Source organism: Bacteroides muris (ex Afrizal et al. 2022) (assembly GCF_004793475.1).
Classification (GTDB): Bacteria; Bacteroidota; Bacteroidia; order Bacteroidales; family Bacteroidaceae; genus Bacteroides; species Bacteroides muris.
Map to the genome: position 1 here is coordinate 1 of NZ_SRYZ01000018.1, position 57,671 is coordinate 57,671.

At 43.0% G+C, this 57,671-nt stretch carries 52 protein-coding genes (1 of these 52 running past the window's edge); 51 read left to right on the plus strand and 1 reads right to left on the minus strand.

Annotated elements, in window-relative coordinates; all coding sequences use genetic code 11:
* Nucleotides 1-57 precede the first annotated feature (57 nt).
* The 35 genes from E5355_RS09420 (at nucleotide 58) to E5355_RS09590 (ending at nucleotide 41,713) form a co-directional block, all read left to right on the plus strand.
* On the plus strand, nucleotides 58-321 hold the full coding sequence (locus E5355_RS09420; RefSeq protein ID WP_370282074.1) for a toprim domain-containing protein: 264 nt from the start codon (nucleotides 58-60) through the stop codon (nucleotides 319-321).
* A gap of 256 nt (nucleotides 322-577) precedes the next feature.
* Nucleotides 578-1,027 (plus strand): hypothetical protein, encoded by a 450-nt coding sequence (locus E5355_RS09425; protein ID WP_136010168.1) that lies wholly within the window; start codon nucleotides 578-580, stop codon nucleotides 1,025-1,027.
* Nucleotides 1,024-1,356, plus strand: coding sequence for a DUF4134 domain-containing protein (locus E5355_RS09430; protein WP_050553478.1), 333 nt, complete (start codon nucleotides 1,024-1,026; stop codon nucleotides 1,354-1,356). The genes E5355_RS09425 and E5355_RS09430 overlap by 4 nt, the downstream gene beginning before the upstream one ends.
* 51 nt (nucleotides 1,357-1,407) lie before the next feature.
* On the plus strand, nucleotides 1,408-1,770 hold the full coding sequence (locus E5355_RS09435) for a DUF4134 domain-containing protein (protein ID WP_027200608.1): 363 nt from the start codon (nucleotides 1,408-1,410) through the stop codon (nucleotides 1,768-1,770).
* A gap of 12 nt (nucleotides 1,771-1,782) precedes the next feature.
* A complete protein-coding gene (locus tag E5355_RS09440) occupies nucleotides 1,783-2,079 on the plus strand; it encodes a DUF4133 domain-containing protein (protein WP_136010169.1) in 297 nt (98 codons plus the stop codon).
* 98 nt (nucleotides 2,080-2,177) lie between these two features.
* On the plus strand, nucleotides 2,178-4,895 hold the full coding sequence (locus E5355_RS09445) for a helicase HerA domain-containing protein (RefSeq protein WP_136010170.1): 2,718 nt from the start codon (nucleotides 2,178-2,180) through the stop codon (nucleotides 4,893-4,895).
* Nucleotides 4,892-7,417: a hypothetical protein gene (locus E5355_RS09450; RefSeq protein ID WP_136010171.1), complete on the plus strand. Its 2,526-nt coding sequence runs from the start codon at nucleotides 4,892-4,894 to the stop codon at nucleotides 7,415-7,417. The genes E5355_RS09445 and E5355_RS09450 overlap by 4 nt, the downstream gene beginning before the upstream one ends.
* Entirely contained in the window at nucleotides 7,414-8,145 is a 732-nt protein-coding gene (locus E5355_RS09455; RefSeq protein ID WP_027200604.1) for a hypothetical protein, read from the plus strand. The genes E5355_RS09450 and E5355_RS09455 overlap by 4 nt, the downstream gene beginning before the upstream one ends.
* 22 nt (nucleotides 8,146-8,167) lie before the next feature.
* Nucleotides 8,168-8,926, plus strand: coding sequence for a DUF5045 domain-containing protein (locus E5355_RS09460; RefSeq protein WP_136010172.1), 759 nt, complete (start codon nucleotides 8,168-8,170; stop codon nucleotides 8,924-8,926).
* 12 nt (nucleotides 8,927-8,938) lie between these two features.
* Complete coding sequence (locus E5355_RS09465; protein ID WP_136010173.1) at nucleotides 8,939-9,340, plus strand: hypothetical protein; 402 nt, start codon at nucleotides 8,939-8,941, stop codon at nucleotides 9,338-9,340.
* Nucleotides 9,340-10,473 carry a hypothetical protein gene (locus E5355_RS09470; protein WP_027200601.1) on the plus strand — a complete coding sequence of 378 codons (1,134 nt, stop codon included), beginning with the start codon at nucleotides 9,340-9,342 and terminating at the stop codon, nucleotides 10,471-10,473. The genes E5355_RS09465 and E5355_RS09470 overlap by 1 nt, the downstream gene beginning before the upstream one ends.
* A 28-nt stretch (nucleotides 10,474-10,501) precedes the next feature.
* Entirely contained in the window at nucleotides 10,502-10,897 is a 396-nt protein-coding gene (locus E5355_RS09475) for a hypothetical protein (protein WP_136010174.1), read from the plus strand.
* A 3-nt stretch (nucleotides 10,898-10,900) separates the two neighbouring features.
* Complete coding sequence (gene traK / locus E5355_RS09480; RefSeq protein WP_027200599.1) at nucleotides 10,901-11,515, plus strand: conjugative transposon protein TraK; 615 nt, start codon at nucleotides 10,901-10,903, stop codon at nucleotides 11,513-11,515.
* An 11-nt stretch (nucleotides 11,516-11,526) separates the two neighbouring features.
* Entirely contained in the window at nucleotides 11,527-11,892 is a 366-nt protein-coding gene (locus E5355_RS09485) for a hypothetical protein (RefSeq protein ID WP_027200598.1), read from the plus strand.
* Nucleotides 11,889-13,031, plus strand: coding sequence for a conjugative transposon protein TraM (traM, locus tag E5355_RS09490; protein ID WP_136010175.1), 1,143 nt, complete (start codon nucleotides 11,889-11,891; stop codon nucleotides 13,029-13,031). Before E5355_RS09485 ends, traM begins: the two co-directional genes overlap by 4 nt.
* A 35-nt stretch (nucleotides 13,032-13,066) precedes the next feature.
* Nucleotides 13,067-13,912 carry a conjugative transposon protein TraN gene (gene traN, locus E5355_RS09495; RefSeq protein ID WP_136010176.1) on the plus strand — a complete coding sequence of 282 codons (846 nt, stop codon included), beginning with the start codon at nucleotides 13,067-13,069 and terminating at the stop codon, nucleotides 13,910-13,912.
* Nucleotides 13,913-13,914: 2 nt separating this feature from the next.
* Nucleotides 13,915-14,421 (plus strand): hypothetical protein, encoded by a 507-nt coding sequence (locus E5355_RS09500; RefSeq protein ID WP_370282079.1) that lies wholly within the window; start codon nucleotides 13,915-13,917, stop codon nucleotides 14,419-14,421.
* Between the two features lie 7 nt (nucleotides 14,422-14,428).
* Complete coding sequence (locus E5355_RS09505; protein WP_136010178.1) at nucleotides 14,429-15,100, plus strand: DUF1566 domain-containing protein; 672 nt, start codon at nucleotides 14,429-14,431, stop codon at nucleotides 15,098-15,100.
* 36 nt (nucleotides 15,101-15,136) lie between these two features.
* On the plus strand, nucleotides 15,137-17,317 hold the full coding sequence (locus E5355_RS09510) for a type IV secretory system conjugative DNA transfer family protein (protein ID WP_136010179.1): 2,181 nt from the start codon (nucleotides 15,137-15,139) through the stop codon (nucleotides 17,315-17,317).
* Between the two features lie 12 nt (nucleotides 17,318-17,329).
* Entirely contained in the window at nucleotides 17,330-18,553 is a 1,224-nt protein-coding gene (locus E5355_RS09515) for a tyrosine-type recombinase/integrase (protein WP_027200592.1), read from the plus strand.
* 324 nt (nucleotides 18,554-18,877) lie between these two features.
* The gene (locus E5355_RS09520; RefSeq protein WP_136010180.1) at nucleotides 18,878-21,907 is read left to right on the plus strand and encodes a virulence factor SrfB; all 3,030 of its coding nucleotides are present in this window, start codon (nucleotides 18,878-18,880) and stop codon (nucleotides 21,905-21,907) included.
* Nucleotides 21,908-21,920: 13 nt separating this feature from the next.
* Nucleotides 21,921-24,734, plus strand: coding sequence for a virulence factor SrfC family protein (locus tag E5355_RS09525; RefSeq protein WP_136010181.1), 2,814 nt, complete (start codon nucleotides 21,921-21,923; stop codon nucleotides 24,732-24,734).
* A 3-nt stretch (nucleotides 24,735-24,737) separates the two neighbouring features.
* On the plus strand, nucleotides 24,738-27,638 hold the full coding sequence (locus E5355_RS09530; protein WP_136010182.1) for a S8 family peptidase: 2,901 nt from the start codon (nucleotides 24,738-24,740) through the stop codon (nucleotides 27,636-27,638).
* Nucleotide 27,639: 1 nt separating this feature from the next.
* Entirely contained in the window at nucleotides 27,640-28,716 is a 1,077-nt protein-coding gene (locus E5355_RS09535; protein ID WP_027200620.1) for a hypothetical protein, read from the plus strand.
* Nucleotides 28,717-28,738: 22 nt separating this feature from the next.
* The gene (locus E5355_RS19865) at nucleotides 28,739-29,419 is read left to right on the plus strand and encodes a DUF805 domain-containing protein (RefSeq protein WP_246866920.1); all 681 of its coding nucleotides are present in this window, start codon (nucleotides 28,739-28,741) and stop codon (nucleotides 29,417-29,419) included.
* Nucleotides 29,420-29,431: 12 nt separating this feature from the next.
* The gene (locus E5355_RS09545; protein ID WP_027200622.1) at nucleotides 29,432-31,048 is read left to right on the plus strand and encodes a hypothetical protein; all 1,617 of its coding nucleotides are present in this window, start codon (nucleotides 29,432-29,434) and stop codon (nucleotides 31,046-31,048) included.
* Between the two features lie 3 nt (nucleotides 31,049-31,051).
* Nucleotides 31,052-32,923, plus strand: a complete 1,872-nt coding sequence (locus E5355_RS09550) for a hypothetical protein (protein WP_136010183.1) — start codon at nucleotides 31,052-31,054, stop codon at nucleotides 32,921-32,923.
* A gap of 12 nt (nucleotides 32,924-32,935) precedes the next feature.
* Nucleotides 32,936-33,802, plus strand: a complete 867-nt coding sequence (locus E5355_RS09555; RefSeq protein ID WP_136010184.1) for a hypothetical protein — start codon at nucleotides 32,936-32,938, stop codon at nucleotides 33,800-33,802.
* 1 nt (nucleotide 33,803) lies between these two features.
* Entirely contained in the window at nucleotides 33,804-34,553 is a 750-nt protein-coding gene (locus E5355_RS09560; protein WP_136010185.1) for a hypothetical protein, read from the plus strand.
* Nucleotides 34,550-35,920, plus strand: a complete 1,371-nt coding sequence (locus E5355_RS09565; RefSeq protein ID WP_136010186.1) for a hypothetical protein — start codon at nucleotides 34,550-34,552, stop codon at nucleotides 35,918-35,920. The genes E5355_RS09560 and E5355_RS09565 overlap by 4 nt, the downstream gene beginning before the upstream one ends.
* A 37-nt stretch (nucleotides 35,921-35,957) precedes the next feature.
* Nucleotides 35,958-38,000 (plus strand): TPR end-of-group domain-containing protein, encoded by a 2,043-nt coding sequence (locus E5355_RS09570; RefSeq protein WP_027200627.1) that lies wholly within the window; start codon nucleotides 35,958-35,960, stop codon nucleotides 37,998-38,000.
* Nucleotides 38,001-38,005: 5 nt separating this feature from the next.
* Complete coding sequence (locus E5355_RS09575; RefSeq protein WP_027200628.1) at nucleotides 38,006-38,212, plus strand: helix-turn-helix transcriptional regulator; 207 nt, start codon at nucleotides 38,006-38,008, stop codon at nucleotides 38,210-38,212.
* Between the two features lie 62 nt (nucleotides 38,213-38,274).
* Nucleotides 38,275-39,603 (plus strand): DUF1810 family protein, encoded by a 1,329-nt coding sequence (locus tag E5355_RS09580; RefSeq protein ID WP_370282122.1) that lies wholly within the window; start codon nucleotides 38,275-38,277, stop codon nucleotides 39,601-39,603.
* 29 nt (nucleotides 39,604-39,632) lie between these two features.
* A complete protein-coding gene (locus E5355_RS09585; protein WP_246866921.1) occupies nucleotides 39,633-40,097 on the plus strand; it encodes a hypothetical protein in 465 nt (154 codons plus the stop codon).
* A 101-nt stretch (nucleotides 40,098-40,198) separates the two neighbouring features.
* Nucleotides 40,199-41,713, plus strand: coding sequence for a hypothetical protein (locus tag E5355_RS09590; RefSeq protein WP_136010188.1), 1,515 nt, complete (start codon nucleotides 40,199-40,201; stop codon nucleotides 41,711-41,713).
* Here the strand turns inward: E5355_RS09590 and E5355_RS09595 are convergent.
* Nucleotides 41,706-42,386 (minus strand): M23 family metallopeptidase, encoded by a 681-nt coding sequence (locus tag E5355_RS09595; RefSeq protein ID WP_136010189.1) that lies wholly within the window; start codon nucleotides 42,384-42,386, stop codon nucleotides 41,706-41,708. The genes E5355_RS09590 and E5355_RS09595 overlap by 8 nt on opposite strands.
* A gap of 220 nt (nucleotides 42,387-42,606) precedes the next feature.
* Here E5355_RS09595 and E5355_RS09600 point away from each other — a divergent pair, with 220 nt between their 5' ends.
* From E5355_RS09600 to E5355_RS09670, 16 genes are all read left to right on the plus strand, one after another.
* The gene (locus E5355_RS09600) at nucleotides 42,607-43,365 is read left to right on the plus strand and encodes a DUF4099 domain-containing protein (protein ID WP_136010190.1); all 759 of its coding nucleotides are present in this window, start codon (nucleotides 42,607-42,609) and stop codon (nucleotides 43,363-43,365) included.
* Nucleotides 43,366-43,383: 18 nt separating this feature from the next.
* A complete protein-coding gene (locus tag E5355_RS09605) occupies nucleotides 43,384-43,608 on the plus strand; it encodes a hypothetical protein (protein WP_136010191.1) in 225 nt (74 codons plus the stop codon).
* 5 nt (nucleotides 43,609-43,613) lie between these two features.
* Entirely contained in the window at nucleotides 43,614-45,230 is a 1,617-nt protein-coding gene (locus E5355_RS09610; protein WP_136010192.1) for a hypothetical protein, read from the plus strand.
* Between the two features lie 16 nt (nucleotides 45,231-45,246).
* A complete protein-coding gene (locus E5355_RS09615) occupies nucleotides 45,247-46,419 on the plus strand; it encodes a toprim domain-containing protein (RefSeq protein ID WP_136010193.1) in 1,173 nt (390 codons plus the stop codon).
* Nucleotides 46,420-46,424: 5 nt separating this feature from the next.
* Entirely contained in the window at nucleotides 46,425-46,913 is a 489-nt protein-coding gene (locus E5355_RS09620) for a PH domain-containing protein (protein ID WP_136010194.1), read from the plus strand.
* A complete protein-coding gene (locus E5355_RS09625; RefSeq protein WP_136010195.1) occupies nucleotides 46,894-47,583 on the plus strand; it encodes a hypothetical protein in 690 nt (229 codons plus the stop codon). The genes E5355_RS09620 and E5355_RS09625 overlap by 20 nt, the downstream gene beginning before the upstream one ends.
* A 16-nt stretch (nucleotides 47,584-47,599) precedes the next feature.
* Nucleotides 47,600-48,280 carry a hypothetical protein gene (locus E5355_RS09630; RefSeq protein ID WP_136010196.1) on the plus strand — a complete coding sequence of 227 codons (681 nt, stop codon included), beginning with the start codon at nucleotides 47,600-47,602 and terminating at the stop codon, nucleotides 48,278-48,280.
* A gap of 23 nt (nucleotides 48,281-48,303) precedes the next feature.
* Nucleotides 48,304-48,975: a hypothetical protein gene (locus E5355_RS09635; RefSeq protein WP_136010197.1), complete on the plus strand. Its 672-nt coding sequence runs from the start codon at nucleotides 48,304-48,306 to the stop codon at nucleotides 48,973-48,975.
* Nucleotides 48,976-49,003: 28 nt separating this feature from the next.
* A complete protein-coding gene (locus E5355_RS09640) occupies nucleotides 49,004-49,834 on the plus strand; it encodes a M23 family metallopeptidase (protein WP_136010198.1) in 831 nt (276 codons plus the stop codon).
* A gap of 23 nt (nucleotides 49,835-49,857) precedes the next feature.
* Complete coding sequence (locus E5355_RS09645) at nucleotides 49,858-50,139, plus strand: hypothetical protein (RefSeq protein ID WP_027200643.1); 282 nt, start codon at nucleotides 49,858-49,860, stop codon at nucleotides 50,137-50,139.
* Nucleotides 50,140-50,142: 3 nt separating this feature from the next.
* The gene (locus E5355_RS09650) at nucleotides 50,143-51,984 is read left to right on the plus strand and encodes a hypothetical protein (RefSeq protein WP_136010199.1); all 1,842 of its coding nucleotides are present in this window, start codon (nucleotides 50,143-50,145) and stop codon (nucleotides 51,982-51,984) included.
* A gap of 13 nt (nucleotides 51,985-51,997) precedes the next feature.
* Entirely contained in the window at nucleotides 51,998-53,998 is a 2,001-nt protein-coding gene (locus E5355_RS09655) for an ArdC family protein (RefSeq protein ID WP_136010200.1), read from the plus strand.
* Between the two features lie 12 nt (nucleotides 53,999-54,010).
* Nucleotides 54,011-55,555, plus strand: a complete 1,545-nt coding sequence (locus E5355_RS09660; protein WP_136010201.1) for a glucosaminidase domain-containing protein — start codon at nucleotides 54,011-54,013, stop codon at nucleotides 55,553-55,555.
* The gene (locus E5355_RS19430) at nucleotides 55,555-55,728 is read left to right on the plus strand and encodes a hypothetical protein (RefSeq protein ID WP_167330661.1); all 174 of its coding nucleotides are present in this window, start codon (nucleotides 55,555-55,557) and stop codon (nucleotides 55,726-55,728) included. Before E5355_RS09660 ends, E5355_RS19430 begins: the two co-directional genes overlap by 1 nt.
* An 80-nt stretch (nucleotides 55,729-55,808) precedes the next feature.
* Nucleotides 55,809-56,417, plus strand: coding sequence for a hypothetical protein (locus E5355_RS09665; protein ID WP_136010202.1), 609 nt, complete (start codon nucleotides 55,809-55,811; stop codon nucleotides 56,415-56,417).
* Nucleotides 56,418-56,422: 5 nt separating this feature from the next.
* Nucleotides 56,423-57,671, plus strand: the 5' portion of a protein-coding gene (locus E5355_RS09670) for a zincin-like metallopeptidase domain-containing protein (RefSeq protein WP_136010203.1). 464 nt of this gene lie beyond the right edge of the window; only the first 1,249 of its 1,713 coding nucleotides appear in the window; the start codon lies at nucleotides 56,423-56,425; the stop codon falls past the right edge of the window.

Sequence of the window (57,671 nt, forward strand, 5' to 3'; positions counted from 1 at the left end):
TGGGCCAAATTTATTTAATGTTTAACTAGTCCCTATTTTTTATGGGACACTAATGTAATGTTGCATAAAAAGAGAGATTACCACGTATGTGTTGACATCCCGACCGATTTTCTTGTGATGAACTCCGTAAGCAACTTGAAAAAGTGTCTTCTGGAACTGGAGCAATATATTTTCATCCATTGTTATCTGGATAACGACCTCGCCGGGCAAAAGACAGTCGAGACCATTGCCGGACTTTACGGGATAAAGGTAATCGACCACTCCAAAAACTATTACAACTACAAAGACCTGAATGACTATCTGAGGGGAAAAAGGCGTTAGTCTTTGTCTTCCCTCTGATAGCATATCACAACCCATAGAAGGCTCTCCCTAACAAGGAGGGCTTTTCGTGTTTATATACACTCGTAAAACGTCTAAAAATTCATTCAAAGTATGATATTTGAGTATGATTTTAGATTTTTGCCCAAAAATGTTTAAGATTCTGCCTGTTTTCTCAGATATTTTTCAGAGTATGAAAATATTGTATTTCCTTTGCAATCATATTTTAATCATATTCTAATTTCAGACTATAAAAAATATGAAAGCATACTTCATTTTCGTCCTTGTGCTGACCGTAGCATACATCGTATATTATGCGGTAATGATAACCAAAGACCTTCACGGAAACGGTGAAAAGAAGAAATCCGAGGAAGAAGAGTTCGACGTGAGCGAATTTGATGCGGAAGAAAGCGTCAGCGTGGTGGAGAACGACAAGGGGTTCAATGTCGGGGACAACGAGTATGAGACACACTACATTGATGAAACGCAGTCTGTGTCAGACGATAAAGAACCGGAGAGCGAAAAGCACAAGCAGGATGTGGTTGAAGCAATCAACCACAGGATTGAGGAAAGAATGGAAGAGACCCATGCCACTTTCTCCAACCCTTACAATTCCGCAGAGCTATACAAATTGATGATGGGAAAAGGTCTTGGCAACTCCCCATCCAACGGAGGTGTAACCATAAAACCGGCAATAGACGAACTATGACAGGATGGAACATCAAAAAAGCAATAACTCCAATCTTCATGCTGCTGCCTTGTGCGGTCTTCGCAAAGAGCGGCAGCGTGAATTACTCCTGGGGCGCAGACGCATTGGCTTCGATGCACGACTTTGTCGTAACGATGATGATGTACGTCCAGTATATCATTTATGCGGTTGCAGGAGGTTTTGCGGTCATAGCCGCATTCCAGATATACATCAAGATGAACACGGGCGAAGACGGAATCACCAAGCATATCCTCACGCTGGTAGGAGCCTGCCTCTTCATTATCGGGGCATCCATCGTATTCCCGGCATTCTTCGGCTACCGAATTTAGAAAATCACGAGTGTAAAACAATAATTAAAGTCCAATTAAAACGAAACAAGCATGTTTGAAAAAGTAAAACGATTCGCAAAGAAGATTGCGACCTCCAAGAAAGCGCAGATGACCTGCCTGATGATGGTGTGTGGTGTAACCGCAATGATGGCACAGACCACCGCAGGAGACTATTCGGCCGGTACAGCGGCATTGACCCAAGTGAGCGAGGAAATCGCCAAGTATGTTCCCATTGTGGTAAAACTGTGCTACGCCATTGCCGGTGTGGTTGCCGTAGTGGGTGCAATCTCGGTTTACATCGCGATGAACAACGAGGAGCAGGATGTCAAGAAGAAGATCATGATGGTGGTCGGAGCCTGTATCTTCCTCATCGCGGCAGCCCAGGCACTTCCTCTGTTCTTCGGCCTCTCTTAAAGCACAGGCGGTATGGACGGCAGAGAGGAACACTATCCCGATTATCCATTGTTCAAGGGGCTTCAACGTCCCCTTGAATTTATGGGTATTCAAGGACGATACATCTATTGGGCGGCAGCTACGATAGGCATTGCCATAGTCGGCTTTATCATTGCCTACTGTCTGGCAGGATTCGTCCTCGCACTGATTGTACTGACAGTTACCGTAACAGGCGGTGCCGGACTGATTCTGTTCAAGCAACGCAAGGGGCTGCACAGCAAACGACAGGAACGAGGAGTGTTCATCTATGCCTATTCCAAGAAAATGTAACAGAAAACCATTTGACCATGAATGGATATATTGAATGTTGAACGTGGGTAGGCTTGTCCTTTGATTAGGTCAGCCTGCCCTTAATTGTAAATAACCGAATGATTACATACATCTTCCTGATTTTTATTGCCATTTGCGCAGGCATGGCCATTTCGGTCTATGCTTTCGGCACGGGAGGCAAACGGAAACGGATATTCCAGGACATCTATTTCTCCGTGGAAGATGCGGACGGTATCGGTGTGATATATACCAAGACAGGCGAATACTCCGCTGTGCTGAAAGTGAAGAATCCGGTGCAGAAGTATTGTGCCAACATCGATGCCTATTACGAGTTCACCCAACTCTTTACCGCCATAGCACAGACATTGGGAGAAGGATACGCCCTACACAAGCAGGACATTTTTGTAAAAAAGAGCTTTGAGGGAATGAACGGTGAGGAACGTGAATTTCTCTCTTCATCCTATTTCCGTTACTTCAACGGCAGACCCTACACCGACAGCGAATGTTATCTGACCATCACTCAGGAATCCAAGAAGAGCAGCCTGTTTTCATACGACAGCAAGAAATGGCGTGATTTCCTCGTGAAGATACGCAAGGTGCATGACCAGTTGCGTGATGCAGGTGTTCAGATAAAGTTCCTGGGCAAACAGGAAGTCAGCGACTATGCAGACCGCTACTTCTCCATGAATTTCAGAGACAAGGTAGTCTCCATGACCAATTTCAAGGTGGATGACGAATGTATCTCCATGGGCGACAAGCGTTGCAAGGTATATAGCCTTGTGGATGTGGATAGCGTAAGCCTGCCTTCCGTCATCCGTCCTTACATGAATGTGGAAGTCAACAACAGCAGTATGCCAATGGATTTGGTATCTGCGGTATCATCCATACCCAACGCCGAAGCCGTGGTGTATAACCAGATGATATTCATTCCCAACCAAAAGAGAGAGCTGGCCTTGCTTGACAAAAAGAAAAACCGCCATGCGAGTATGCCCAATCCCGGCAACCAGATGGCAGTCGAGGACATCAAGCGTGTGCAGGAAGTAGTGGCACGAGAGAGCAAGCAATTGGTATATACCCACTACAACCTTGTGGTAGCCATATCCGCAAAGACCGACATCCACAAATACACGAACCATCTGGAGAACAGTTTTTCGAGGATGGGTATCCACATATCCAAGAGAGCCTATAACCAGTTGGAACTGTTCGTCAATTCTTTTCCCGGCAACTGTTACGGCATGAATCCGGAGTATGACCGTTTCCTCACTTTAGGAGATGCGGCCACCTGTCTGATGTACAAGGAGCGCATCCTGCATAGCGAGAAGACACCTTTGAAAATCTATTATACGGACAGGCAAGGTGTACCTGTGGCTATCGACATCACAGGAAAAGAGGGCGCGGAAAAACTGACCGACAACAGCAATTTTTTCTGTTTGGGACCTTCGGGAAGCGGCAAGAGTTTCCACATGAACAGCGTGGTGCGCCAGCTTCACGAGCAAGGGACTGATGTGGTCATGGTAGATACCGGTAACTCATACGAGGGATTGTGTGAATACGTAGGAGGCAAATACATCTCCTACACGGAGGAACGCCCCATTACCATGAATCCGTTCCGCATCAACCGACAGGAGCTGAACGTGGAGAAGACCGGATTCCTGAAAAACCTTGTCCTGCTGATCTGGAAAGGAAGCCAAGGGACTGTCACCAAGACAGAAGACAGACTGATAGAACAGGTCATCACAGAGTATTATGACACCTACTTCAACAAGTTCAACGGCTTTACACCGCCCCAAAGGGAGGATTTGCGCAAAAGTCTCCTGATTGACGAGCGCAACAAAGGCGGCAACCGTTCCGAAAACGAAGCGGAACTGAACGCACGGATAGAAAAGGTTATCGACGAGATAGAGCGAAGAAGAAAGGAACTGAAAGTGGAATCATTGTCATTCAACACATTCTATGAGTTCTCCGTACAGCGCATTCCCGACATCTGCAACGAGAACAGCATTTTGGGGATAGACTTCTCTACCTACCGCTATATGATGAAAGACTTCTACCTGGGCGGCAATCACGAAAAGACCCTGAACGAGAATATGGACAGTTCGCTGTTTGACGAGACCTTCATCGTCTTCGAGATCGATTCCATAAAAGATGACCCGCTCCTGTTTCCCTTGGTGACGCTCATCATCATGGACGTGTTCCTGCAGAAGATGCGTATCAAGAAGAACCGCAAGGTCTTGGTCATCGAAGAAGCCTGGAAAGCCATCGCTTCCCCACTTATGGCAGAATACATCAAGTTTATGTACAAGACCGCCCGAAAGTTCTGGGCAAGCGTGGGTGTGGTGACACAGGAAATCCAGGACATCATCGGCTCTGAAATCGTAAAGGAAGCCATCATCAACAACTCCGATGTGGTAATGCTGCTTGACCAAAGCAAATTCCGTGAACGCTTCGACACCATCAAGGCGATACTCGGACTGACCGATGTGGACTGTAAGAAAATATTCACCATCAACCGATTGGAGAATAAAGAGGGACGTTCATTCTTCCGTGAGGTCTTCATCCGCCGTGGCACGACCAGCGGAGTCTATGGCGTGGAAGAACCGCATGAATGCTATATGACCTACACCACGGAACGAGCGGAGAAAGAAGCGTTGAAACTCTACAAGACAGAGCTGCAATGCAGCCACAAGGAAGCTATCGAGCGGTATTGTGCCGATTGGGAGGCTTCCGGGATAGGCAAATCCCTGCCGTTCGCCCAAAAAGTAAACGCTGCCGGAAAAGTATTGAATCTTCATCAACCAAAGACAAAACAACAATGAAACGATACGCTCTCATAATAATGACAATAGCCACGATTTTCGTCCAACAAGCCCACGCCCAGTATTACAGCGTGAACTTCGATGCGAAAACCGTGGCCGCCATGGTTGCAGCCTACGGTACAGGAACTGTTGCCGAGGCATATTATGACGAGCAGGTACAAGCCATCCTGAAACATTATAAGGCTTCGGAAGTGGCAACAGCCGGTATATTCGCAAGCAAATTTCTGGAGCGCAAAGCACTCACTGATTTGGGCATCTGGAGCAGCGCCACGGAAAATTACTACTATCGGAGAATCTATCATTTAGTGGCACACAAGATTATCCCCAAGACATGGATTGTCGCCAAGCTGATGCTCCGTTCTCCTCAGACCGCCCTTCATTGGGGCAGCTATCTGATGAAGGTGTGTGATGATACCAAAGCCCTCTGTATGCAGTTCGAGAGCATTGTCACCAACAGCACCTTGTCCTTTTCGGACATCGCCTTTTTGGAGTTCAACGAAGAGATAGCCGCTATCTTGAAACTCTCGGAAATCGGCAATGTGGATTGGGAACGCCTCTTTGACGACCTATCCAAAGTTCCAGGCAATTTCACGAAAGAGAACCTGAAAGCCGATTTGGACAAACTCTACCAAATGGGAGCCGGCCTTGCCACTTCGGGTATCACCAACATCGGTAACGCCCTTTTGCTGCAAAACTCTTTCCATGAGCTGATGAACGGCAAGGTCAGCAAGGTCATAGACATCTATGAGCATTACAGCGGTCTCTTCGAGCAGTTGGAAAACAATGCAGGACAGACCATACTCGGTATCGTGGGCGGTCCGGACAATGTGGCAGGATTGTTCAAGTTCAGTGATTACAACCTCACTTCGTGGATTACCGATTATTTAGATGAGACTTCGGGCAGCTATTATACCCAGCGGTGGTATATCGCCAGACGTGACCGTGGCAGCGTGCCGCTCTGTGACTATGTGCCTCCGACCGACGACAAGAGCATTCTTGAAGGTGGCGAATGGACCCGCTTCAAGACAAGCGATCCGAATTTCTATCCCAATGCCTCGCAACGGGAACAGGCCCTTTCCAATTCGGAGCGTTATGCAGGATGGTCAAGAAACAGGGTGCAACAGCTCAATAATGCCAATGACGGATTTCATTACGCCATCAATTACTACCAGTCCTGCTATATCATCAGTCGCGGTGGCAAGCAGACCAAGAAATCATACGCCTACGAAATCCACGTCACGAAAAGTTGGGACAACGAGGAAGTCGTTTACGAAGATCTGTTTGACTCCTACTCCATGGATTTGAACACTTTCAAGGCACAACTAAATGCACTTTTGTCAGAGTTCAACGAGAACGAAGACGGGTATGTCTATTATATCGCGTCCGACAGCCGGAACTATTATCAAGCAACCAACGAAGAGAAGCTGAAAGGCTGTGAGACGGTAACAATCAGTGTGACCTGTTCGGATGGAGCGACACTTGGGCAGGGAACGACCCAGTACAAGTGCCGCAAATGCGGTAAGACACTTAACGCCCATTCCAAAGAGTGCGCGATGAAGACCACAGCCGAGAGCGAAGAACTGGACTTGTCGGAACTGGATACCATGCAACGGGAAGCGGACAACAAGGTTTACGCACTCCAGTCCCAAATATCCGCATTGGAAAAGGAAAATGAATCGCTAATCAAGCAGATAGCCAATGCCAGCGTAGAAGATGCCATCCCTCTCCGTCAGAAATACAATGAGAACAAGGCGGAAATAGAGAGGCTGAAGCCGGAGCTTGCCACCTGGCAGCAGAAACAGGCAGAAATCGCACAGGCTAAGGAAGAAGCCAAGAGCGAGAACGATGTGGCGACCGATGACTACTACCGCATACCGGCAATCATGCAGGATTGCAAGGCGGCTTACAACATCACCTGGCAGGACAACGGATCGTGGAACGGCTATACCTTTATCAGAAAAGGGACGATACCCAACATCAACGGTATCATCACGTTCAGGGCAACACTGAAAATCGCACGCAAACCGAAATATTTTCTGGGCATCAAGATACACAGAGCCATCCTGCAAATCTCGTGGGACTTGACCACGGAATATTCCGATACCCACGTGGTGGAAGTGATGACACTCGATCCCGGCATGAGCGAAAAGGAGAAGACAAAGTTAGTCAACGACCGTATAGCCAAGATTGCGAAAGAATATCCGAAATGCAAGATAACCACGGAATATGCCCGGACAGCCCCGCAGGAAGACACGAAGACCAACGACATGTACCATCTGCTTTGGTCAAGCGACCGTCTTGAGATTGCCCGTGAAGTGGACTCCCGGCTTACGAAGATTTATGCCGACCTAGTATCCTTGGAGAAGATGATGCACTACAAACGCAGCATCATCGACGTGCTGAAGGATGTGCTGCCACCAATCAATGACGAAGAGGGGCGCAGGCTGTCCCTTGTGGAAGAGTGCCACGACCGATGGATGGAGAACGCAAGAAACAAAAAGAACAAGGAGGGCAAGCGATGAACACAGGCAAGACATACATATTAGGACTGATACTCATGCAGCTTGTCCCTTTGTCCGCAAAGGCACAATGGAGCTTTGACATAGGTACGGTGGAAGCCTACATCAACGACCATAAGCAACAGCGCAGCCTTTTGCTGGCCCGCTCCACATTGGAACACAGCAACAAACTCCTGCACGAATACAGCCGTAAGGAGACTGTCGGTTACAAGGAGTTGAACGTGGATTTGGATAAATACACCAGAGCCTTCGATGTGATTGACGTGATGTACCAGTCGCTACGCACGGCGTTGAATGTCCATTCCACCTATCAGGGAGTCAGTGACAGAATCTCGGACTACAAGGCAATGCTTGAAGATTTCAACGAAAAAGTCATCAAACGAAAGCACATCGAGCTGGCAGATACGCTGATACTCTCCATCAATGCCAGAGCCATACGGATGATAGCCCAGGAAGGCGAATACCTCTACAAGTCCGTGAGCGATTTGGTATTGTACGCCACAGGAGCGGCAGCCTGTTCCACTTCGGACTTGCTGATGGTGTTGAACAGCATCAACTATTCTTTAGACACTATCGAAAGGCATCTGAACAGGGCCTACTTCGAGACATGGCGGTACATACAAGTCCGTATCGGCTATTGGAAAGAGAAAGTCTATCGCACGAAAAGCAAACGGGAACTTATAGACGATGCTTTCGGCAGGTGGAGACAATCAGGAAAACTGGATTATTGACAACGAAAAAACAGAGAAATATATGAAATGGATATTGACAACAGTAATGATTATGGCTGTGACAATCGGAGCGAAAGCCCAATATGTCACTTACAACCACGATTCGCCCAAGATGAATCAGATTACAGTGGGAGAAACCGGAGCCGGTGCGCTCAAACCTGAACTTTATTACACGTTGCTGCACAACAAATACAAGAAAACGGCAGCAGTAAAGAACAAGCTCGCATTCCGCACGACGGCAGGTGTGGCATCCTATCAACAGGTGGACGAGGCGGAAGCCATTGACTCCGCACTGACCAGCCGGGCCAAGATTGAAGCCTTGAATGTGGCAGACCGACAGGTGGATCTTGCCTGGCTTGCGGAAAAGGACAAGGTAGAATCCCAGATGCGGCAGTTTCAGAAGAACATAGACCGCATATTGCTGACAGGCGGCTCACCAAAAGAGAAAGAACGTTGGAGCGACTACTACCAGGTATATCAATGCGCCATCAAAGCGACAAAGGATGCCTATATGCCCAATGCAGAGCGGAAGCGGCAATATCTGCAAATCTATGCCGATGTCTCCAAGCAGAATGATGTGCTGGTCAAATATCTCGTTCAGTTGAGCAACCGCAATGCCACTAAAAATCTCCTTTCGGCAAGCAACAACCGCTCGATAGACAAGAGAAGCATCATCAGTAATGCCATGAGCCGCTGGAATGAATCCCGGTCAGCAGTACGAGGGTCGCAAGGCGATGGCGGAAGCGGTGACGGAGACGGTAATGAAAGTGTGAACAGATAAATATAATAAGGTATGGAAAATTTGACCCAACTCAGATTTAAGTTGAACGCTGCCAAACAGCGGAACAAGAGACCGTCAGAAAACATGGCAAAGTTGCCCGGTATTATCGGTATTATCGGCAGTACCCCTATCGTGGATGTGAACACAAAGTCGGCAGAGCTGCAACTGATACCATTCACGCAACTACACAAGTATGTCGGCAGCTACTATGCAAAAATCAAGAAAGTATTACTGGCAGAAGGTGTTATTGTACGGCAGAACGGTATGTGGCATCTACGTGAAGACCTGCAAAAGGATGGCATTGCCGTCTATACCACAGGCAGATTGGGCTGTTACTATGTCTATCACTTGAAATGGACTCCGAAAGGCGTAGCATTTATCAAGGACATTATCAATCATAAAACCAACCACTGATGGCAAGCGGAGATATACTTTCAGACTTCGGCATCAATCTGCTTGAAGAAGAGATAGATGACGTGATTTTTCAGACCAATGAGTTCCTGACGGATGCCACGTTTACAGGTTCACAGGGGCCGTTTTGGTGGATATTGCAGATGTGTATGGCACTCGCAGCCCTGTTCGCCATTATTATGGCGGCAGGCATGGCGTATAAGATGATGGTCAAGAACGAGCCGTTGGATATTATGAAGCTGTTCAAGCCGTTGGCGATTTCCATCATTCTCTGTTGGTGGTACCCACCGGCAGACACAGGCATGGTAAACAGCGGCAGCAACTGGTGTGTGTTGGACTTTCTGTCCTATATCCCGAACTGCATCGGTTCTTATACGCACGACCTGTATCAGGCAGAAGCCACACATATTGAGGATAAATTCCAGGAGGTGCAACAACTCATTTTTGCGAGAGACACGATGTACACCAGTCTGCAAGCACAGGCAGATGTGGCGCACAGCGGCACTTCCGACCCCAACTTGATAGAAGCCACCATGGAACAGACAGGTGTGGACGAAGTGACCAATATGGAGAAAGATGCAGCCAAACTATGGTTCACCTCTCTCACATCGGGAATCGTGGTAGGAATAGATAAAATCGTGATGCTCATAGCCTTAATTGTATTTAGAATCGGTTGGTGGGCTACGATTTACTGCCAGCAAATCCTGCTCGGAATGCTGACGATATTCGGTCCGATACAGTGGGCGTTCTCGCTATTGCCCAAGTGGGAAGGAGCCTGGGCAAAGTGGCTGACAAGGTATCTGACAGTGCATTTTTATGGTGCGATGCTCTACTTCGTCGGGTTTTATGTGCTGTTGCTTTTCGACATCGTGCTTTGCATACAGGTAGAGAACCTGACAGCCATCACAGTCAGCGAACAGACTATGGCTGCCTATCTGCAAAACAGTTTCTTCTCTGCCGGCTATCTGATGGCGGCAAGCATTGTTGCCCTGAAATGCCTGAACCTTGTACCCGACTTGGCGGCATGGATGATTCCTGAAGGAGACACCGCTTTCTCCACCCGAAACTTCGGCGAGGGTGTGGCACAGCAGGCCAAGATGACAGCGACAGGTGCAATCGGCACATTGGCAAGATAAGATTAACAAACAATTAAACAGAATAGAAATGGAATTACAAAAGAAAATTGAAAAATGGTTAGAGGACGAGAAGTTTGTAACCTTCGCCAACAAGCGTATGCAAGAAGAGATTTTATACGTACCAGAAAACCACTATCTCGACCCTAAGCACGAGGAATTGGAGGAGGGTTTTGACTATTACGACTGTTATGCAGCACCATTGGCGACATACCTAACCTATCGTTTGCAACTGGTTAAGTGCAGTAAAAATGCAAAGAAACGTAAGCGAGGAATTTGGTGGGTGTATGTACAAGTCTATATACTGGGATTCTACACCAAAGTCTTCGCTTGTGAGTTTGAAAATCTGGTCAGGATGGTTAATGAAGAGGTTATGCTCATACTCCACAGTGAATATACCCAAAGTTTAAGAACACAAAGACAGTAAGGTATGGTTATCAAGAATCTGGAAAATAAAATCAAACTGGTCGGCATCATCTGTTCGCTCTTCCTTGCCGGCTGCATCATCATCAGCGTGGGCAGTATATGGACAGCAAGGACGATGGTGGCAGATGCACAACAGAAAGTATATGTATTGGACGGCAACGTGCCCATACTGGTCAACCGCACCACCATGGAAGAAACCCTCGATGTGGAAGCCAAGAGCCATGTGGAAATGTTCCACCACTTCTTCTTTACGCTTCCGCCGGATGACAAATACATCCATTACACGATGAACAAGGCGATGTATTTAGTGGATGAGACCGGATTGGCACAGTACAACACGCTCAAGGAGAAAGGATTTTACTCCAACATCTTAGGAACGAGTGCCGTCTTTTCAATCTATTGCGACAGCATTGCCTTTGACAAGGGAAAAATGGAGTTCACCTACTATGGCCGTCAGCGTATCGAGCGAAGGAGCAATATCCTGATGCGTGAATTAGTGACGGCAGGACAGCTCAAACGAGTGCCCCGAACAGAGAACAATCCGCATGGGCTGTTGATCGTGAACTGGCGCACCCTTCTCAATAAAGACATCGAACAGAAAACGAAAACAACTTATTAAAACGTACAGTTATGAACATCAAAGGATTCCGCAGGATGCTGGTCGGCGAAAAAATGCCTGACAAGAACGATCCTCAATACAAAGAGCGGTATGAACGCGATGTGAATGCAGGGCGCAAGTTCGCCAAAGCGACACGCATAGACAAGATGGCGGCAAAGATACAGGAGTTTGCCAACAGGAACAAGATCCTGTTCTTGGTCATGGTATTCGGCTTTGTCATCGGCACATTCACATTCAACATCTACCGTTTGGCAAAAGCCTACCACCACGGACAGGAAACGAGAAGTGCCACGGAAGTACAGGACAGCCTGCTCAGGAAACGGCACAAGGATTTGGTAACACCCATAGTTGAACCCCGACAATCAGAACAGCGATGAAGAATATATTTGAGAAAATCAATTTCAAGCAGCCGAAGTATATGCTTCCTGCCATTCTGTACATACCGTTGCTGGCCGCCTCGTATTTCATTTTCGACCTGTTCAATACGGGAAAAGCGGAGATACCCGACAAAAGCCTCCAGACAACGGAGTTCCTGAATCCCGACCTGCCCGATGCCACGATTAAGGGCGGAGACGGAATCGGAAGCAAATATGAGAATATGGCAAAATCGTGGGGAAAGATAGCCGATTACACGGCGGTTGACAATATAGAACGAGAAGAACCCGATGATGACAAAGAAAAATACGAATCGCAGTACAGCCAGGACGAAGTCGCCCTCTTGGGCGAACTGGAACAGCAGAAAGCGTTGGCCGCAGAAGCAGCCGAAGCCGGAACGAGAGAACAGGAAGCCCTCAAAGAGTTGGAACGTGCCCTTGCCGAAGCAAGGCTGAAAGCGCAGGAGCAGGTTGCTCCGATTATGGAAGACAGCCTTGAAGAGCAAACCGACACCCCTGTTGCCGTCAGCGGAACCATCGAGGAAGACAGCCGTGCCGTAAGTGCGCCATCCGATACCGAGAAGCCGGGTGAAATGATCAAGAAGGTCAAAGTACCTTCCGATTATTTCAACACCATTGCCCACAACGAACACGAGCCGAACCTTATCAAGGCAATCATTGACGAAAATGTCAAAGCCGTGGAAGGCAGCCGTGTAAGACTTCGTCTGTTGGATGATGTGGAGATAAACGAGACGGTGGTCAAAAGCGGTTCCTACCTCTATGCCATCATGAGCGGTTTTTCCTCGCAAAGGGTAAAAGGGACTATCAGCAGTGTGCTTGTGAACGATGAAATCATCAAGGTCAGCCTTTCCCTTTACGACACCGACGGACTGGAGGGATTGTATGTGCCGTCCAGTTCCTTCCGGGAGACCGCAAAGGATGTGGCCAGCGGAGCGTTCAACAGCAATATGAGCATGAACACCGGTGGTAACGGGAACAGTCTGACCCAATGGGGTATGCAGGCTATTCAGGATGCCTACCAGAAGACCAGCAACGCCATCAGCAAGAACATCAAGAAAAACAAGGTCAATCTGAAATACGGCACGTTTGTCTATATCATCAACAGCCAGGAGAAAAAATAATACAGAGTAAATAATCCATTCAAAGATTCAGAGATATGAAAATCATCAAAACTATCTGTACCGGAATTGCGGCAGTGTTCTCGATTCTGCCGACTTTCGCCCAGCAGACCTACGAGGAATTGGAGCAGCTGACCGTCAACGAGCAGGTGACGACCGTCATCACCGCTTCCGAGCCCATCCGTTTCGTGGATATTTCCACGGACAAGGTGGTTGGAGACCAGCCTATAAACAACACCATTCGTCTGAAGCCCAAAGAGACCGGACATGAAGACGGAGAAGTGCTTGCCATCGTCACCATTGTCACGGAACGCTACCGCACCCAGTATGCGTTGCTTTATACCACAAGAATGCAGGAAGCCGTAACGGACAAGGAGATAGAGTTCCGGGAACGGAATGCCTACAACAATCCGGCAGTCAGCATGTCGGTATCGGACATGAGCCGTTATGCCAGACGGATATGGAACTCTCCTGCAAAATACCGGAATGTGAGCAACAGGGAACACCGCATGAATATGAGACTAAACAACATCTATGCGGTCGGAGATTACTTTTTTATTGACTTCTCCATTGAGAACAAGACAAACATCCGTTTTGACATTGACGAGATCCGGTTAAAACTCGCTGACAAGAAAGTTACCAAAGCGACAAATGCCCAAATCATAGAATTGACTCCGGCATTGGTTCTTGAACAGGCGAAATCATTCCGTCACGGCTATCGCAATGTGATTGTGGTCAAGAAGATGACCTTCCCCAACGACAAGGTACTTACCATTGAGATGACAGAGAAACAGATAAGCGGCAGGAACATACGTCTGAATATCGACTATGAGGATGTGCTTTCAGCCGATTCGTTTAATGCCGTATTGTTAGAGGAGGAATGAGCATGAGAAGAATTGTATTGGCATTGGTGGCAATCGTTGCATTTGCCATCACCGGCAAGGCACAGAGTAACAGCGACCGGCTTTCTTTAGGTGTAGGTTGCCTGTATCAAAATGGTCTGGATCTTACCCTCTCTTACGAACATGAAGGCAAATACCACCATGCTTGGGAGTTTTTTGCCAACGGTTACATCAAGTGGGCTGAATGCGCCTCCTGCAAGCATATCTGTCCCGAATCATTCTGGAAGAATTACCGAAGCTATGGGTTCGGTGTCGCCTACAAGCCTTGTGTGGTACGTGGGCGCAATCATTACGGCAATGTCCGTATCGGTGCGTCGGCAGGAAGTGATACCCGTCGTTTCTTGGGAGGCATCCACCTCGGATATGAGCACAATTATGTATTGCGTGGTGGCTGGCAGTTGTTCTGCCAGGTCAAGACCGATTTGATGATAAAAGGCGAAGACCTGTTCCGCACAGGTATTGTCTTAGGTGTAAAATTACCATTAAATTAAGGGAAAGATGAAAAAGAAGATATACAACAAGATAGGCAGACTGGTCGGGATGTTGGCCATTACCGTTTTATTCGTGGCTTGTGACGAACACCGGAATTTTCCGGACACGGCAATGAAGCCCTGTCATATCCTATGCACGGACGGAAAAGTATTGTCGGTATCGGACTTCAGGGAATCCGAAAAACAACCCATTGCCGTGGTGTTCCATATCAATCACGATGAGAACACCGAGGGTAACGGCTATGCCGTCTATCTGTGGGATTTGGAGCCATTGGCTTTTGCCGACAGCATAGGCGTGAAGCAAAACACCTCCGCCGACATCGCCGCACTGGACGGATTTGAAAATACTTTCGCCCTATTGGATGCGAGAGAAACATCCTCGCCACTGGCAGAGAAAGTTTTTGATATGTGGAGATACGGCCAATCCGCCTATGTCCCATCGGTAGCACAGATGCGCTTGCTTTATCATGCCAAGGAGCAAATCAATCCTGTTATCAAGATGTGCGGTGGCGACACGCTGTCCATTGAAGCCGATGATTGCTGGTACTGGACAAGTACGGAGGTCAATGAACAACAGACCGCCAAGGCATGGCTCTATTCTATGGGAAGCGGAACGATTCACGATACGCCCAAAATACAGGCTCATAAATCAAGGGCAATCATCACATTGAGAGATTGAAAACCAGATTATTAAAGGAATTAGCGAATAACAGCTATGGAAGAAAGTAAAGAATTACAAGGCTTTTACAAGATATTCCGCTCGGTCATCTATATCTCCATCCTGATGGAGTTCTTCGAGTATGCCATCGACCCTGCCATGCTTGACCATTGGGGAGGTATCCTCTGCGACATACACGGACGCATCAAACGGTGGGTGATATACAATGACGGAAATCTTGCGTACAGCAAACTTGCCACGTTCCTGCTTATCTGCATCACCTGTATAGGCACGAGGAACAAGAAAAAACTGGAGTTCAATGGCCACAAGCAAGTCCTCTATCCTATCATAGCAGGTATAGGGCTGATTGTGCTGTCCGTATGGCTGTACGGTTATCCGATGGAAACAAGGCTTTATTCCTTGCGCCTGAACATCTGGCTCTATATGATTGCCTCCGTGGTCGGCGTGATACTGGTTCACATCGCCCTTGACAATATCTCCAAATTCCTCAAAGAGGGTTTGCTCAAAGACCGCTTCAACTTTGAAAATGAAAGTTTCGAGCAATGCCGGGAGTTACAGGAAAACAAATACTCGGTCAATATCCCCATGCGCTATTATTACAAAGGCAAGTTCCGTAAAGGTTGGGTGAACATCAACAACCCTTTCCGAGGCACTTGGGTAGTCGGCACACCGGGCAGTGGTAAGACTTTTTCCATCATCGAGCCGTTTATCCGGCAGCACTCCGCAAAGGGCTTTGCCTTAGTAGTTTACGACTACAAATTTCCGACATTGGCTAGCAAATTGTACTATCATTACAAGAAGAACCAGAAGCTCGGAAAGCTGCCCAAGGGGTGCAAATTCAACATCATCAACTTCGTGGATGTGGAATACAGCCGCAGGGTAAATCCTATCCAGTTGAAATACATCAACAACCTTGCTGCCGCATCCGAAACCGCAGAAACCCTGCTTGAGTCCTTGCAGAAAGGCAAGAAAGAAGGAGGCGGAGGCAGCGACCAGTTCTTCCAGACCTCCGCTGTCAACTTCCTGGCAGCCTGTATCTATTTCTTCTGCAACTGGGGGAAAGAACCCTACGACAAGGACGGTAATATGCTCACGGCGGAAAAGGTACAGGACAAACAGACCAAACGGATGATCACCACCGGGCGTGTATTCAATTCCGCTGGCGAGGAAGTGGAGCCGGCTTATTGGTTAGGCAAATATTCCGATATGCCACATATCCTTTCGTTCCTTAACGAGAGCTATCAGACCATCTTTGAGGTGTTGGAGACCGACAATGAGGTGGCACCGTTGCTCGGTCCGTTTCAGACCGCCCTGAAAAACAAGGCAATGGAACAGTTGGAAGGTATGATCGGTACGTTGCGTGTCTATACCTCGCGTCTGGCGACCAAGGAGAGCTATTGGATATTCCACAAGGACGGTGATGACTTCGATTTGAAAGTCTCTGACCCCAAGAATCCCTCTTACCTATTGATTGCCAATGACCCGGAAATGGAGAGCATCATCGGTGCGCTGAACGCCCTTATCCTCAATCGTCTTGTTACAAGGGTAAATACCGGACAGGGCAAGAATATCCCGGTAAGCATCATCGTGGATGAGTTGCCTACCCTGTATTTCCACAAGATAGACCGCCTTATCGGTACGGCACGAAGCAATAAGGTATCGGTGGCGTTGGGATTTCAGGAGTTGCCGCAGCTCGAAGCGGACTATGGCAAAGTAGGTATGCAGAAGATTATCACTACTGTCGGCAATGTAGTCAGCGGTTCTGCCCGTTCCAAAGAGACCTTGGAATGGTTGTCATCCGACATCTTCGGTAAGGTGGTACAGCTCAAAAAAGGCGTGACCATTGACCGGGACAAAACCTCCATCAACCTCAATGAGAATATGGACAGCCTTGTTCCGGCATCCAAAATCTCCGATATGCCTACCGGCTGGATATGCGGTCAGACGGCACGTGACTTCGTGCAGACGAAGACCGGAAGCGGTGGCAGTATGAATATCCAGGAAAGCGAAGAATTCAAGACATCCAAATTCTACTGCAAGACAGATTTTGACATGAATGAGATAAAAAAGGAAGAAGCCGGATATGTTCCTCTCCCTAAGTTCTACACCTTCAAATCAAGGGATGAACGGGAGCGTATCCTTTATAAAAACTTTGTGCAGGTCGGCGAAGATGTCAAGGAGATGATTCAGGAGATACAGAAGTATAAGGTAAAATAAATATGTAATAGAATGGCATCAGTAAAATTAAAGTTTAGAGTGTCCTCTCTCCCTGAGAAAGAGGGCACTTTGTATTTTCAAGTTATCCACGAAAGAGTGGTAAAACAGATAGGAACACCCTGTCGGATATTAGAATCAGAGTGGGACAAGCATCGTAATGATATTATCAAATCCACGTATGTATCTCCAAACAGACAAGGGCTTATCAAATCTATCAGAGAAAAGGTTACGTGGGAGAAAAAACGCTTGCATAAAATCATTGAAAATTTAGAGAACAATGGGTTTCCTTTTACTACCGATAAAATAGTACAAGAGTATTATGCCCTATCCACTGAAAATACAACTGTCTTTGAATATATTAAAATTCAAATAGAAAGATTGAAAAGTGCAGGAAAAGAACGGACAAGTGAAACATACAAGCAGATGCTTCTCAGTTTTATGAAGTTTAGGAATGAGGAAGATTTATTTTTTGATATGATAGATGAACATCTAATATGTCAGTATGAAAGTCACATGAGAATTTCCAATTTATGCCGAAATACCACATCGTTTTATTTAAGGATATTGCGCAGTGTTTATAATCGTGCAGTAGAAGATGGGCTTACAAAACAGAATATGCCTTTCAAACGTGTATATACCGGAGTAGACAAAACCTCCAAACGTGCGATCAGCCTAAAAGAAGTCAAAAGGATTAAAGATTTGGATTTGAGTCAAACGCCAACCCTTGATTTTGCAAGAGATATATTTCTATTCTCCTTTTATATGCGTGGGATGTCTTTCGTTGACATTGCATATCTGAAAAAGAAAAATCTTGCAAACGGCTTTGTTGTATATAACAGACGTAAAACAGGGCAACAGTTAGTTGTAAAATGGGAAAAACAAATGGAAGCAATAGCCAATAAGTATCTTGATTCAAACAATCCTTTTCTTTTCCCTATTATCACAAAGGAAGATGGAACTGAACGCAAGCAGTATTTGAATAAAATGATGTTAATCAACAGATATTTGAAGAAGATTGCAGAACTTGCAAAAATCCCTATCCCACTGACCATGTACGTGGCCCGGCATTCCTGGGCGAGTATCGCCCAATCGAAAAATGTACCTATGCAGGCTATCAGTCTTGGTATGGGGCATGACAATGAAGAAACGACACGCATTTACCTTGCCTCTATTCAAACCGATGTCATAGATAATGCCAATAATAAGATTTTGAATCTTTTGGAGAGAAACAAGTAAAAAACAATTTGGTTATAGGAAATTTAGCTGCATTTGATATAAAAAATATTGAATGCTAAATGTTTGCGCCTTAATATCTCGTGGTAAAATGCGATTGTTTGGGAAAAGTTTTCACTCTTACATAGAGTGCATAAATCACCTGCAAAGTTACAAATTTATTTGCAGATAGTATGCTTTTCTTTGCAAAAGTTTCACTTTCGAGAGTAAATGTTTGACGAAATAGCTCAAACATATTACTTAAATGCTACAAATTCAATGATATGAAAATGCGTACTAACTCTATGTAAGAGTTAGACAAACAACAGCCCAAAATAACAGAGTAATATGGCATATTCATTAATAGCAAATTCAGGCATACACATTACAACTTTTCCTTTGGAAATCAGAATAAAGGAAAAGTTTAGTTTGTGGTTTCACGAATGGTATGATACTACAAATGGCGAATGGATTCTTGATTTAGCCCATGAAGTAACAACAGAAACTAATAGGTACTTTTTTAAGAAAAAAAAGCTCTTTGATAATGGATTCTTATCAGAGGCCACTGGCAGTGGAGACATTGATGTTAGTTCTTTAGCTGAAGAGGGTATAATCCCCTTGATGATTGATGAAGAGATGCAATGTACAGGTGAAATTTACAAAATGACTTTCTCCGATAAAGGTAATACTTTAGATTTCTTTGAAAATAAATGGTTGCCACTGCCATACTTCTTCAAACGTAGTGAAACGAAATTTAAATTTGGTCCACTAAACTGGAGCCGATTTATGCTTATACCTATTGACTCTACAGAACAAACCAAACGCTATAATGTGATTTTAGCATTTGATACTCGTACCGTAGAACAAAATAGTAAATATGAAGAATGTCCTATTTTCCCAGATCAGTTTATGACTGAAATGAAATTTGAGGTGTGTAAGCAGGAGTTTTATCTTATGGATTATTGCTCACCCAAACAAGAGTGGGAATACATAAATGACTATTTGTTTTCTTTAGTTCATCCTAATATAAGTAGCGTAGGTAAAATAAAGTCTGGTAAAAAACTTAACTATATAGCATCCTATTATTTATTAATCGATTATATTGCTCAGAATGAGCTATTCCCCAAGGTATCCTTATTTAAAGACAAAGATACTTTGGTGAAAGATGTTGATATGGTTATTGACATAGGCAACTCGCGAACAACCGCACTGCTTGTTGAAGACAATTCAAATTTCAATCAAGTAAATCAGTTGGAATTGATCGACTATACAAATCTTTTGAAAACCGACTCCAAAGGTACTAAAATCAATACATATCAAGAACCTTTTGATATGCGATTAGCATTTAGGAAAGTAGATTTTGGCGACTTTGGGATACAAGGCAGTAAACAATTTGTATATCCTAGTTTTGTAAGGCTTGGAAAAGAAGCGAATCATTTGATACATCGTGCAACTGAATCTGTTTCAAATAGAGAAAGTCTTTCTACTATGTCAAGTCCCAAAAGGTACCTTTGGGATGGGCATAAAAGTAAAGATGAATGGAACTTTATGGTGCTTGATGGAGAAAAAGATAATCACATCTTAAATATTCCTGGTATCTCAGAACACTTACAAAGCAATGGGCAGTTAGCAATCAATGGTACAGGAGGGCAATCTTATCACTATTCAAGACGATCTCTTATGACTTTTGCTTTTCTTGAGATGCTCGTTCAAGCACAGGTACAAATTAACAATAATCAATATCGGATAGATCGTGGTGATATTACATTACCTCGTCGCATACGGCGTATGGTTGTTACTTGTCCTACAGCCATGTCTAAACTTGAAAGAGAAGCTCTTGTAAAATGTGCTGGCGATGCAGTAAAGCTACTTAATCTTTTTAAGAATGAAGATTTTCGTGTTGATATTGCACCTGCTGTTACTACGTTTAAAGATACAGAAAGCAAATGGTATTACGATGAGGCAACTTGCTCTCAATTAGTATATATCTACGGTGAAATTGGCTGGAAATATAAAGGTTCCTGCCAAGAGTTTTTTAATTTATACGGGAAAACTTCTCAAAACAGCATTCAACCAGAATTAACAATTGGCTCCTTGGATATTGGTGCTGGAACATCAGATTTAATGATTAGCCGTTATTCTTATACTAAGGGAGATGTAACAACCATTACTCCAGAACCTCTTTTTTACGATAGTTACTATTACGCTGGTGATGAGATGCTCAATGAACTTATAAGAAAAATTATGTTCTTCTCTCCCAATAGTGCTTTTAGAAAGAAATTGAAAGGGCTTTCTGAAACTGATTATCGTCAACGTCTGCGCAATTTTTTTGGCCCAGATTATACAGGGCAAACGATCTCTGATCGAAAGCTGCGTAGAGACTTCAATATACAATATTCTATACCACTTATGTATTGTTTCCTTGATATGTTAGCTAATGGCATTAAGGATTGTACAATACGTTATACAGATGTATTTGAAGATTGTCCGCCTAATGAACGGATAAAAGAGGGATTTAAGAAATATTTTTCTTTTGATTTGGAAGATCTTGAATGGGAGTTTGACAAATTTGCTGTTTCTGATGTTATATCAAGAGCTTTTGAACCCCTATTAAAAAAAATTGCGACTATAATGTATGCCTATAATTGCGACATTGTATTGTTGTCGGGACGACCTTCGTCTTTATCTCCTATACGCAACATTTTTTTAAAATATTATTCAGTGTCTCCAAATCGTTTAATATTGTTGAATGATTATTTTGTAGGACATTGGTATCCTAATAAGAATAACACGGGGAAAGCCACTGCAAAAACCATCGTTGCAATGGGAGCGTTAGTCGGTTATTATGCTATATCTCTTGGGAATCTTGATAAATTCTTAATAGACAAATCGCAATTAGATAAAAAACTAAAATCTGTAATTAATTACATAGAATCTTCGCGGGAAGGACAACCGATAGAATACTTCATAACACCAGAAAAAAATATGGGAGAACTGATGGTTAGTTCTTTACCTACGACTTTAAATGTTCGACAAATTGGATTGGACTCTTATCCGTCAAGAAAATTATATGTCATTGATTTTAACCAACACAAGATGATTGAACGCATAAGAAATAAAGCTATTCAAGAAGGTACTTCTATAAATGAAACGCAAGCTCTTGCTAAGGTTAAGGAAATAATTGATGATTTACGTTTACGAATGCCTTTTCAACTATCTATTGAACGCGATGAAGATGATAAAGAAAAATTAATAATTACAGCTATTACTGACAAAAAAGGTAACGAATTGGCAGATAGTAACATTGAGATAAACATTCAAAGTTTAGGAGCGGACGAGCGTTATTGGCTTGACACCGGAGCTTTTGATATTCAATAATGCAAATTATATTATGATACAAGATATAAACTCGCAAATAGCAGAAATTGAACGTTCGATAATATGGGCTAAAAAATTTGATAAAAGCACATTTCCTGTTGAAGAACTGAAGGAGTATCGTAGAAAACTGAGAAGATTTGCTAATGCATTAGCAGAAAATTGTTCAGCTGCGGCATATGGCGAAAGTCAGGTTGGAAAATCCTATCTTATGAGTAGTCTGTTGTCAACAGCAGAATCGCCTTTTGTCATTATAAATGATGGTAAAGAATATAGTTTTATTGATGATTTGAATCCCAGCGGAGGTAATACTTCTAAAACCGAATCTACAGGTGTAATAACAAGATTTACTATCAATAATAGTAACGAAGCTATGAAAGATTTTATAAAGATTAAAAATCTTTCCATTGCAGATTTGCTAATGCTTTTAATAGACTCATATTATAACGATCTTAAAATAAATAATAGCAGAGTCCTTTTGCATGACTCAATTAATGTCGAATTATTAAATGTTCAGTATCTTTGGGCGAACAAGACAGAACCTGTTCAAGAAGTTCTTACAGAAGATGATGTAAAGGACATCTGTGATTATATTGTAGAAGTTTTGGGAGCTAATGCAGTAAACATTACGCATTCAGACTTCCGCAAGATTGTCGCACCCAAAATTCAGTATGTATCAAGTGAGCATTGGGTCAAGATATTTAGCATACTATGGAATAAGAATGAAGAGTTAAGCCATCTTTTTAGCCTATTAGTAAATGAATATAAAAAGATACAGTTTAAAACAGACATTTATGTCCCATTTGACGCTGTCCTTAGAGATAAAGGAACACTGCTAAAAATCGAGTGGCTGGATTCAGTTTGCGGATTAAAACATGAAACAGATACCGATGTATTGGTTACTGACGTATATGATACAAACGGGAAGCTGTTGGGCAGCAATTTTAATAAGTCATCATTGTCAGCTCTCATTGCAGAATTAACATTTGTTCTACCTAAACAGATTGCAGAGAATAGACGATTTTTAAACAAAATTGATTTGCTGGATTTTCCAGGAGCGCGTTCTCGTGAAAAATTCAAAGAACAAGAAATAGGAACAGTCTTACCAACAATACTACGTCGTGGTAAAGTAGCATATCTTTTTAATAAGTATTCCCGTTCATTAAGAATAAGTTCTGTCTTATTCTGTCACCATAACGATCAAAAGAATGAACCAACATTAGGAGAAACTATTAATGATTGGATAGAAACTAATATCGGTAAAACTCCCGAAGAACGTACTGAAGATTTAACACGAACTAACGGGATTTCTCCATTGTTTTTGATTGCAACAAAATTCAACATCGAATTAGAAAGGACAAAAAATGATTCGTCCACTAATACAGAGTTGCTTTCTGAACACTGGAAACGTTTCAAGACAGTTCTGCCTGAAATTATCAAGCCTGCTACTTGGTTTGATAATTGGGTAACCCGTGGCGGTTTATTTCGTTCTGAGGCTTTTCAAAGTATTTATTTACTTCGTGATTATTATTGGTCAATGAAAAATCAAATCTTCGATGGTTACAATGACAAGACAAAATCACCAGAAGTAGCACGACATATCCACGATGATTATCCAGAATACTTTAATAATCTAGAACGGAACTTCCTTAACAACGAATTTGTAAAGAAGCATTTTGCCAATCCTAAGGCATCTTGGGACGAGGTGTCTTCTTTAAATTGCGATGGTTCTAAAGCTATTATTCGTGATTTAGATGCAATCTCCAGCGTATTGGAAGCTGCTAGAAGAGAAAAGTATTTAAATGAATTAAAAGCAATAAGAAATGAAATGCTGGCCAAACTAAATACGTATTATGAGCCAGAAAATAAAGAAGAAAACAATGCAAGAACAAGAACAATAGCCGGAGAAATACGCAGACGTCTAGATTCACAAATTGGCAAGAAGCCAGAAATATTTGGTTATATTATTGATCAACTGATGACACCTGTTGGGGATTTACGACAGATTGCATATGACATCGTTATCTTGAAAACAGAAACCCCTAAAGATTTTAATGAAGTAATCTTGATTAGGACACAAGCAGGTATCAATCCCAATGAAGATAAGCAACTTAATATCCAAAGATTATGCGACTACTATGCGTGTGACATAGCGACATTAGAAAAAGAGTTTGCTGAAAATGGATTTACTGTTGCTGATGTTGTTTCAAATGAATGCAGTGTTGCTGCAACAGTTGCTGATGTTGTTTCAAATAATATTTTGGACTACTGGGCTATATTTATCAATAAACAGGTTAAAAAACTCGAAAAATACCTTCCTCATTCAGATGAAGTTGCTTTTATGCTACAAAGCCTTTGTAAGAAATTAGGCGTTCAGAAAACAATATCTACCAAGATTGATCAGTATTCGAGAGTATTTCCTGATAATGATTTACCAAATGCAATCGCTGATTTTGCCTCACTGACATTGAACAATTTTGTTAGTTCAATAGGACGTATGTATATGACGGATGAGGATATTGAAAATATACGTGCCAAAGCACTAGCATGTAATTTAGCTATTGACTTGTCGCCTGCGGCTAGTGATATCAAACACACACAAATTAGTGTGTATGATGCATTACAAGCATTTGACGATGCTTCTGATCCAACAACCGTCTCAATTCAAACATTGATGAAGTTACCATTTTGGGATAATTTTCAAAGATGGAAGAATCTTTTGGTCATTGGACTATTATATTCTGCGGATATTTCGCACAGTGACCCAATTGCAAATGCTATTATAAAAGAAATTATAGATAATTGTAAAGCACTATATACAAATAAATAAATTATGGCAAGAGCTACATTTTATAATAAAAGATTACTTGGACATATCGATGATACTGATTTCACCGATTATCAAGGTATTGGCTCAGACCCTCTTTACAAACGATATAAGAGTGTGGAAAGTGTGGTAAAGAGTCGTATATCACCACAATATCAGTCTTTCCTTGCTTGCCCTTTTTATGAAGATGGCAATATTTTCTGGTATGTTGACGAATGGAATAATACGCCTCAAAAATTCACCGAACTTTCAGGTGCAGAAAAGAAACATTATACCCACATCAAGGATGATACTTTAAAACATTATCAGGAAACATTGAAAAAATTAAATCCTGAAGAATTTGCTATCCTTAATGGGGCTTTAAAATATATCAATGATGAATTTATCTATTGTTATGATGAGAAAATTGTACTCATTGCCTGGGGAATGCGTCTTGATGAAGAAAAACATACAAGTGATGGAAAATGGTTTAAGACAGCTGTCAAGTATGACAAAAAGAAAATATCTTTTGACTTAGCTGGCCATGGGAAGCTCGAAACAACTATAGCAAGTATTCCATATCTTACGACAATTAGCCGAAATAAGGGACATATTATCACAACAAAAGATATACCTACTATCATCGCAGAAGAAGGATATAGTTTTATCGGTTGGAATCCTAATCCGGTTGGACATGAGGTACAGGAAGATATTATTTTCACCGCTCAGTATACAAAGACAAATACAACAGTACCCAAAGCAGAAGATAAGGAAGAATTGATGAAAGTTATCTTTGATGCTGGCGCTAACGGAGTTTTAAAAGGAGGAACATCTATTGAAGTTTCTAAAGGACATATTTTGAGTAAAGAAGAAATGCCTATTGTTATGGCAAATAAAGGATTCCTTTTTACTCAATGGACTCCTAGTATCAATGTACCTATAAATAATGACACTCTTTTCACTGCTGAATATAAGCAAGAATTTGCTCAATGTAACTTCTCCGCTGGTGAACATGGCACATTGCAGGGTAATAAGGTTATCAAAAAACCACTTGGAGTTACTCCTATAATATCAGAAATTCCCATAGTAAAGCCAAACAAGGGATATCGTTTTACTGGTTGGGACGTTAATCCTCTTGCAGCTCTAACTAACAATAAGGTTTGCGTTGCCCAATATGAAAAAATACTACCTTGGTATAAACGATGGTGGCTTTGGCTTACAGGACTTTTTTCTGGTAAAGGTTGTCTAAAGTGGATATTATGGTTGCTATTGATTATTCTATTAGTTTGGTTGTTATCATGGTTGTTACGAGGCTGTGATAGTGATGTTTTGATAGACCGTAATGGAAACGCCGTGCTACCAATTGATAGAGTAGAAAAAATAGACCAGATCACTCAACCTGATGGAACAATTCATGACAATAATGGTACTATTACCAACATTGTTGGTAGTGATGGACGTTTACCTGAGAATGGTGTAGTTCCGCCTATAATTGGCGATGGGAATATTATGCCACCTATAGTATCTAATCCTGGTACTCCAGATGTTATAGACAATCGCCTAAACATCTACTTTGAAAACGAAAATGCAGAATTGAACAAATGGGCACAAGATTTTAAACGGTTATATTCCTCAGATAACTATCAAATTATTGGGTATGACCCAAATGTCAAAATGATTCAGATTCAAATACCTGAAGGACAACGGAATAATATCCGAGAAGAATTGCCAATGAAAATCTCTGATCAGAAATTTTTCATTGTAGATGAATCTATAATGGTGTTACATGGCAACAAAAGTCAATCAACTGCAAATAAAGGGTGGCATTTAAAGGCAGCACATGTAAAAGAGGGATGGAATATAACAATGGGAGATCCAAATCTTGTTGTTGCAATAATAGATGACGGAATTGATGTAAATCATAGTATGTTTAAGGGCAGATTTTTTAATGCATATAATGTTTTTACTCAAAATAGAGCATTGAGTTCAGGACAAGGGCACGGAACTCATGTTGCAGGTTTAGCATTAGGTTCCACAGAGTTCTATTCAGATGGAGCAGCTGGAGTCGCCCCAAATTGTAAGATTATGCCAGTTCAAGTGTTTGACAATGGAATGTGTACATTTTCTTCGCTTGCTAGTGGCATTATGTATGCAATTCATAATGGAGCAAACATAGTCAACATTTCGGTTGGACCAAGTTTTCAAGGTTTAAATCAATTACCTATTGAAGAACAAATAAAGGTAGCTCAACAGTATTTTAAGAATGAAGAAAAAGTATATCGACACATTATCAATGTTGCAAATAAAAAGAATGTTATTCTGGTTTTTGCAGCAGGAAATGACAATATAGTAACGGCAATTCTTCCTGAATGTCGTTTGACAAATAATACAGTAAATGTAGCAGCATGTACACCTGAATACAAATCATCCACTTTTACAAATTATTCATTGGGGACAAACGTGTCAGCACCTGGAGAAGGAATATATAGTGCTTATCCTAACAATTCTTTCAAAATGTTTGACGGAACAAGTATGGCAGCTCCGATTATAACTGGAACTATTGCCTTGATGAAAACAATAAAACCAGATATTAATGTACAGCAATGCATTGCTGTAATTCAAAAAACGGGAAAGGATTTGGATAAATTTATTCCACCAATGGTACTTATCGATCAAGCTCTCATTGCTGTTAAGAGTGGTGATATACCAAAAGAACCAATATGGTCGCAAATACTGGATACAGGCTCTATAGAACACAATGATGACATTACTTCAACGGAACAGTCCCAAAATAACGAACAAAGTTCTACCGAAGTCAATAATCCGACAGATGACTATAGTGCCTTGAAAGATTTGCTTAAACAATTAAAAGAGCAGCGTGACGCATTGAATAAAAGAATAAATGACTTAGAAAAGAAAATTCAATAATATGAGTACAAATAAATATTCGTGGAACGAGACATTGAAATTCTCGTGGGGACATATCATCGCTTTTGTTGCCTTGATATTTATCAGTTATGTTACATACATGGGTGACTTTTATTCTAATGGAGGTGACTTCTCTGTGGCTGCCATAAGAGTATTCATTATAGATATAGCTTTACTGACAACATTTATCGGATCACAAATATTAAAAGGGACAGATGGGAAATTTAACCGTTCAATAATTATTGAGAGAGTATTGATTTGTTTATGTCCTGTTGTTTTCATTTGGAGTATGATTCCATACAACCACTATTGGAATGTATATTCAGAACGAAACCATATAGAAGAGATGTTTAGTACATCTATAGAAAAATCAAAAACGATGTTTACTGACTATAATTCGTATGCGAACAATCGTATCAACAACTATAGTCTGCATTTAACGACCATTATTGATAATAAAAGTACAAATCCCCTGGAATACAGAAATGCTGGTTTTTCTGGAAATAGCGATGCACTTCAAAAGGAAAACTATATCCATACTCTTCAACTTCAATTACTGTCTCAAAATACGGATAGTTTGCAAACTCTTGCATTGAAATGGATTGAAAGCGCCAACCAAGGAGCAAGTGTTTGGAATGCTTTTCTTATCGGAAATATCGACAAGATTTCAGATGCAATCAAATCGTGGAATAGTACATTGGTTCAAGTTTCTGAATTTAAGATGAACAATGAACCTGACAATATTCAACTGTTCAACAGCGAGCAAAATTCCTATGACCAAGCTATTGAAGGTTTGCAGGGTTTAAAAGATACTTATAAAAGCACACAAGGGATTGCACTTAATACTATCTGGTCCGGCATTCTACTATTTCTGATGCTTTTGTTTCCATATTTATTGCAGAAGAGGAATACACGAGCTATTGGTCTATATTACTTGATACCTCTCAAATCCAAAAACTCTACAGTAAAGATTGAGGTCAAGAAGCCGCGAAAAAATACAAAACAAGAAACATCTACCGACTCTATAGAGCAAACAAACGATATAGATAGCAACGACATTTATGGTGGAACTTTTTAATTCGTAAGATATAAACATTAATATGGCTAGCAAAAAAGAAATACTCAAAAACATTACAAATTACACACCAGAAGAAATTGCTGATGCGGTAAGAAGTGGAGTTGTTTCCATGTATGAATTGGGCAAAAACACAGAAGGTGCCTTTACTCCTTTGCTTAGAAAGAGAGTAAAAGAGCTTCTTGAACAAACTCCCATGCCTACAGTCGAAAACGATAAAGAGAATGTATCTGAAATAGAAAATTCTGTTATATCAGACTCTTCTACAACAGAAGATTTGTCTATTCCTGATGAACTTGAAATTACACCTATTACAGAAGAATTACCTTCACTAATAAAAGAAGATCCACAAACGCCCCAAGATAACACTGAGAATAAACCGGGCATGTTCCGAAATCCGTTTTCATTTTCTGGAAGAATACGTCGAACTGAATACGGTCTTTCAATGATTATTTGCTTCGTCATAAATTTATTTATGCAAGGTATTGTAGGTGTTGCAGCAGAATCAGACGCAGCATCAGCATTGCTAATATTATATTTAATAATGCTCGTACCTTATTTTTGGTTTATATGGGCACAAGGTGCAAAACGTTGCCATGATAGAGGTAATTCTGGTTGGTTCCAGATTATTCCGTTTTATGGCTTATGGATGCTTTTCGCAGAAGGAGAAACCGACACAAATGAATATGGAAATAGTCCCAAATAATCACTTTTGAATATGAAACAAAAAATTTTAGATAATGTCTCAGAATATTCTGCAAGTCAACTTGTGGAATACATACGAACAGGTGTCGTAACTTTCGATGAGTTAGTTCAAGACACCGATGGTGAATTTGCAGTGGAAAAAAGAAGAGAAGTAAAACATATCCTTGAAAGTGGAGATGCAGAAGAATGGAATAATGTGAAAGTACAGCATTCAATAGAAGCTGTCCAGCATTATCTTGACACATATCCCAATGGTCAATTCCGTGCAGAAGCACGTGCTTTGAAGAATGAACTTGAAAGCGAACTTCAAAAAAGTTATCTACAAGCAACTACTGACGATGCTTGGACGTTGGTTGATAAATCCGACAAAAATGAATTGCGAGAATTTATAAAAAAATACCCTAATAGCACTCATGTCAGCGAAGCACGAAAACTTATTGATTCTTTGTTGTTAGATGAAATAATGGGTGTTGATATAGATACTTTGGTTACTCAAATAAATCAAGTTCCTACAGATAAGACAGCTGTTACACAAGAACAACGAGACAATAAAACGATAGCAATAATTGAAAAATTCCTTAGCGAAAAAAAGGTTAGGAAATCTGATTTTTTGAATAAGATTAAAGAAGACCATAATCTCGTAAGTTCAGGTGTAGTAAAACGTCTAATAAATTCTGGGACGATATCTATAGAGGATTTGATAAGTATTGAGATTGACCGTCTTTTTATTCAAAAAATGTTCAATGGAGAAAGTGCACAAAGTTTTTCTACACCAGAAAAATTAGACAAGATCCACAAACAATCAACAGAAATCTATTTTTGGGGTATTCCGTCTTCTGGAAAAAGTTGTGCTCTTGGTGCAATTCTGAGTGTCGCAGCAAGTGGAAAGGTTGCACATTCGATGGATGCAGATACAGAGTCGCAAGGATATGGGTATATGACTAAACTTATCAACTTATTCCAAAATGGTGAAATCGGAACATTGATGGAAGGAACTTCTGTAGACTCATTTTATGAAATGGGATTTGATTTAGTTGATAAAGAAGGTAAGATACATCCTATTACCTGTATTGATATGGCTGGAGAATTGATGCGATGTATGTATAAAGCTAATGCCGGGGACAATATGTCCGAAACTGATGAGGTCATGTTAGATACACTAACAAAGGTTCTCATTGATAATAGGTCAACAAGTAGAAAGATGCACATTTTTGTCATTGAATACGGTGCAGAGGATAGACTTTATGAAGGCCTACCTCAGCGTGTATATTTAGAAGGTGCCGTATCGTATATAAAAAATACTGGTATTTTCAAGAAAGATACAGATGCCATCTACATAATGATAACAAAGGCAGATAAAGTCAAAAATGCAACGAAAGACACCTTCACAAACTACATCAATGACAAATATCTCGGATTTTATAATGGGCTAGAACAAATATGTAAAGACAACGAAATCAATAAGGGAAAAGTTGAGAAAATAGCATTCTCACTTGGAGAAGTATGCTTCCAAAATTATTGTAGATTCAATTCTCGCCCTGCTGAAAATGTAGTTAGTTTACTTCTACAGCGTTCAGCAAGTTTCAGAGGTGGTAAAAGAGGTATGTTTGAAAAAATATTCAGAGGTTAAGTTATGAAATTAGGATTAATTATAAAGTCTACAAATGCTGGAGAACAAGAGGTTTTCAGCATCAATAAAGTAGAAGAATGGGCAAAATTTGCAGCTGATTCCCGTTCAATCATAAAAGATTTAGAAGGCTTTGATGGTTCCGGTAAATCAGTGATCATTGCAAAGATACTTGGCTGTCTTGGCTATTTGATAGGTGTTGTTAAAGCGCGTCCAGAAGGGAGCGGTCGTCCAAATGACAACACTACAGCCTGGATTCATGTTCCTGCCAAAATGAATATAACAGGAAATGAACTGAATTCTGTAATAATGTATGTTGAAGAACAACTAGCTGCACCTATGGGCATCAATCCAGCCATATTAAATGAACTGTTTACAAAGGAGTATGCCAATAAGGATGTAAAGTATTCAGCTTTAGCATTCATCGGAGGGTACAATACTGAAGGAAGTATAGGTTGGCGATATTATGGAATTGGTACAGGCTATGCTTTGCATGAATTGCTTGGGAACTCATTAGTACAGACCTCCTACAAAAAGTATAAGTGTATATGTTTTGTGGATAAGTCATTGAATTTGTCTACTGTTGGTGGTGAAATAATTAAGTCAGAGCCGAAAGAACCAATAATGGTAGAAGCTCCTGTTGACAATAATGGATTCACGGCATTTATCAAGACGAAGAATCAAGAAATCCCGTTCACTGATGCAATAGAAATTCCCGCAAATACTCCGTTGACGGTAGTTTGGAAGAAAGATGGATATTTTGACATTGAAAAGGAGCTAATAGAAAGTAATGCTTCAAGTCTAAGTATTAAAGATAATGAACGCAAACTTGTATTTAAACGTTCTTGGCTTAGAATTTCCGATCATAGATCCAAGCACTTAAATGATGCTGAAATTTTTGTTAATGGAAAGGCTCTTTTGACCGAGATAACAGAGATTTCTGAAGCCGCATTACGTGAAGGAGTAAGCATACGTGTAAGTCATCAAGGTTATGAACCGAAAGAAAAAGTTATTAATCAAATTTCATCTAACATCGAAATCAGACTTGATGACAAGCAATACAGTAAAGAATATACGTTACGCATTGAAGATGGAAAGAACTTAGAATCCGATGCTATCATCACAGTCAAAATGAGTAATCGTTATACAGGTATGCCATTAAAAGGTTATCGTTCAGATCATGATGGTTATATTGTGTATGAGAATAATTTAATGACTAAAATTAAATGGTTTGCAATTGGTGTTGCTAGTGTCTTCGTCTTTGGTCTATTGTGGGCAGGTTACGAAGCCTTAGATAGTTGGGTGGATAATCACGAGTTTCAACTTGGCTGGCCACCAATCACAGAAGTAAAGAAACAAACCACTTATTCTACAACGAGTAAGGATACTGAGTTAGAATCAGAAAAAGCCATTGCAGCCAAAGACTCACTAAAAGAGAAGGCATGTACCTATCTGAGCTCTAACGAAATTTGGCATAAAGATTCTCTGGCTATGTACGATTTGACAAAAGATCTGTTTGATAATATGAACTCATTCAAGATTGAAGACCTAATTAAGTTGGAGTCTTCGGAGTTAAAAGAAGTAGAACAGATAAAGAAATTGATTAGTGCTGCAAGACAATCCAAAGAAGATAATATAAAGCCATACATCGGGAAAGAAGATCATGACGGTAAGTATAATTCCGCAACAGATTTGGGGATAAACATTGATAATTACATTTCTTGGATTACAGAAAAGCATTCTGCTGCACAAAAGAAAGCAAAGGGCGATACATCCAAACAATCTAAGAAAAAAGAAAATACTAAATCAGATTCGGGGAAAAAAGAGCAATCTGCATCTGATGGTACGAAAAAAGATAATATACGTGGTGGTATATAAAAAGTTACAGTTATGAAAGTTACAGTAAAAATACTCATATTAGTTTTGTCAATAGCACTTGCTATTGGCGGAGTTATGGTGTATGCAAAAACGCGTGTTGAACCTCCTGTTGCATTTCAACCAATAAATCAGTTTGAAAAAGACTTAAATCATCTCTATTCAGACTTAAAGAAAGCTGGTGCTGCTCGTGAAGAAGATATGATTTATCTAAAGACCATTGATAGAATTTCTGTCTTTGAAAATGAGAACAGACTTACACAAGTCGAATCCGATAAACATAGAGATAAGTTAGTCGATTGTTACTCTCCAATTTTTCTAAAAAGATGCTTTGCTGCATTTGACAAATCGGATTGGAAAGATATGGATCACAGTTATATGTTGATAGTTTCTAAACGCTTGCACTCTGTCAAACATACAGACGGAAGTAAGGTCTTGAGAAAGACAACTATTGATTCCTTGACTTTAGTAGAAAATATAATTTCTGACTATCGACAAGCTAGAATTATTAGTCGTAGTACTGCATACAAAGGAGTATCAAGTGCCCAAAATACAATTAATCAAGCTAAGAAGTATGCGAATGATACCTATATTTCCAAGTGTATTGATTTGAGAAATGCACTAAATAATGTTAGAGCCGGAATTGCTCAATCACATTATAATTATATATCATCACAAGTTGAGAAATTGTCAGAGTATAGGTATTATGGTCAACAATATTACGAGAATACCCTTGTTCCACAGGTAGATGCTGCTGTAACCGAATATGACAACAAAGCAAATGCCTTATATGGTGCTAAAAAAGATGTGGATGTATTATGGAACAGAGCTAGAGGCTATTACAATGAAGCATCCAATTACTATAACAACAATAATTATTAATATGGCGATAATGAAATATTGTGTAGCTGCATTATTGATGATTATATCATTGCCAGTTTTTTCTCAAACTGGTAATGATACGATTCCTTCAATTTCTAAAACAACTCCGATACAAGTTTCTATAAGCATTGACGATTTAAATGCGCTAAAAACTGAAAATGATTCTTTAAAATCACAGCTCTCAATTGTTAATGAGAAATATCAAAAATTGGTAGTGACAAGCGAGAAATATAAGAGTAAATTATCTAAATTGGAAATCGACCTTAATCACCTAAAGAGTGACACTACTAGATTATATGTGGCACAAAGAGAGGCAGATAAAAGACTTGTTAATATTGCATCTAACTTTCTGTATATTCCATACGAAGCATATAGCATAGAAAAGATTGCTATTCCTGCTTTCAAAGCTATTGTTAATGACAGATTAAGACATGAGCATCATATAAAATATGAGTTACTCTGTAATTATAGGAAAGACATTGAAAGTATTCTATCATTTATAGAATTTGCATGCAATGAACTTCAAAAACCTTTCGTTAAGGATGCAAATGAATTCCTATTACAATTCCATAATCAACCGTTTTATCAGTCTTATCAGAATTATCCAGAATGGAGCGACACTTATTTAGGTGGTAAAATATCTCTCATAGATAAACAGTTGAAAGAATTTGATGGGAATCAGCATAAAGTTGATTTTACCGCACTTAAAGAAGAATTAAATAAATGTCTGAAAACTATTGAAGCATTATGAGAATATTGTATAAGTTTATAATATGCGCTGTGATTTGCATGAGTTCAAGTGCTACTTTAGAGGCACAAACTCTTATTAATTATCAGCAACAGAAAAAGAAAGAAGTTGCAGAAAAGCAAAGGATTGAAAAGCAAAGATATGAATCCGCTTGCGAAAAGGGAACTCTTGAAGCATTTCAAGAGTATATTAAATTATATCCAAAAGGGAAATATGCAGTTGATGTGAGAAACAGAATAGAAGACTACAATTTATGGTCAGAAGCTGTAAAAACAAACACAATAGAAGCATATAACCATTATATTTCCACCTCTAAATTCAAAAGTTTCAAGGATAATGCTAACGAAGCAATAACAGAACTTCGTTCTATTGAGAAATGGAAATCCGTAAAAAGTTTAAAAAGTATCGCAGAAATAGAACTGTTTATTAAAACTTATCCTAAATCTTCGTGTATCACCAATGCACAAAAAAGAATACACGAGTTAAAAGGTGAAAATTTTTACTTATCAAATGACTTGCTAAATGCTTATCAAGAATTTAATAAAGCAGGAGGAAAATATGCTTTGGAGAAAGACAATCAGTCCAAATTCGATAAATGTCAAGAGTATTGGGATTATAATAATCTAACCTCTTATTCCTCCGAAGAAAAGTTATTCACATTTCTTAAAAAATACCCATCAGGGAAGTATTCCGATGAAATATCAAACAGAATTGCTATCTCGAAAGCAAAATCGTTTACTATGTATTCTGGTGCTTTTAGTCTTAATGAGGCTCTTGGATATGCGAAAGATGAAAACACTCGCCATAAAGTAAAAGGATATTACGATGTGAAACAAAAAGAGTATGCTCAATATAAAAAAGAACAAAGACGTATAAAACGTAAGAGAAATGGAGGTATCATAAATTTTGGTATAGAAATGTTGGATTTAGCATTGAATCCTGCTATGTATAATGATACAGACAGTGAAGTTGATTATGTTATGTATTATAATGTCGGACTTGGCATTAGGCTTGGCAATTACAAATCCCCGGTTCAATTTGAAATAGGAGCGAAGCCAGGATTAGTGGTATATACCCTATGGTATGACTCAGAAGATGAAACAAAAGCATCTTTTCACTTACCTCTATATGCAAGATTAAAAATAGGTTTATGGGGAGGTTACTCTTCAAAATGGTATATAGATGGAGTTGGTTATTACAATGCAGTCAAAGAATCATTCTTGGAGAGTGATTTTAGTGCATCGGCCGGATTAGGTGTTTCATGGAGACACTGGGATTGGCGTATATTATATTACAAACAAGATATAGCTGCTAAATACACATATAAAGATTACAAAGTTTTGGGAACTTCTTTTAGTTACTATTTCTAAATTGATGGATTTATAGTAAAAACAATATTCAAAGGAAATGAAACGATTTTTGATCTTAGCAATGCTATTTTGTTGTTCAATAGCTTTTGCCCAGAATGTCAAACGCCCCGATACATATAATTACAATCGTGGCGTAGAGGCAATCCAAAATAATAATGCTGAAGAAGCTCTTGAATACCTAAACAAAGAGCTGGAGGATAATCCTAACAACGGATATGCTTTAGCCTGGATTGCTACTGTACGCAAGTATCAGGAAGAATACGGTCGTGCACTAACAGCTGTAGATTTGGCAATTAAATACATTCCTAAAAAGGATAAGCAATATAGAGCATTTGCATACATTGTTCGTGCCGAAGTCTATATAGGTCTCGACGAGAAAGACAAGGCTCTTGCCGATTTCACATCTGCTGTAAGGGAAACTCCTGACGATGCCGATGTATATGAGAAACGAGCCAATCTTTACTACTACATGGATAAATATGATTTAGCTGATAAAGACTATCAAAAAATCATATCTCTTGATCCGGGTAGTGTGATGGGATATATGGGTCTAGGAAGAAATGCCAATGCTGAAAAAAGGTATCTGGAAGCAGTAGAACAATTCAACTATGTAACCAAATTAGCTTCCGACTATTCTTCGGGCTATTCTTTCCGTGCAGAAAGCTATATCGGTTTGAAAAAATACAATGAAGCCATAGACGACATTATTAAAGCATTAGATATTGACTATGACAACAAAGCTTTTCATCTAATGCAAGAAGTAGCGGATTCTACGATGACTCCTTTAGTGGCAAAATTGAAAATACAGGCAACGAAAAATCCAAACAATAGTTATTGGCCTTATTGCTTAGGAGTAATACATGAACGAACTAAGTCTTATAAAAAGGCGATTGATTATTATACCAATAGTATAGAAAAAGACCTTTCACCTGTAACAGCTGAAAGGATTGCAAATTGTTATAGTGAAATGGGAAACTTTGCTTCGGCATTGGAACACATAAATCACGCCATAGCTTTGGATTCAACAGACTATGATTATATAATGGCTAAAGCAGACCTATTGTATGAGTCTGGTGATACAAAGAATGCAATCTTGGAATTGGATAAATATGTGAACCGTTATCCGGAATACGCCTTTGGTTATTACCGACGTGGCTGGTATAAAGATAATAGTGAAGATATTGATGGGGCTATTGAAGATTATTCAATGACAATAGTTTTAGATCCATCTTATGCCTACTCTTATTTAGGTAGAGCTGATATGTATGCTCAGAAAAAAGACGCAGAATCAGCCACTGCCGATTATCAAAAAGTAATTGAACTTGATACAATACCAAACAATGGCTCATGCGCTCAATATGCTTATTGGGGATTAGGGCAAAAGGAGAAAGCAATTGAGTTTATGAATAAAGTGATAGCCAACGATTCCGAAGATGCCGGCAATTATTATGATGCGGCATGTTTGCATTCAAGAATGGGAGAAACTGATGCAGCAATAGATTTTCTGAAAACAGCTTTAGAGAAGGGCTATCGACGTTTTGCCCATCTTGAAATGGATGATGATTTGGATGCTATAAGGGATTTGCCGAAATTCAAGGAACTGATAGAACGGTATAAGAAGATGTTTGAATCGGAAATCGAAGAAAATATCGTTGATGAAGCTACATACGAAGACCGTATTGTTGAAGTTCCTTTCACTAAAGAAGGTGGCGTTTGCAAAGTGAAATGTTCAATCAACGAGCTACCTTTGTATTTTGTGTTTGATACCGGAGCATCGGATGTTTCAATTTCATCGGTCGAAGCCACATTTATGATGAAAAACGGCTACTTAAAATCAACCGATGTAATAGGTAAACAAAACTATATGATGGCAAACGGTGAGATTAGTGCAGGAACTGTTCTTAATCTTCGTAATGTAAATTTTGGAGGGTTAAATTTGGATAATATCCGTGCATCGGTCGTGCATAATCAATCCGCACCTCTGCTTTTGGGGCAATCAGTGCTCAATCGTTTGGGAAATATTGAGATTGATAATATAAAAGGCGTATTGAGAATTACGCATAAGGTTAAAGTAAACTGACATAGATGAAACAAGAAATCAATAGATTGAAAGTAGTATTGGCTGAAAAAAAGCGGACGAACCGTTGGCTTGCCGCACAATTAGGTAAAAATGAAGCCACCATATCCAAATGGTGTACTAATAAGAGTCAGCCAAGTTTGGATGATTTAGTCGTTATAGCAAGATGTTTAGAAGTCGACACAAAAGATTTACTCCATTCGATAACTGAGTAATTAACGTAGATACCACCTGTTTGGGGTGGTATTTTACTTTAGAGCCAAATAACATTCAAACAATGAAGTATTTGGATTTGAAAATTCACTATTTTTGTATAAAGAATAAAGACACTACCGATATGACCTCAGCAAAATACGAAGAATATATTTCAAAATACAAATTAAGGCGATTCGTTGATGTGCATCGTCAAATATACGGCTCTGCTTTGACGGAAATTCGTTCCGGCAAGAAACAATCGCATTGGATGTGGTATATATTTCCACAACTTCGAGGACTTGGCCATAGTCACAATGCTGAATATTATGGTATTGTAGACCGCGATGAAGCCATTATGTTTTTACTTCATCCTCTGTTAGGCAGAAACCTCTACGAAATCACAATGGCAATGCTTACCATTGACGGAAAATCCGCCGAGGAAATTTTAGGTGGAATAGATGCCTTGAAATTCCGTTCGTCAATGACGCTTTTCGATAACATATGTCCTAACAATATCTTCTCCGATGCCTTACAGAAGTATTACGATGGTAAATCTGATGAACGCACATTGGAAATGTTGCAAACAGGTAATGTCAAGGACGAGCAGCTTATTTCAGGAGGAATTATCGGTGCTATAATCGGAGATATTGTCGGCTCATTTTATGAATCTCGCTATCGTAATCCAAAATCAACAAGTATAGCTTTGTTTACGGAAGGAAGTCGTTTTACCGATGATACTGTAATGTCTCTTGCGGTTGCAGACTGGTTATTAAGTGGCGAACTTCTACAAAAAACCATGCCTGATTGGGGATTAAAATTTCCTCATAGAGGATATGGTGGCATGTTTTATAAGTGGTTGTATATCAACAAAACAAAAGAACCATACAATAGTTTTGGAAATGGTGCCGGTATGCGTGTAAGCCCTTGTGGATATTATGCCCAATCGCTTGAAGAAGCTCTTAATCTTGCCAAACAATCAGCGGAGGTTACACACAATCATCCTGAAGGAATCAAAGGCGCACAAGCTATTGCTTCTGCAATCTTCTTGGCTCGCCAACATAAATCAAAAGATGAAATTCGGGATTATATCGAACAGACCTTTGGCTATAATCTGCATCGATCTTGCGATGAGATTCGCCCAACATATCAGTTTGACGTAACTTGTCAAGGCTCATGCCCGGAAGCGATAATTGCATTCCTGGATAGCCACGACTACGAATCGTCCATACGCTTGGCTGTGTCACTTGGTGGTGACAGCGATACAATAGCCTGCATGACAGGCGGTATTGCGGCAGCCTACTATGGCATCCCATCATGGCTGGTCAAGTATGTGACGGTGGAATATCTGCCTAATTATATTCGGGATGTTATTGACAGATTTGACAAAGCGTGTACAGAAAGGAATTATTAACGGATTAGAGAGAAATAGATAATATGAGTATGCCAGATGATAGAAGACCAAGAATTATCGACGTAACACGCAAGCCGACAAAATGTCCAGATTGCGGTGAAAGAGTCGTTGATATAGTTTATGGTACTGGAGATATGACTGAAATTGAGTTTGCACTTCAATACAGAAAAGAAGCCATTATGGGTGGAGACAATATACCTCGTCGTCCTCCAATATGGTGTTGCTCGTGTGGATGCAAACGATTTAGAAAAGTGAATCCTGATGGAACGGATGCTCCAGTAAAAGTAAAAATGCTGAAAGACATCCGTAAAGCACCTGTATCCGTTATAAATTGGTCTTCTTCAATGGTTGATAGAGCATTGGAAAGCAATCAGATTGACTTGATACATAAATACACGTTAGATATAACTACAGAATTTGAGGAAAAAGAAACCTTAGTCATGACTGCTGTAAGTCAAAGCGATGCAGAACTCCTTGCAAGAGAGTTGGTTTAGAATGGTGCCGTTGGACTTAAAGGTCGTAGATGTATCAGAATAGAGGTAAAAGAACCAAATCAATAACACTAATAGAAACCCCGAAAAAAGTATTATTGTTTATGTTAGATGACTTCATAGTAAGTATGATTGTTTCAACATGGAGGATTTGCAAGTGGTTCTTTTTGCAAATCCTCCTTATGTACTTGATGCCATATTTGTGGAACAATCATTTTAATGGCGAAAACATTTGCTTAATATTATTTTACACAACTTTATATGCGATATATTGGGAGGCTGTACCAAAAGATAAAAAATGGAATTGGCTATCCCTACCATATTTCGTATATTCCTGCATAGCCATTTTGCTTTGTAGCTTGCTTAAAACTTGGAATGTATCTGTATGGTATTCTTTTTTATTGCCCATATACGGAGCGATGTGTGTAATTCTCATTAAAATTTGCCGAAAACAGTTCAGAAGAATCCACAAGAAATACAGATTTGGCAAAATGTTGACGTATACTGCTATCCTTTTATTTTTTGTTACGCTTAAGTCCATATCCGTTTCATGGGAATGTTCAAAACGTAATTCCTTTGAAAAGGAAGATATTTTAGCGAGAAAAGACTACTTACTTGATAAATTGATAGTCAGTCCACAGGCAGTCCTAAACGAAATGCCAACATCGATAGGAACACAGTTCCAAGGAGAGTGGGCATTGTATTCTTGTTCTATGCTATCAGCCGCATTGGTAAATATATCTCAACTATATCCTGAAACAAAAGCCGAGAACATTCAGCATATTGACAGTCTCATCAATATTGTAATGTCCCAGGAACTTCGTTATTATGATACAATGCGATGGAATGAAGATCCATTGGAATCTTTAGATGGAGATGAAAGCCATATATCCTATCTCAGTCACTTAGCTTGGATGATTTACGGCTACAAACAAATCGGAGGTAATTCAAAGTACGACAAGTTATTGTCATCATTGTGTAGTACGATGAACAGAAGGCTTCTCAATCGAAGTTCCTTGAATCTGCCTACTTACCCTGGAGAGGCAATCTACATTCCGGATATGCTTGTTGCCATTGTCGCTCTAAACCAATATGCCGACATAAATAATGGTAAATACCGTAGTACAGTAAAAAAATGGGTAAAACGAGCACAAAAAGAATGGATTGATGACAAAACCGGTTTATTGGTTTCATTCCTTCAGGAGAATGGAAACCAATATGAAGAAGTTCCGGTTAAAGGTTCATATTCAGCCTTAAACTGCTACTATCTGACTTTTATAGATGAAACTTTTGCCAAGCAACAATATGAAACTCTCAAATCATTGTTTTGGAAAGACGGTGCTATTCCCGGATTAAAAGAATACTATGACAGAACCTGTTATTTGGGGTTGGATATAGATGCCGGACCTATTCTATTTGAATTAAGTCCTTCCGGGACTGCCTTTATGACTGGAGCTGCGACCTATTTTGATGATTTAAAAACGAGAAATGATATTTTGACAACAGCCGAGATTGCAGGTCATACCGTTAGGCTAAATGGTAAACGTCATTACCTTTTAGCTAATGTTGCCTTGGTTGGCGAAGCAATTATGTTGGCTATGCGAACACATTTCAGATAGTATTTTTGATTAACGCCATCACACAAGACTCTTTTACTGAATTGATGTAATCAAGGAATATCCGTGGATTAATATGTTCTCCATTGTGGCGAATAGATATATGCAGATGTTCCCCGGTGCAGCGCCCGGTATTGCCTGTTATCCCGACAACATCACCCGGCAAAACGGCCTGCCCCTGTGAAACAGATATTTGAGACAAGTGGCAATAGCTGACGATGAAGCTGCCGTGTTGTAACGTGACATATTTTCCGGATACTTTGTCCTGTCCTACCTTCAGCACTCTCCCCTGCATCATGGCAAACACCTTGGCACTCCGGGCATGGAGGTCAATGCCGTTGTGAAACTTCCTCTTCCCTGTAAAAGGGTCTTTGCGATAGCCGTAAGGCGAATTGATTTTGACAGACGAGAGCGGATAGCATACGCTGAGATAGTGTGCTACCTGCTCTTTCTTTTTGGTGTCCGCACTTGACAAAGCAACCTTGTCGGGTACGGACTTTCCGTTTTCAGAGGTGATGATTTCGGGTGTCGCCTCTGTTTCGTTTGTCGTCCGGGATAGATTTTCCACAACGACTTTATAGCGATTGCTTGAACAGGAAACCGTGTTGAATTGTGGTTTTGCATGGTTTCCGGACAATAGCAAAAGAAGGGATATAAGGATTCGTGTTTTACTCATAGATGCAAATGTAGGAACAGTTTTCCGTCCACGCCAAAAGATGTCCTGATTTACGCTCAAAATATAACATTAAATAAGTTTAGAGTATGATTATCATACCATAATCATACTTAAAACATAAATAAACACAAATAATCCGGCTATTTGAAGCAATAAAAATTGAAGTATGAATAATAGTATATACCTTTGCCAAAGTATAATTAAAATATCATATTAAAATATGAAACAAGTACGATTTGAATTTGAGGAACTGCCATACGACACCCTGTCGCAGTTCGGACTTACCCAAGAAATGATTGAAGACCTACCCATGCAGACCTTGGAGGCAATCAGTCACGGCAGACACTCTCCCGTACTGCCCATCAAGGTAAATGACGAGAACGGAAACACCGTTACCGAGCGAAGCCGTTTCGCTTTCGTGCGCAAGGAAAACGGAGAAGCCGATGTGATATTCTTCCCGGTATTGAAGAAATCGCCTTTGGAGAAATACAACGAGGAGCAGAAAAAGCAACTCCAATCCGGAAAGACCATCCTTGCAGACTCCGTAACGGCGGACGGACGCAAGACCAAGGTATTCGTACAGATCGACACCGAAACCAACCAGGTCATGTCCGTTCCCACACAGGTCATCGCCCGCAACCTTCAGGTATTGGCAGAGGAACTGAAACTCAGCAATGCCGAAATCAAGGTGATGCAGCAAGGAGAACCTTTGACCTTCGTGATGGAAGACGAACTGGTTACGGTCGGCATTGACCTGAACGAGAAGAACGGCATCCGCTTCTGCCAGGGCGACAGCCAGAAATGGAGCGAACACACCAAAAGAGAATGGGACAAATACACCTTCGGCTGTTACGGCTGTTGGGTCATGGACGATGACGGATGTCTTGACTATGTACCCGAAGAGCAGTACACGGAAGAACTCTGGAACGAACAGAAAAAGAGTGCCCAGCGCAATATGGGTGCAGGACTTCACAAATAATCTTCAATCCTTATGATTATGGCACAAAACGCATTTTATCCCGAAGACGTTCTCATCGAGAAGATGGAGAGCGGAGAATACGGTTGGCTGGATTATGTCAACCACTTTTCTGCCGAATGGCAGGATGAACTGGCGGAATACTGCACGGAATGCGCATTGGAAATCAACGATGCCTCTGCCGAGCAGTTCGTCCATTACAAAAGCGAACAATTAGAAGCCGCCATGGAGAGCGGTGAAGCATAGAAATTATGGCTATACGAACCCATACAAATCCAAGGATAGCGGACTTGCAACCTGAAATGCGTGACCTGTTGATGCGCAACGGTATGCAAGCCCACATCGTGCCTGCCGGAGAGGGCTACCAGTTGGTAGTACAAGGGCACGACTCTCCGCTCTTACGATACCCCATCAGCAAGCAGCAGTTTTCAGCTCTTACCGACTGGGGTACGAACCATGCCGACAAAAAGGCATACAACACCTTTACGGAGATAGTAAAGGATGACTTTGACCTGCCACGCAACTTCGTCCATGCCCGTAATGCCAACGGCAGGGTGGCTATGGGACTGCACGGCTACCGTATCGGCATCGGGGAATACGGCAGGGTCGGCAGATATGGGATGCCGCCTCCATTCTTGGGATGGACACCCCGACAGCAGGAAGGTTACCACCTCCGCAGAGTGGGCGGCCGGCTTTTCTATGCTGGAACGCCCATGGTGGCAGAACGTCCCGACGGACGCATGAAACCCGGAGAACTCCAGTCGGGCGGTTACGGATTCTATTACAAAGGCCATCCACAACCACCGGCACAACCCGTCCGCCAAGACGTGTTGCAGGAGCTGCAAGCCGTCATCACCCCGATGGTAGGCAAGCCCAGAAGCGAAGAACCTGCAAAGCCCTACAAGGAGCTGATTACCTCCCCTGTCTATTTCTCTAATGAGAAGTGGCAGGAATGCCTGTCCTCACACGGCATACTCGTAGACAAAGAAGAAAAGACCCTGACCATACAATCGGAACAAATCCATGCCGATATGGTCTATGACATCACAGATGCGGAATTATCCGCACTAACCTCCAATTCCATTGAGGAGCACTCGATAGAGAGACGATTGGAACTGTTGAACACGGTTATTCAGGAAGACTTCGCAGATAAGATCACGATGGATTCCATGAATCGTACCGAGCGCATCGGTATCACCTTGCATTCCGAAGTAGAGCAAGATTTGGCAGCACGCCAACAGCAGGAACATGAAATACTCTTGCCCTTGGAAGCTGATAACGGACTTACACTACTGTCAAACGAACAGACCATATTGCAAGAAGATGAATCCATTATCAGAGAACCACAGGAAGGGGCTTTGATTGACGGACGTGACTTGCCGTATCTCCATGAAAGCAAGGGATGGTACCGGGAAGGAGAACACGGACGGGAGGTGGAAGTGGAAGCGATTGCCGTACAGCCGGCAGAAGCGGAAGACAAATACAGGATAACCGCCATTATCAATGGAGAAGCCATCACCCACGAAATCAGCCAAAAGCAGTACGACAAGTTTTTGGCAGTGGATGATTACCACCGCATGAAGCTCTTCTCAAAAGTGTTCAACGAGGTTGATATGAAGACACGCCCTGAAATGCGGAGCAACTTGGGTGCAAAGATATTCGCAGCCCTTGCCGCAGGAACAGTCGTGGTTTCCGACCTTGCCCACGGCATTCACCACCACCCTTGCCCGGAATTATACGGCGAGCATTTCTGTCACGCACCCCGGCCCTATTTCAAGCCCGGAGTGGATTCACCGAGGGATGTAGCCGCGCGGAACTTCGAGGCTCAGATGAACCAGGAAATAGCGGAGATACGCAGAGGATTTTAACTAATATGATACACAAATGGCAAACGGAGAACTGACATATGATGACTTCCTGCAACGGTTGGACATACAGGATGTATTGGTGGATGCAGGCTATCACCTGAACAAGCGTGACGGTCTGCGTTATCCGTCCTATATCCGAACTGACAGCAATGGCACACGCATCCGTGGAGACAAGTTTATCGTGACCGGAGGTGGCAAATGTTGCTTCCAGCCCCCACAGCAAAAGCTCTACAACATCATCTCCTTTATCAAGTCGTTCCCCGAAAAGTTTGCGGAACACAGAAACGGCGTGTCTCCCGACAGGTTGGTCAACCTTGTCTGTAACCGATTGTTGAACCACCCCATCGAGGACAGGCCGATCCGTATCATCCAGCCTAAGCAGCACGACCATCCGTTCAGTCTTCATGATTACGACATACACCGTTTTGACGTAAACGACCGAGAGACCCACAAGCGTTTCTATCCTTACTTCAAGAGTCGTGGCATTGACATCTTCACGCAACGTGCTTTTGCCGACCATTTTTTCTTAGCCACCAAACATAGGACAGACGGTCTGTCATATGCCAACCTCGCTTTTCCTTTGGTATTGCCTAAAGAGCCTGATAAGATTGTGGGGTTAGAGGAACGCGGTCGTCCAAAAATGGACGGCAGCGGAAGTTACAAAGGCAAAGCCGAGGGTAGCAATAGCAGCGAAGGTTTGTGGATTGCCAATTTCAGCGGTGAACCTTTACATAAGGCAGGAGGTGTTGCCTGGTTTGAAAGCGGCTACGATGCGATGGCATTCCATCAACTGCACCATGACACCTTCCGGGACAATCCCGAACTTTCCAAGAAAAGCGTGTTTGTCTCCACCGGCGGCACGCCCACCGATATGCAGATCAGGGGAATGCTCTCCGCCACCCCGAATGTGAACCACTACCTGTGTTTCGACAACGACAGTGCCGGGCGTGAGTTTGTAAATAAATTCAGGAGCATAGTGAAATCCATGCACGTCAATCCGGAACAGATCAGAGAAATCCCCTTGATGCCCTGTTACAAGGACTGGAACGATGCCCTGCTTGGCAAGACGAGCGAGGAATACCTTGACAGCATCAAAGATGCGGTTATTCCTTTGAGTGCTCCACTCGCTACAAAAGGAAGCACAGCCGACGAAGAAGAAATAAACGAACAATCCACCATCCACAGATAAGAACCATGCAGAACAGACAGCTATACAGAGACATTTCGCTTCGTCCGAAAACCACGCAGTTCTTCATTGATGAGCTGCCTTTGTTGTTTGTGGCTATAACAGGCTTGGTCTATGGCGGTATGGATGACGCGCCCCTTGGCTCTATCGCCACCCTCTTTGCCATGCTTCTTTCCCTCTACTTGGCCTACCGGCTCATCTATCTGAAACGGATACGCTACCATATCGGGAGCGAACAACTGACGGCAGCGCATGGCGTGTTCCAACGCAGCACAGGTTATATCGAACTGTACCGTGTAGTAGATTTTCACGAACACCAGACCCTGTTACAACAGATTTTCGGACTGAAAACGGTAACGGTACTCTCTATGGACAGGACCACACCCAAGCTGGCTCTGATTGGCTTGCCCAAACAGACAGCCATCGTGGAACTTATCAGGGAACGTGTTGAGTTTAACAAAAAAAGAAAAGGCATTTATGAAATCACCAATCATTAAAATAGCGATGCTCCTATTCGGCATCATCTTGTCTGTCACGGTGAAGGCGCAGATTGTCACGACCAACCCGTTGGAATATGTGGCATTAGCAGAAGGCAACGAACTGATTCTCGCCAAGGTCAGAGACCAGATGGACGGACAGAAGAAAACCGCCCTTTTGCAGAACACCATTGCCGCAGAGTTCGAGCAGATGCGCCAGTGGGAAAAGAAATACAACAGCTACCTTAAAACGGCAAGCGGATTCGCCTCTTCCATCAAAGCCTGCACCCATCTGTACAATGACGGTGTGAGGATTTTCATCACACTGGGCAAGTTGAAAAATGCCGTAAATGACAATCCGCAAGGCATTGTGGCTTCCATTAGCATGAACAATCTCTACATAGAGACAGCGACCGAACTTGTAACCGTATTCTCCCTGCTCCGTGATGCCGTGGCCAAGGGCGGCAAGGAGAATATGCTCACTGGAGCGGAACGGAGCCAGACCTTATGGGCATTGAACGACCAGCTCTCCTCATTTCAGAAAAAGCTCAATCTGCTCTACCTGAGCATCCGCACCTACACGATGACCGATGTATGGAACAATGCCACCGCAGGGATGCTGGACCGGAACAACGGAGAAATCGCACAGATAGCGATGCGAAGATGGCGCAGGGCGGCTACAATCAGATAAAAACAGAGAGAATGCAATGAGACGGACAATCTTCATAACAATCCTCCTGATGTGTATGGGCATAAAAGTCCACGCACAGTTAGACCCTACCCTTACCGGAATGGTTCTGATATACACCGAAAAGGCAAAGAAAACCTTGAAGAACCAGGAAAAAGTCATGCTACTCCAAACCACCGGCCACATCTGGACAAAGGAAGAGGTGAAAGCCGTCACCGACTTGCAAAGGGAGTTCAACGACTATCTGGATTCGTTCCGTTCGGTTGTCAGCTATGCCGCCCAGATATACGGCTTCTACCACGAGATAACGCATTTGACAGAGAATATGGGCGAGTTCACCGGGCAACTCAAAAACTCTCCGACAAACGCCTTGGCGGTTGCGTTGTCCACAAACCGGAATAAAATATACAGAGAATTGACATACAATTCCATAGAGATAATCAACGATATACGGACGGTTTGCCTGTCGGACAACAAGATGACGGAGAAAGAACGGATGGAAATCGTGTTCGGCATCCGCCCCAAGCTGCAACTGATGAACAAGAAACTGCAACGGCTGTCGATTGCGGTCAAGTACACCTCCATGGGCGATATATGGGCAGAAATCAGCGAAGAGGCACGCCCGAAAGCCAATAAGGTGGAAATCGCCCGATCTGCCATAAGACGGTGGAAACGGAGCGGCAAAGCCGGAGCTTATTAGAATAACGAATAAAACATAAGAATATGGGATTTTGGAGTTCATTATTAAAAACCGGCGGTAAAGCCATATCATACGGTGGCAAGGCAACTGTCGCTACCGGGAAAAGTGTAGGCAACGCTGTGCTGCACCCCTCACAAACACTGCGTGGAGCAGGAAGTGCGTTGAAGACAGCCACTGTCGGAGGTGCTGTCGGTTATGTCGGTTGGGAGAAACTGACCACGGACAAGAGCGTGGTGCGTATCGTGAGCGATGCTGTCATAGGCGAGGAAGCCACCAATGCCATCAGCGGTACAGCCAAGGCAGCCGGGGACAAAGTAAGCCAGCTTACCGACAAGGCAGAGCAGACCATGGCCAATGTAAACCAGGCGACAAGCAACATCTCATCCACTCTCAACGGAGCATCCACCTTCTTGGGTAATGTTTCCAATGGGAACGGCGGCAATATGCTGGGCAACTTCTTCAGCAACCTTGCAAACGGCAAGGTATCGGGAATGAGCATTGCCGGACTGATTGCCGGAGCGTTTTTGGTATTCGGCCGTTTCGGATGGCTCGGCAAGATTGCCGGTGCCTTCCTGATGATGATGACCATCGGCAATCACGCCAACCTGCTGCAAGAAACCACAGTCGCCAACGCACCCCGACAGACACCCTCACAACAGGAAGAACAGACCCATAACGGAGAAATGAGAAGATAACATCCACGAAAACAATATTGCAACAACAATGAAATATACGGAAGAAATGATTTTACATTCCCAAAGCGGCTACTGTATGCCCTTCGAGGAAGACAAAAATAAAGAAGTAACCTTGTCAAAGGAGTACGGTGAACAGAAAGATGCCATAACCGGAGAAACTTCCTTTAATCACGGCATAGACTTTAATGCCGGTCACCGCCCTTTGGCGGCAGTGGCCAGCGGTGTCGTATCGAGCATCGGTACGGACAAGGAATGTGGCGTGTATATTGTCATACGCTACGGTAAATACGAAGTGACCTATGCGCATCTTGCCAATATATTCATCCGTTTCGGGCAAAAGGTAAAGGCCGGTCAGACGGTAGCCATCAGTGGAAGCGACCTTCACATGAAGGTGGCGTTTGACGGAGAAGAACTGAATCCGATAGAGTTCCTGACCATGCTCTACGGCAATATCCAGGCATTTCGCAAAGCCGGGCACGAAGCCACCCACGAATTTATCCAATTTGACGGTGAGATGAAGACAAGATACGACCGTGACAAGGAAGAAATCGAGGAACTGATGATCCGTTTCCTGCCGGTCTATATGGAAGACCTGTTCCGTGGAGCGTACACCGTACCCGAATACACCGAGCAATCGCTGCGGAACGTGTTTGCAGTGGGTGCCACCAAAAATTATTTCTTTGAGACGATGCCGAGCATGGCAAATCCTCTTGGTATCGGCAGCCGTGCCCTGCCGTTGGCAAGCAAGGTACAGAATCTCCTGATAGCGGATTTCCTGAATTACCTTGCCCTCAGGCACAATGTCTATCTCTCCACCATGGGCGAGGAAGTAAAAAAAAACTTCAATCCGAGGCCATAGCGAGCAGTGGAATCATTGACCCTTTGGAAGAATTGGAGATCGATGTGCAGAGTTTTGACATTCCGAGAGTCGTGTCCGTCTATCCCGACCGTGCCGGAGTCCGATGGTGGACAAAGGCCTGGTTCAACAATCGGGAGGAAGGCGAACTTTCAGTAGAGATAGACCGGAACAATGCCATCCGTTTCATTCAGGACAGGATAGAAAAGGATGAATGGTTAGAGGAGTTCTTTCCCAAACAGATGGAGATATACCATAACGCCATAGAGCAGACCAAAGAACAGCTTTTGAACCAATTGAATTATTAGAATATGGGCGAAATCAGACATACAGAGCGTTTTGCAGAGATAGAAAGGATATTCGGTGACTACTTCAATTGCCACCTTGCCCCTGTCATGCGTGACACGCAAAGCTATCTCAACCGCAAGCAGGTGGAGGAAATGGCGGAATACTCTACCAGTGCAGCCGGTATTCTCAGTTCGATGGCAGCCGCCAATAATCCGATGATCGATCCGTACCAGACACTGAAAATAACAGGAGAATGGAACTCCAAGACTACGGAAGACTATTTGGCGATGGTCAAGGACAAAATTTCCGGCAACAAGGATATGCAGACCGACCTGGCGATGATGGCCGGCGAATGGCGTTCCGCTGTAATCGGAGAAATCGGCAGGGATCGTTATGACACATTATCCGGACAATTAGGATGCGACCTTGCCTACGCCTACACGAATTACCGTATGGAACAACTGATGATAGACAGGTTGGTCAAGGAACGTATGCCCAAGTCATCGGCAGACTACATCATCCGCAAAGCCGCACAGAATACGCTGTTAGGCTTGTCAGCGACACTGGGCCAATCACCGCTTGCCGCCGAGATCGAGCAACGTGGCGAAGCGGCCTACAAGCCTTCCAAATTAGAAAAAGGGACAAGCCGTGTCATCGGTGCAGGGATTGACGCCCTCTCTTTAGGCGGTGTGGGCAGTTGGACGAGCTTCGCAAAGTTTGTCGGAGTGGATCTGGCTTTTTCCGCATTGACACCTTCCCAAGACAATAAAGGAAACGGGCAATCGGTGGAGGATTGTATCAGTAAAGGCGTGTTTGGAAGCGAAGCCAACGTCTTTGCGGATTTCCGCAAACAAGCCAGGAGCATACAGAAGGACGAGAATCCGTACATCATCGCTACCAACGAGCGACTGGCCAAGAAGATTCCCATTGAAACTTTTGATTTTACGAAATGGATGAGTGAGCATACGATAACAAGCAAACCCATGTGGAGTTTGGCTGACGAAAAGAAAAACGAGGAACGGTATAAGAATATACCTTTGGTGATTATGCCGGAATACCGGGAAGCCTATCTAAATAGTTTAGAACAGAAGCAAAATAAGGGAAGTGAAGAATCTGCATCTACCGAAATAGCAAAACAGGAAGTTCAAAACACTACCGAGCAAGCTGTTACTCAACAAATAGAGGAAAGTGAAATGTCGGGACAATCGCATTCGGAGGCAATTACGCAAGAAGAACAAGGACAACAAACGGTACAATCCGACACCCGCACCAACGAAAACGGCTGGAACGGACTGTTCTCCTCCTTGGGATTGAACGGCATGGGTGATATAGGCAGAAACTTAGGCTATGTGTTCTCCATGCTGCCCGACATCCTGGTAGGAATGTTTACAGGCAGGACGAAATCTTTGGATATAGGAGACAACATCGTACCTATGGCAAGCGTCTTAGCCGGCTTGTTTGTCAAGAACCCCGTCCTAAAAATGCTGATGATTGGATTGGGCGGTGCCAATCTGTTGAACAAGGCAGGACATGAAGCTATTGACTGGAAACGGAATGAGGGTAACAGCAGGCCTGTATCGGAAAACAGCCCTGTACAATACCGTAGCTATCCGGATGAACCGCTCAATCCGCGCATCTCCAATCCGATATTGAAAGGCAACAACCTGATAGCGACAATAGACCGTGTACCCTGTACCATCCAGCTACCCGAAAAGGTAACAGCCGCCTACCAAGCAGGAGCCTTGCCTCTCAACACCCTTGCAAACGCCATTCTCGCCAAGAGCGACCAGACCAGGGAGATGATGGAGCGCAACTTTGAGAATGGAGAACGGGAGACCATTATAAGAACCAGAGGAATACAATAAAAGACAAGCATATATGAAAGAGAAATCACAGTTTGAGAAAAATGCCTCCGACAAACAAGTGGAACTGCTCTCCAGAGCGTTAAACGGAGCGGTCAGTGCCGGTGGCCATTGGCTCAACGCCACGGGCAAAGGATATCCGAAGTTTTATCCGAAAGGAGTTGCAGTCAGTCCGTTCAACGCCCTGTTCATGGCATTGCATTCGGACAAGACCGGAAGCAAGACCAACCTCTTCACCTTATACAGCGAAGCCAAGGCACGGGGAGAGTCTGTCCGGGAACACGAGAAAGGTGTGCCCTTCCTGTTCTACAACTGGAACAAGTATGTAAACCGGAACAACCCCAACAACATCATTTCAAGAAACGACTACCAACAACTGCCTCCTGAAGAGAAGAACCGGTATAAGGGCATACACAACAGGGAGATTCGCACACTGTTCACCATAGACCAGACCCTGCTGCCCCTTGTTGACAAGAATGTATATGAGACCCTTGTGCAGAAACACGGCAACAGTGTGGAACAAGGATTCGGAGAAAAGGAGCTGCGTGAATTGCTCCCCCGCTTCAATGCCTTTGTGCAAGCCATTTCCAAAAACATGGTGCCCGTCCGCACGGACGGAAGCGGCGTGGCACATTACGACAGTCAAAAGGATGCGGTTTACATTCCCCGTCAAAAGGATTTTGAACATTATACCGACTATGCACAAGAGACCTTGCGGCAGATCATAGCGGCTACCGGACACCAGCAACGCCTTGCCCGTGAAGGCATGGTGATGAAAAACGGAGTGCCACCCACCGAGGATGCCGTCAAGCAGGAACATCTTATCTCCGAAATCGCTTCGGGTATCAAGATGCTGGAAATGGGACTGCCTGCACGCCTGTCGGATGAGAATATCGAGATGGTGGACTACTGGAGCCGGGAACTCAAAGAGAATCCCTGTCTAATTGATGCCATAGAGAGCGATGTGAACAATGCCTTGAAGGTCATACGCAAGGCGGAACGAGGCGAGAAAATCGAATATGCCACCTATCGTAACCACCGGCAGACCGAGCGGATGCAGGAGCAGATGCCCAAGCATTTCTTCGTGGCTGACGAGATCAAGAAACACCCCGACAAGGATAACAAGACCATCGTGTTGGTCATAGACCGACAGGGAAAGAGTGCCGATGTCATCTTGCCTGCCGGCGCATCCTTGGAGGTGAACAACGAGATAAAGGGCATGAACAAACAGCGCATACAGTCTGCCCTGCAGAAAAGCGGCATTGAGCATGTCCGCTTCTACAATCCAGACGGAGCATTGGGGTATCGTCCCGACGACCGCTATTTTGCCGAGAAGCAGATTGAGGTGGCAAGATTGAAGAGCTGGACTTTGGAAACGCTCTCCACCATCGACGCCCATCCTGCGGTAAAGCAAGCCTATGACCTTGGCTTTGAGCAAATCCAGATGGTGCAGGACGACAAAAACCGTTGGGCATTGTATCTAAAACCCGAAGGCAAGTCCGGTTACAGCATCTATCCCGACAAGGATGACCTGAACCGTTTCTTCACCACCCTCAAGCAGTCGTTGGATAACATCGACAAGGTACGTGGCGAACTGGCGAAGAAATACTATGCCTTGGCGGAGAACAAACCCGAACTGAAGGTGGATCTGTTCCACACATCGGACGAGCGCATCGACCTGAACCGCATCCAGCGTGTGGCCGTGTTCAAGACCAAGAACGGTGCGATACTCTGCGCTCCCACCATAGACAATCAGAAGCCACAGCCCCGAAGTGTCACGCCACAACAATGGCAACGGATGTGGCTTGCCGAAGACCGGAACAGCTTCAAGCAGCATTTGGCTGCAACACTCTTTGCGGATCTGCTGAACAAGAGCCAATCACAGGAGCAGACCTCTTCCGAGAAACAGGAAGAAGAGGAGGAGGCAAAAGTCGGCCGGAAAGAGGAAATCAAGCCTGAACAGCCTAAAGAGGAAGTCGAGGAACAGGAAGAGGTATCACGAGGTATGCACCGATAAACGAAACAGAATATGAGCAAGAACCAACAATACGCGGAACAATACGCCGATTTTGCGATGGAACAGATGCGCAAGTATGGCATTCCTGCCTCTGTGACCTTGGCGCAAGGCATATTGGAGAGCAGCAACGGACAAAGCCGTCTGGCCCTGAACGAGAACAACCATTTCGGCATCAAAGCCACTCCAAGATGGATTGCAGAGGGTGGCAAGTACGGATTATACACCGATGACAAGCCCAACGAAAAGTTTTGCAGTTATGACAGTGTGGGTGATTCTTACGAACACCACTCGAAGTTTCTGGTAGAGAACAAGCGGTATGACAAATGTTTCGCCTTGGCTTCCGATGACTATAAGGGCTGGACGGAAGGGCTTGCCAAGGCAGGATATGCCAGCGGCAGCAATTATGCCAAAAGCCTGCAAAAAATCATCGAGGTCAACGGATTACAGAAGTACGACCGGATGGTGATGGCGGAAATGAAAACGCAGGGATTAGAGATCGGACAAGAAATGAATGCCGATGCAAACAAGGAAGCGTATTCATTCCCTGTGGAGCGTGCGGAATTTATGTTTGTCACCTCTCCATTCGGTATGCGCACCGACCCGATGGATGCCGGCAAGCAACAGATGCACAAGGGTATCGACATCCGCTGCAAGGGATATGCGGTACTGGCGACTGAGAACAACGGCAAGGTGGTGGCCGTCAACCACAACGCAAATACCGCCGGAGGGAAGTCCATCACCATCGAATACCCAAGGAGCGACGGGAGCAAGGTGCAGAACACCTATATGCACCTGTCTTCTGTCGATGTCAAGGTGGGCGATACCGTCCAAGCCGGGCAGAAAGTCGGTGTTTCTGGGAATACCGGGACACGGACTACCGGCGAGCACCTGCATTTCGGGGTGACATTAGTTTCAGCGGATGGGCAGAAGCGGGATATGGACCCGGCTGTTTATCTGGCTGAGATTGCCGAAAAAGGCAATATCAAGTTACAAGCTCTGCATAACGGGAATGACCTGCTGGCAAAATACAAGACGGAGGCAGTGGCCACTCCACAAGAAAGCAAGGCTCAAAGCCCTGAAGACTGGATGAAAAAGCTGCTCTCTTCGGAGGACAGCGGTGTCGGCTTATCGGGAACCAACGACCCGATTATGGATATGGTGGTCAAAGCCTTTTCTTCTCTGATGATGCTGGCAGTAGTCATTGACAGTAAGGATGAAGAGGAACAGATAAGTGCCGTTTCCAAAATGGCCGATGAACGGAAAGTGGATTTGACCCCACTTTTGCCACACATGAAAACCTGCGCTCTCGTGGTTGGAGAGAATAACAAAGCCGTATTGCAGGCAGACAACGGCTCCATCCAATTCTCACGGGAGTTGAGTGCCAATGAGCTGAGCCGCCTGTCTGCCACGCTGAACAGTCCGGGACTCTCGGAAGAAAGCAAGCGTATGCGTGTGGCCGGGATGGTCAATGCCCTGGTGCTGTCGCAACAGGCTTCGCAGAACTTCGAGCAGGGAATGTCGGAACAACAGAGCCGGGAGGAACAAATCAAGAGATAATGAAACGCGTGATGATGGAAATAGGATTGTTGTTTGTCGGGTTGTCCATGGCAGCACTGCACACCCTCGTATGCTACAAGCTGTTCGGCTTGGTGGCGACACTCGTGATCATTGGGGTGCAGGTCGTCATCGCCATCGGGATAGCCTGGATTAAAATCCGTGCGCCCGACTAAGACGGTTGCACAGGCAAGTGGTTCACATTTAACAGGATATTCCGGTCAAATGGTCTTGGTAAAATAAAACTACAAGCAATATGATAAAGTGTAATGTAACAGTGTGCGGTACAATCAGCCGTGTGACTACCGTCCGCACCAACAGCGATAATAAAGTGTTCACGGCTTTTGCCGTAAATTGTGTGGTTCCTGCCAAAAGCGGCATCAACAAGACCGTGGAAATCTCCGTCGCCAAAGATGGAGAGGATAACGAACTGAAGAATTGTGCCTTGGGACAACGGGTAAATGTGTCGGGCACGCTGACTTTCAAGAAACGTGGGGACAACCTCTATTTCAATCTGTCAGCTTCGGAGGTCACTCTTTCGGCTTCCAATGAAGATTCCATCAAGGGGGAAATGCACTTCCGTGGAAAGACGGGAAAAAACATTGAAGAGAAGACCGACAAGAAAGGCAAGGACTTTTTACAGTTCTCAGGCTTTTCCGCAGAGAAAGTCAATGACGGCTTCGAATACCTGTGGGTACGGTTCTTTGGATTTGACTGCAAACGTGAAGAGTGGCTGCAACCCCAGACAGGCATCGAGGTCAAAGGCGACATGGAGCTGTCCGTCTATAACGACAAGCTGAACCTTTCCTGCAAGATTGCCGAGATGTCGGTGTATGTCAAGCCTCCGTATAACCCCAATAACTGACAGGTATGGCCGGTTACAAGAAATATAACAACGATGGCCCTTCCGCAGAAGACAAGGCTCTTGACCTTTTTGCGGAAATGATGATCGAGCGCATCGAGACCATCAGCAAGGACTGGTCGAAGCCGTGGATTACCGTGGGAAGTTTGGGGTGGCCGAAGAACCTGTCCGGGCGTGAGTACAATGGGATGAACGCGCTGATGTTGCTTCTCCACTGCGAGAAGAACGGATATAAGATTCCTCGTTTCTGCACCTTTGACTGTGTGCAGCGGTTGAACAAGCCGACTGAAAAACAGGCTAAAGAGGGTGTGGAACTGCCGAGGGTTGCCGTCAACCGTGGTGAAAAATCGTTCCCGGTCATGCTTACCACATTTACCTGCATCCATAAGGAGACCAAGGAGAAAATCAAGTATGACGATTACAAAAGGCTCTCCGACGAAGAGAAGAAGATGTACAACGTATATCCGAAGATGCAGGTCTTTCGGGTCTTTAACGTGTCCCAGACCAATCTTCAGGAAGCCCGTCCGGAACTTTGGAACAAGCTGGCGAATGGGGATGCCGTAAAATTGGACGAGAGCGAGAAGATGTCTTTTGAACCGATGGATGTGATGATCCGTGATAACCGGTGGATTTGTCCCATCAAGCCGATGCACCAGGACAAAGCCTACTTCTCCATTACCAAAAACGAGATTGTGGTTCCTGAAAAGGCACAGTTCAAGGACGGGGAATCGTACTACGGCACGCTTTGGCATGAAATGACCCACAGCACAGGTATCGAGGGGCAGCTTGACCGCATCAAGCCCACCGCTTTCGGTTCGGACGAATATGCCCGTGAGGAATTAGTGGCTGAATTAGGCAGCGCATTGGTGGCACAGCGTTATGGTATGAGCAAGGCTCTGAAAGAAGAGAGCTGCGCCTATCTAAAATCGTGGCTGGAGCAACTGAAAGAGTCTCCGCAATTTATCAAGACCACGCTCTTGGATGTGAAAAAGGCGACTTCGTTGGTTACGCAAAACGTGGATAAGATTGCGGAAGAATTGGAAAAGGGGAAAAAGGAAGAGCAGGACAACAAGCAAGAAGTGAAAGTTGAACAACCTGCATCCGGCGAAAAGATTTTCTATTCTTCCGTTGCCTACCTGCAATCAACCGATGACACTTCCCGGCTGGACGAATTTCGGGACAAGGGTGATTATGAAGGATTGCTCCAAGCTGCCAAAGAGTATTATGACGGGAACGGTATCAATGAGCAATATACCT

Excerpts from the sequence above, each read along its gene's own strand:
- E5355_RS09420 (WP_370282074.1), top strand. The coding sequence starts at position 58 with ATGTTGCATAAAAAGAGAGATTACCACGTATGTGTTGACATCCCGACC.
- E5355_RS09425 (WP_136010168.1), top strand. The coding sequence starts at position 578 with ATGAAAGCATACTTCATTTTCGTCCTTGTGCTGACCGTAGCATACATC.
- E5355_RS09430 (WP_050553478.1), top strand. The coding sequence starts at position 1,024 with ATGACAGGATGGAACATCAAAAAAGCAATAACTCCAATCTTCATGCTG.
- E5355_RS09435 (WP_027200608.1), top strand. The coding sequence starts at position 1,408 with ATGTTTGAAAAAGTAAAACGATTCGCAAAGAAGATTGCGACCTCCAAG.
- E5355_RS09440 (WP_136010169.1), top strand. The coding sequence starts at position 1,783 with ATGGACGGCAGAGAGGAACACTATCCCGATTATCCATTGTTCAAGGGG.
- E5355_RS09445 (WP_136010170.1), top strand. The coding sequence starts at position 2,178 with ATGATTACATACATCTTCCTGATTTTTATTGCCATTTGCGCAGGCATG.
- E5355_RS09450 (WP_136010171.1), top strand. The coding sequence starts at position 4,892 with ATGAAACGATACGCTCTCATAATAATGACAATAGCCACGATTTTCGTC.
- E5355_RS09455 (WP_027200604.1), top strand. The coding sequence starts at position 7,414 with ATGAACACAGGCAAGACATACATATTAGGACTGATACTCATGCAGCTT.
- E5355_RS09460 (WP_136010172.1), top strand. The coding sequence starts at position 8,168 with ATGAAATGGATATTGACAACAGTAATGATTATGGCTGTGACAATCGGA.
- E5355_RS09465 (WP_136010173.1), top strand. The coding sequence starts at position 8,939 with ATGGAAAATTTGACCCAACTCAGATTTAAGTTGAACGCTGCCAAACAG.
- E5355_RS09470 (WP_027200601.1), top strand. The coding sequence starts at position 9,340 with ATGGCAAGCGGAGATATACTTTCAGACTTCGGCATCAATCTGCTTGAA.
- E5355_RS09475 (WP_136010174.1), top strand. The coding sequence starts at position 10,502 with ATGGAATTACAAAAGAAAATTGAAAAATGGTTAGAGGACGAGAAGTTT.
- traK (WP_027200599.1), top strand. The coding sequence starts at position 10,901 with ATGGTTATCAAGAATCTGGAAAATAAAATCAAACTGGTCGGCATCATC.
- E5355_RS09485 (WP_027200598.1), top strand. The coding sequence starts at position 11,527 with ATGAACATCAAAGGATTCCGCAGGATGCTGGTCGGCGAAAAAATGCCT.
- traM (WP_136010175.1), top strand. The coding sequence starts at position 11,889 with ATGAAGAATATATTTGAGAAAATCAATTTCAAGCAGCCGAAGTATATG.
- traN (WP_136010176.1), top strand. The coding sequence starts at position 13,067 with ATGAAAATCATCAAAACTATCTGTACCGGAATTGCGGCAGTGTTCTCG.
- E5355_RS09500 (WP_370282079.1), top strand. The coding sequence starts at position 13,915 with ATGAGAAGAATTGTATTGGCATTGGTGGCAATCGTTGCATTTGCCATC.
- E5355_RS09505 (WP_136010178.1), top strand. The coding sequence starts at position 14,429 with ATGAAAAAGAAGATATACAACAAGATAGGCAGACTGGTCGGGATGTTG.
- E5355_RS09510 (WP_136010179.1), top strand. The coding sequence starts at position 15,137 with ATGGAAGAAAGTAAAGAATTACAAGGCTTTTACAAGATATTCCGCTCG.
- E5355_RS09515 (WP_027200592.1), top strand. The coding sequence starts at position 17,330 with ATGGCATCAGTAAAATTAAAGTTTAGAGTGTCCTCTCTCCCTGAGAAA.
- E5355_RS09520 (WP_136010180.1), top strand. The coding sequence starts at position 18,878 with ATGGCATATTCATTAATAGCAAATTCAGGCATACACATTACAACTTTT.
- E5355_RS09525 (WP_136010181.1), top strand. The coding sequence starts at position 21,921 with ATGATACAAGATATAAACTCGCAAATAGCAGAAATTGAACGTTCGATA.
- E5355_RS09530 (WP_136010182.1), top strand. The coding sequence starts at position 24,738 with ATGGCAAGAGCTACATTTTATAATAAAAGATTACTTGGACATATCGAT.
- E5355_RS09535 (WP_027200620.1), top strand. The coding sequence starts at position 27,640 with ATGAGTACAAATAAATATTCGTGGAACGAGACATTGAAATTCTCGTGG.
- E5355_RS19865 (WP_246866920.1), top strand. The coding sequence starts at position 28,739 with ATGGCTAGCAAAAAAGAAATACTCAAAAACATTACAAATTACACACCA.
- E5355_RS09545 (WP_027200622.1), top strand. The coding sequence starts at position 29,432 with ATGAAACAAAAAATTTTAGATAATGTCTCAGAATATTCTGCAAGTCAA.
- E5355_RS09550 (WP_136010183.1), top strand. The coding sequence starts at position 31,052 with ATGAAATTAGGATTAATTATAAAGTCTACAAATGCTGGAGAACAAGAG.
- E5355_RS09555 (WP_136010184.1), top strand. The coding sequence starts at position 32,936 with ATGAAAGTTACAGTAAAAATACTCATATTAGTTTTGTCAATAGCACTT.
- E5355_RS09560 (WP_136010185.1), top strand. The coding sequence starts at position 33,804 with ATGGCGATAATGAAATATTGTGTAGCTGCATTATTGATGATTATATCA.
- E5355_RS09565 (WP_136010186.1), top strand. The coding sequence starts at position 34,550 with ATGAGAATATTGTATAAGTTTATAATATGCGCTGTGATTTGCATGAGT.
- E5355_RS09570 (WP_027200627.1), top strand. The coding sequence starts at position 35,958 with ATGAAACGATTTTTGATCTTAGCAATGCTATTTTGTTGTTCAATAGCT.
- E5355_RS09575 (WP_027200628.1), top strand. The coding sequence starts at position 38,006 with ATGAAACAAGAAATCAATAGATTGAAAGTAGTATTGGCTGAAAAAAAG.
- E5355_RS09580 (WP_370282122.1), top strand. The coding sequence starts at position 38,275 with ATGAAGTATTTGGATTTGAAAATTCACTATTTTTGTATAAAGAATAAA.
- E5355_RS09585 (WP_246866921.1), top strand. The coding sequence starts at position 39,633 with ATGCCAGATGATAGAAGACCAAGAATTATCGACGTAACACGCAAGCCG.
- E5355_RS09590 (WP_136010188.1), top strand. The coding sequence starts at position 40,199 with ATGTTAGATGACTTCATAGTAAGTATGATTGTTTCAACATGGAGGATT.
- E5355_RS09595 (WP_136010189.1), bottom strand. The coding sequence starts at position 42,386 with ATGAGTAAAACACGAATCCTTATATCCCTTCTTTTGCTATTGTCCGGA.
- E5355_RS09600 (WP_136010190.1), top strand. The coding sequence starts at position 42,607 with ATGAAACAAGTACGATTTGAATTTGAGGAACTGCCATACGACACCCTG.
- E5355_RS09605 (WP_136010191.1), top strand. The coding sequence starts at position 43,384 with ATGGCACAAAACGCATTTTATCCCGAAGACGTTCTCATCGAGAAGATG.
- E5355_RS09610 (WP_136010192.1), top strand. The coding sequence starts at position 43,614 with ATGGCTATACGAACCCATACAAATCCAAGGATAGCGGACTTGCAACCT.
- E5355_RS09615 (WP_136010193.1), top strand. The coding sequence starts at position 45,247 with ATGGCAAACGGAGAACTGACATATGATGACTTCCTGCAACGGTTGGAC.
- E5355_RS09620 (WP_136010194.1), top strand. The coding sequence starts at position 46,425 with ATGCAGAACAGACAGCTATACAGAGACATTTCGCTTCGTCCGAAAACC.
- E5355_RS09625 (WP_136010195.1), top strand. The coding sequence starts at position 46,894 with ATGAAATCACCAATCATTAAAATAGCGATGCTCCTATTCGGCATCATC.
- E5355_RS09630 (WP_136010196.1), top strand. The coding sequence starts at position 47,600 with ATGAGACGGACAATCTTCATAACAATCCTCCTGATGTGTATGGGCATA.
- E5355_RS09635 (WP_136010197.1), top strand. The coding sequence starts at position 48,304 with ATGGGATTTTGGAGTTCATTATTAAAAACCGGCGGTAAAGCCATATCA.
- E5355_RS09640 (WP_136010198.1), top strand. The coding sequence starts at position 49,004 with ATGAAATATACGGAAGAAATGATTTTACATTCCCAAAGCGGCTACTGT.
- E5355_RS09650 (WP_136010199.1), top strand. The coding sequence starts at position 50,143 with ATGGGCGAAATCAGACATACAGAGCGTTTTGCAGAGATAGAAAGGATA.
- E5355_RS09655 (WP_136010200.1), top strand. The coding sequence starts at position 51,998 with ATGAAAGAGAAATCACAGTTTGAGAAAAATGCCTCCGACAAACAAGTG.
- E5355_RS09660 (WP_136010201.1), top strand. The coding sequence starts at position 54,011 with ATGAGCAAGAACCAACAATACGCGGAACAATACGCCGATTTTGCGATG.
- E5355_RS19430 (WP_167330661.1), top strand. The coding sequence starts at position 55,555 with ATGAAACGCGTGATGATGGAAATAGGATTGTTGTTTGTCGGGTTGTCC.
- E5355_RS09665 (WP_136010202.1), top strand. The coding sequence starts at position 55,809 with ATGATAAAGTGTAATGTAACAGTGTGCGGTACAATCAGCCGTGTGACT.